This window comes from Propionivibrio pelophilus DSM 12018, assembly GCF_059569095.1.
This window is the reverse complement of sequence record NZ_JCANUT010000012.1, coordinates 1-56,519: the sequence shown is the minus strand read 5'-3', so window position 1 is coordinate 56,519 and position 56,519 is coordinate 1. Positions and strand designations below refer to the sequence as shown.

Below are 56,519 nucleotides of genomic sequence, written 5' to 3'. Positions count from 1 at the left end.
GCAACCTAGCCAACCCAAAGGCGAATGCGGTCCGGGCAATGACACCTCTATCAACCCGCCCCAAACCACACGAAGAGACAATTTGCTCAACGAGGCGAAAAAGCTTCTCTCGGAGCCCTCGCTCGTTAAACACTATCAATCACCGACGGGGGAAACCGCTCAGGGACGCTACACCCGCCAGGCAATCCCGCTTCTCCAAAAATCCTTGCCCTAGCCATCAAATTCGATACACAAGCTCAATACACAAGCTTCCAGCGGCCGGTTCGGCGCTACCAACGTTCAGCCAAAAAAAGAAATCATGTTTGGAACCAATCGCATTCTATGGGGCGAGGGAATGTTTCTTCGCCCACAACATTTTCAGCAACAGACACTGTTTCTAGAAAACTGCCTGACCAACAGCTTGCGCCATACCCGAGCCTATCCCTGGGGAGTCCGGAAATGCGTTCTCGACCAGGAAGCATTGCGGGGCGGACTGCTACGGCTCGACTCGCTGGACGTCGTATTCAGCGATGGGCTCCACGTTGATGCGCCGGCATCAGCCCCCCTTCCCTCGACACGAACCATCGCCGACATACGGAATATCGGAACCGGCACAACGCTTTACGCCTGCCTGCCCTCGCTCAGCACTTTTGGAGGCAATTGTGCCGAAAGCGAAAGCACGCTAGCGCGACGCCCCCGCTACCAGACCTCGCATGTTTCCTGCCCGGACCTTTTTACTGACGCCCTGGAGGCCGACGTATCCACGCTACAACCCAACGTCCGGATGATGGTTGAAGAGGAAAACCGCGACGGTCACCTTAGTATCGCTATCGCACGCATAGAAAAAAATGCTGCCGGCGTGTGGGAACTCAACCCCAGCTTCATCCCTCCCTTGATCGAGCTCGAGGCAAACCACCATCTGACGATGGTGACAAGGCGCCTTATCGACATCCTGATCATCAAAAGCCAGGCGCTGGCGGTGAGACATCGAGAGAGAGTGAAGAGCGTCGTCGAATACGGCACCTCGGATATCGCCTCATTCTGGCTGCTGCACACGGTCAACCGGAGCTTCCCCCTGCTGAACCACTACGCGCTGACACCAACACATCCAGAAACGCTCTACATTGCGCTAGCCCAGTTGTGCGGAGAACTGATGACGTTCTCTTCGACACGAACTCTCGGTGAAATTCCTCATTACGCCCACGAACAGTTGACAGACGTTTTCGCTCGTATCGACGCACTGATCCGGGAACTGCTGGAAACAGTCATATCGGACCGGTACGCACAAATCCCCCTGGACAACACAAAACCCTCGTTCCACGTCGGGCGTCTGGACAGCGAGAGTCTTGTCGAAAACGTCGATTACTACCTCTCCGTATCAAGCGAGCGCCCCACGACCGAATTGCTCGACACGATCCCCCTCAAGCTCAAGGCAGGGTCTCCCGACGATGTAGAAAAGATCCTGAATTCAGCACTGCCCGGCGTTCGTCTTGCCCACGCGGCACAGACCCCATCTGCGCTTCCGGTGCGTGTAGGAAACCACTATTTCGTACTGGAACCACAAGGGCAAATGTTCGAGCGCATGCGCAAGAGCAGAAGCATTTGCATCTACGTTCCGCAAACACTTATCGACATCAAGCTTGAGCTGTTCGCAGTTTTCCGCTGAGAAAAAGAATGACATTGACCATTACCGCCAACAAAGAAGTTGCCACATCTACGACCATCGCTTTCAGCCGCACATTGAGCGAACTGATGGAGGAAGGGATCTACCTTCTTTTCCTTCTACGCGATGGCCAAGCACCCAAATCACATGAGGAATTCCATCGTCGCGTCGGAAGATTCCTCAACCAGTTTGAAACGGACGCCCGCAATCTGAACAAACCAGCAATGGCAATCGAAAATGCCAAGTACGCGTTCTGTGCCGCAATGGATGAAATCATCCTGGCGTCGGACTTTGCAATTCGCCCACAGTGGGAACGAAATCCCCTGCAACTTCGCCTGTTTGGCGAACACCTCGCTGGCGAGAATTTCTTCGAAAAACTTGAAACAATGCGTATCGACCCCGTCGCCAACGTCGAAGTGCTGGAAGTCTGCTACACAGTTCTTCTTCTCGGATTTCAGGGAAAATACCTCATCGAGGGAACCGAAAAGCTCGACTACCTGATCAGCCGCCTTGGGCAGGAGATTGTTCAGGCACGCGGGGGGCGGAATGCTTTCGCGCCCAACTGGCAACTACCGCACCGGTTTCAAAACTACGTCTGCAACGAACTCCCGCTGTGGCTGTTCTTCGCCCTGCTGGGACTCATCGGATGCCTGTTTTTCTTCTCGTTTCGCGGCTGGCTGGGCAATGAAACCGAAACCTTGACTCAAACGCAGAAGCAGCCTGCGCTGGCAGTCCCTCTCCCCGACGATCCGGAAGCCCTCCTGCCCCATCAGAGGCCGGGCAGGTTGCGTACATCGACCTGAGAAGAAGGCACCCAACCCCCCTATGCCTCACGACGTTGCACATGCCGGCTTTGTTCCTTCCGTTCTCGACCGTCTTCTTGACGACAACCCCAGAAACGGTGAAGAAACGTCCTTTTTCCAGGCATTCGACATTCGCGCGCTGAAGCGAGCGGTTGCCCGCGACATCGAAGCGCTACTCAATGCGCGCTGCGTGGACACGGACGAGCACCTGAGCGGTTTTCCCAACACCCGCACATCGATGCTCGATTTCGGCATTACCGACCTGTCGAGCCTGAGTCTTCTCGATCCAGGGGACCGAGCCTATTTGCGCGACAAGATCCGCATCGCCATCGAGAGACATGAACCTCGTCTTGACTCGGTCTGTGTCAGCCTGGACTCGCCGAATGGCACCGAACGCATGCTGCGGTTTCGCGTTGACGCTTATCTGGATGTCGTGCCCACACGTCCGCCGGTCCGCTTCGACGCCACGCTGCAACTATCGACAAGCTCCTACCAGATCCGGGAAAGCTGAATGCTCAAAGAATTGCTGCCGTACTACGAACGAGAGCTCACGTACCTGCGCGAGCTTTCCGGCGAATTTGCCCGCCGTTACCCCAAGATCGCCCGGCGTCTCCTGATCGACGAGAATCAGAGCGAGGATCCGCATGTCGAGCGAATCATGGAGGGGTTCGCCTTCCTGGCCGCGCGCATCCATCGCAAGCTGGATGACGAGTTTCCGGAAATTTCCGAAGCGTTCATGCAGGTTCTCTATCCGCATTACACGCAGCCTTTTCCATCCTGCACCATCCTGCAGATGGAACTCTCGCCGGACAATCCGGAACTCACCGGGAAAGCCGTCGTCCCTCGCCATCACCCCGCCGTATCACCCTCTGTCGGCGGACACCCCTGTCAGTTCCGCACCTGCTACCCGACCGATTTGTGGCCGATGCGGCTAACCTCGGCACGTTTGCAACTGACACAGAACTCCGAGCATCTACGCCGCCTGTGTCCGACAGCCGCCGCAGCCATCTCGTTGCAATTCGAAACGCAAGGCGGCCTGCCCGTCGAAAAACTCGGGTTAGACAAGCTGCGTTTCTATCTCGATGGCGACTCGGGATTGATGGCCTTGCTATATGAGTTGCTCACGGTCGGAACGATACAGATCCGAATCACCGACACGCAGGATACGCCGAGCCACACGCTGGCGCTCCCCGCCACCGCCCTTGCCCCGGTGGGATTCGCCGCCGACGAGACCCTGCTCGATTACGACAACCGCTCATTCGCAGGCTACCGCCTTCTGAGCGAGTACTTTTCGTTTCCGGACAAGTTCCTGTTCGTGGATATCACCGGACTCGATCACCCCGCCTTACGCCATTCTGGTGACAAGTTTACGATCCAGATATTCTTGCACAGCTATGCGGACAGCGAACGCCACAACCGGCTTGCCCAAACGCTGAACGCAGCCAACTTCAGGCTCGGCTGCACACCGGCAATCAACCTCTTCGAGCAACAGGCAGAGCCGCTGCGCATCAGCCACCAAAAAACGTCCTACCCGGTCATCGCCAACGCACGGCGCCAAAGAGCGTACGAAGTCATATCGATCGAGTCCGTTGTCTACGCTGAAAAGAACTCCTCAACCGAGGCTGCGCACATTGTCCCGCCGTTCTATTCGATCCAGCATCACCATCACAACGGCGTTCCGCGATATTACTGGTACGCCACACGCGAAGCGTCTGTACTGGACAACGACAACGGCACAGATGTGGAAATCGCCTTCGTCGACAGCGAATTCTCACCCCACCGGCCCGAACTCGAAGTCCTGTCGCTGAAACTCACCTGCAGCAACCGCGACTTGCCGGAGCAACTCCCGTTCGGCGGCACCACCCAAGACAGGCACGCGGACTTTTCGCTGCCTCAGTTCCCGGTCGTAAAACGTGTTCGTCCGCTACGCAAGCCGACGCGCGCAGCCCGCCCCCCCACAAAGACCGGACTGTACTGGCGGCTGATCTCGCATCTCTCGCTGAATCACCTGTCGATCGTCAGCCAGGGAAAGGACGCTTTGCAGGAGATGCTCACACTCTACAACCTGACGCAATCGCAGCGCATGACCCGCGAAATCCAGGGGATCAAGGCGATTTCCACCCAACCGGCAACGACACTCGTAGCCAGCAAGCATTTCTCGGGGCTGGTGCGTGGGCTCGACATAACGCTCACGCTTGACGAAAGCGCTTTCGTGGGCAGCGGCACGGTTCTTTTCGGCGCTGTCCTTGAGCGCTTCTTCGCGCTCTATTCCGGTCCGAACAGCTTCACACGCCTGACGTTACTCTCTCATCAACCGCAACAGGAGATAGCCAGATGGCCAGCCAGGGCCGGCGAGGCGCTCGTAATCTAGTCGCGGAACTGTTCGCAGAGGGACCGCGCTTCGGCTTCTTCCAAGCCGTTCGCCTGCTTGCGCTCGGACGCGAGGACAGCAACGCTCGAACGATTCCCGCTGGCCTGCGGTTCTCTTCGAAGCTGTCGCTTTCATTTCCCGCCAGCCAGATCGACCGTGTCGCCTTACGCAGACCATCTGCGGAAAAACAGCCTCCATCCGGGCATGCCGACGGCGGCGCCACCGAGGTGAGCGTGAATTTCATGGGGCTGCTCGGCCCCTCTGGAGTTTTGCCGACAGCTTATACCGAACTGCTCATCGACCGGCGCAACCACTTTCGTGACCGTACCGGTCACGCATTCCTTGACATGTTCACCCATCGCGCCGTTTCGCTTTTCTACGCCGCATGGAGAAAGTACCGTTTCTATCTCCCCTTTGAAGCGGGGGAGCAGGACGGCTTCTCGCGCAACCTGCTCGACATCGTCGGTGTCGGACTACGCCACATGCAGCGCCGCCTCAGCCCGGACGACGGTGGAGTCCCGGACCTCTTTCTGATTCACTATGCGGGCCTGCTGTCACAGCGCCCGATTCCGGCAGTCAACATCGAAGCGCTTGTAAAGGGTTTCTTTGGCGTCGAGGCACGACTCGAGCAATTCACCGGGCAGTGGATAAAGCTCCCCGAACAAGAACAGAGCGCCCTGATCAGCGGTCGGAACTGCGTACTCGGACGAACCACCTTCATCGGCGAACGTATCTGGGATCGACAAAACAAAATGCAATTGCGCCTCGGCCCGCTCAACGCCGAGCAATTTTCCCGATTCATGCCTGGACGGCGAGAGATTCTGGCATTGCAGGAATTGATTCGATTCTCTTCGGGACTCACCCTCGATTGTGAAATAAAACTCGTGCTGGAGCGTGACGACATTCCGCGGCCCGCTCTTCAAACGAAGCAGAGTCCTCCTCGCCTCGGCTATTCACTTTGGCTCAATTCACGACCGCCAACAGGGGATGCCGAGGATATCCGCTTCACGTTGCTCAAGTAGGCGGAAACCTGCCAAATACACGCGTTGCCGGCACACAACGGAAAAAATACCCGACTGCGAGCAAGGGCTTCTGTTTCCACGTGCTATAGTTTCGCGCTGTGTCTTATGCATACTCAAGGACTCCGACGTGGTGCTTCAGTTCGATGTTCTCGTGATCGGCAGTGGTTTGGCCGGTCAATCCGCGGCCATCCGGCTTGCAGAAACCTGCAAGGTTGGCCTTATCTGCAAGCGCACGATGGATGACAGCGCATCAGCCCGGGCTCAAGGCGGAATTGCCGCTGTCCTCGACAACAAGGATTCGATCGAGGATCACATCCGTGACACATTCATCGCAGGAGCCCACCTGAACGACCCCGACGCAACGCGATTCGTCGTCGAAAACGGAAAACGCGCCATCGACTGGCTCATCGACCAAGGCGTCAAGTTCACCCGCGACAATGCCGGCTACCACCTGACACGCGAAGGTGGCCACAGTGCCCGCCGGGTTATCCACGTTGCCGACGCAACGGGGTTTGCCGTGCAGGAAGCCCTCACGCAAAATGTCAAGCGACATCCCAACATCACCATTCTCGAAGATCACATCGCGATCGACCTGATCACCGGGGAAAAGCTCGGTCTGTCGGAGAATCGTTGCTACGGCGCCTATGTGCTTGACAACCAGAAAGGCGAAGTGATCACGATCGCGGCGCCCCACACGCTGATTGCGACGGGAGGCGCCGGAAAGGTCTATCTTTACACCACCAGCCCGGACACCTCCTCCGGCGACGGCATCGCCATGGCCTGGCGTGCGGGATGCAACATCGCCAACATGGAGTTCATCCAGTTCCACCCCACGTGCCTGTACCATCCCCAGGCCAAGTCCTTCCTCATTTCGGAAGCCGTTCGTGGCGAAGGCGGACTGCTCAAGCTGCCCGACGGGACGCGCTTCATGCCGGACCACGACCCGCGCGCCGAACTAGCCCCCCGCGATGTCGTAGCCCGGGCAATCGACTTCGAGATGAAGAAACGTGGTCTCGACTGCGTCTACCTCGATATTTCGCACAAACCCGCTGAGTTCCTGAAGGAGCACTTCCCCAACATCATGGCACGCTGCCTCGAGTTGGGCATCGACATTACCCGCGACCCGATCCCGGTCGTTCCGGCAGCGCACTACACCTGCGGTGGCATTGTCACAGACCTGCATGCGCGGACCACCATTCCCGGGCTATATGCGTCCGGCGAAGCCTCCTGTACGGGCCTGCATGGCGCAAATCGCCTCGCCAGCAATTCGCTTCTCGAGTGCCTTGTTTTCTCTGAGGCAGCAGCGAACGACATTCTGGCGCAACCGAAGATCGAGTTTCCCGCTCTTCCCGATTGGGACGAGAGCCGCGTTTCCGACCCCGATGAGGAAGTCGTCATCTCCCACAACTGGGAGGAATTGCGGCGCTTCATGTGGGATTACGTCGGAATCGTCCGCACCACCAAGCGCCTGCAACGCGCCCAGCACCGCATCCGGCTGCTGGAAAAAGAAATTCACGACTATTACGCGAACTTCCGGGTCTGCCACGACCTGATCGAACTGCGAAACCTCGTCGACACTGCCGACCTGATTGTGCGTTGCGCCATGAAACGCAAGGAAAGCCGTGGCCTCCATTTCAGCCGTGACTATCCCGAGCTGCTCAAGAAGGCAAGAAATACGGTGCTCAAGAGACCGGCGCCGCGCCCTTCTCGGCGAACGATATCTTCCAGCGGAGCCAAACGCGAAGCTTCCTGAAATCATCCCCGGATAGGCTATCCGGGAAAATCACCAACGATCGCCCCTTCGCCTCGCCTTCACACCGGAGGCGCAAAATGGCTAGACACGTAAATACGGCACATGCGGGACGCAGAGTGGCAAGCAACTGTGCTCCGGCTGATGTTCGGATATGCAACTCTGCTTCCCCCAACTGAACCGCGACGATGCTCGGGGAGCGTAACGTCAAGCCACCCGAAACAAGCACCGGCACGAGCAGCAAGCCCTGCAAGATCCATCCGACTGGCAGCGCCGATACGCAAAGTGCTGCCGCAGCATGCATCGCTGCCAGCAGCACTTGTTGAATCAGCGACCGGCGCAGTTCGATAAAAACAGGAAACTGCACCGTCTTTCGCTACGACGAGTGGTTACACCCGCCGGAGGACCACGGTGGCGTTGGTACCGCCAAAACCGAACGAGTTGGAAATGGCGACATCAATCTTCATCTGCCGCGCCTCGTTGGCGCAGTAGTCGAGATCGCACTGCTCGTCCTGATTGAAGATATTGATGGTCGGTGGCGACACCTGGTTGTAGATGGCCAGCGCCGAGAAGACAGCCTCGATTCCCCCAGCCGCTCCAAGCAGGTGCCCCGTCATCGACTTGGTCGAGTTGACCACCAGTTTCCTGGCGTGATCACCAAAAGCACGTTTGACCGCAACCGTTTCGGCCACGTCGCCCAGCGGCGTCGAAGTTCCGTGCGCGTTGAGATAATTGACCTCGTCCATGTTTACGCGCGAGTTGCGCAAGGCATTGGTCATGCAGCGCGCGGCGCCTTCCCCGTCTTCGCACGGCGCGGTCATGTGGTTGGCATCGGCACTCATCCCGGAACCAGCAAGTTCGGCATAAATCCGCGCGCCACGGGCCTTGGCATGCTCGTACTCTTCGAGCACCATCACGCCGGCGCCCTCGCTGAGCACAAAACCATCGCGGTCCTTGTCCCACGGCCGGCTGGCTGTCTTCGGATCGTCATTGCGCGTCGACAGGGCGCGAGCTGCACAGAAGCCGCCCACCCCAAGTTGCGATACCGTGCACTCCGCACCTCCGGCAACCATGACATCCGCATCACCGTATTCAATCAGGCGGGCGGCATCGCCGATGCTGTGCGTCCCGGTGGAACAGGCGCTGACCAGCGCGATGTTCGGTCCCTTGTAGCCGTACATGATCGACAGATTGCCCGAAATCATGTTGATGATCGAACCGGGGACGAAGAACGGCGAAATCTTGCGCACGCCCGAGGCGACGAATTCATCGCGGGTCGTCTCGATCATCGGCAAGCCACCAATGCCCGAACCGATGGACACCCCGAAACGCTCTGCGTCAGCGGGATTGGCATCCAATCCGGCATCCTTGATCGCCTGGATACCAGCAGCCAAGCCATAGTGGATAAAGATATCCATGCGGCGCGCATCCCGTGCGGGAAGGTACTGGGTGATGTCGAAGTCCTTCACTTCGCCGGCGATCTGCACGGGGAACGAGGACGCATCGAAACGTGTGATTCGGTCAATTCCCGAACGGCCCGCCAAAATGTTCTGCCAGGCTTGATCGACGGTGTTGCCAACAGGGGAAATGATTCCAAGGCCGGTAATGACGACTCTGCGACGTGTCAATTTATTCTCCGGGAAAACAGGAAAGATGAAGGAGCAAAAGAAAAAACGTCTGTGGACGGCTCCAGCCGGACACAGACGCTTCTCGCTGTCGGAAAATTACTTCTTGTGGCCGACGACGTAGTCGATCGCTTGCTGAACGCTGGTGATCTTTTCAGCTTCGTCATCCGGGATTTCGCATTCGAATTCTTCTTCAAGCGCCATGACCAGTTCGACGGTATCCAGCGAGTCGGCACCCAGATCGTCAACGAAAGACGATTCGTTCTTGATGTCAGCTTCGTTAACGCCAAGTTGTTCAGCAACAATCTTCTTGACGCGTTGTTCGATGTTTTCCATTAAAGGACTCCTTTTAAGAAAGGTTCGTGTATAGAACAAAAACCGTTGGATTCTAACAAACCGACCGGCTCTTACCAATAACAGCGGGCGAACCGGTCAGTCGCCCACTTCCCTTGCGGGCGTTTAACTCATGTACATGCCGCCGTTGACATGGATCGTCGCGCCGGAGATGTAGGCACCTCCCGGCGACGCCAGGAAACCCACGGCAGCGGCGATATCCTCGGGCTGTCCAAGGCGTCCGAGCGGAACGTTGGCGACGAGTGCCGCACGTTGCTTCTCTTCCAGCACCTTGGTCATGTCCGTATCGATGAACCCCGGCGCAACGCAGTTAACCGTAATGTTCCGGCTGCCGAGCTCGCGCGCCAATGCGCGGGACATTCCGGCCACACCCGCCTTGGAAGCACAGTAGTTGGCCTGACCGGCGTTGCCCGCATAGCCGACGACGGACGAAATATTGATGATGCGTCCGTCACGCGCCTTCATCATGCCGCGCATGACGGTACGGCAAAGGCGGAAGACTGCCTTCAGGTTGGTATCGATGACGGCATCCCACTCTTCGTCCTTCATGCGCATCGTCAGGTTGTCGCGGGTGATCCCGGCGTTGTTGACCAGGACGAAAATGCCGCCGAACTCCTTTTCGATCGCTTCGATACCGGCCTCGATCTGCGCTGGATCGCGAACGTCCATGACGATACCGCGGCCAGGAGTCCCTGCTTCGGCCAGCGCCGCGTTGATGCGCTCGGCGTCCTTGTCATTGATGCCGGTGCCAACGATCGTCGCGCCATGACGACCCAACTCGCGGGCAATCGCCGCGCCGATGCCTTGAGCAGCACCGGTGATCAGTGCAACTTTGTCTTTCAAGTACATGAATTACTCCAGGTTGAGGTTCGCTTCGATCGAAGCAACATCGCACAGGGCGATTCCATTGAGTCCTTCTGCGCAACGCTTGACGAGGCCGGCAAGCACCTTGCCCGGCCCACACTCTGCGACATTCGACACATCCATGGTGGCTATCTTCTGGATAGTCTCCACCCAGCGCACGGGAGAGTACGCCTGACGAATGAGCGCATCCTTGATCTTTGCAGGGTCGCTTTCGATCGCGACGTCGACGTTATTGATCACTGGAATGCTTGGCGCCTTGAATTCAAGCTCGGCCAGACGCGCACCGAGTTTATCGGCTGCGGGGCGAATAAGTGACGAATGGAACGGTGCGGAGACCGGCAGAATGACCGCTCGCTTGGCACCACGCGACTTGCATCCATCGCAGGCACGCTCGACGGCCGCCTTGCTGCCGGCGATCACGGTTTGCCCCGGACCATTGAAATTGACCGGTTCGACAACCTGCCCGTCACCGACTTCGGCCATTGCCTCAGCACAAGCCTCGCGAATCTTGTCATCGTCGAGATTCAGAATCGCCGCCATCGCGCCCGCCCCAACCGGTACGGCTTCCTGCATCGCAGATGCGCGCAGGCGCACCAGCGGCACGGCATCCTTGAATTCGATCACGCCTGCCGCGACGAGAGCAGAATACTCGCCCAGACTATGGCCGGCGACGACTGAAGGCAAACGCCCGCCCATCTCCAGCCACAGGCGGTAGGCCGCGATCGCCGCGGTCAGCATCAGTGGCTGCGTATTGACGGTTTGCGCCAGGAGTTCGGCCGGGCCCTCGGCAACGAGTTGCCACAGATCCTGCCCCAACGTCGCCGACGCCTCATCGAACGTCGAGCGCACGATGGCGGCGTCGCCGTAGGCGTTCATCATACCGACCGACTGCGACCCCTGCCCCGGAAAAACGAAAGCGAATGCCATAGGATATTCCCTTCCCAAGTTAGAACTGGAGCAGCACCGCACCCCAGGTAAAGCCGCCACCGACACCTTCAAGCATGATTTTCTGCCCGCGCTGGATGCGTCCATCGCGAACGGCCGCGTCGAGCGCCAGCGGAACGGACGCCGCCGACGTATTGCCATGCTGGTCCACAGTCACGATGACGTTACTCATCGGAACACCAAGCTTCTTGGCCGTCGACTCGATGATGCGGATGTTGGCCTGATGCGGAATCAGCCAATCGACATCGGTGGTCGCCAAGCCAGCGTTGTCGCAGCATTCCTTGGCTACATCGAAAAGCACCCGGACGGCAAACTTGAAGACAGCCTGGCCATCCATGCGCAGGAACGGGTCACCGGTCACCTGGCCGCCACAAACTTGGCCCGGAACAGAAAGAATACCATTCTGCGAACCGTCGGCATGCGCCGCGGTGGCAAGAATACCCGGAGTTTCGGAAGCCTCAAGAACGACAGCGCCGGCCCCATCACCGAACAATACGCAGGTCGTACGATCCTTCCAGTCGAGAATCCGCGAGAAAACCTCCGCACCGACGACAAGAGCCCTTTTGTGACTGCCGGAACGAATGTATTTGTCGGCAATGTTCAGTGCGTAAACAAAGCCGCTGCAAACCGCCTGCACATCGAAGGCCATCGCGCCGACGTTGCCGAGCTTTCCCTGAAGCAGGCAGGCCGTACTCGGGAAAATATAATCCGGCGTCGAGGTCGCGACAATGATCAGGTCGAGTTCGTCCGCCTTCACCCCGGCCGATTCGAGCGCACGGCGACTGGCTTCAAAAGCCATCGCACTGGAGGTAGTTCCTGCTTCCGCAAGGTAACGGGTACGAATTCCGGTCCGGGTGACAATCCACTCGTCGGTGGTATCGACGCCCCGCCGGGCCAGATCATCGTTACTCACGGGTGATCCCGGCAAATAGCTGCCGACACCTGCAATACGGGCAAACATGCTATGCAATCTCCTGAATCGGTTGTTGCTGCGCCTGGAGGGCTACGCGCTGACAGATGCGTTCGAGAACCTGATTGCGGACCGTATCCGCCGCCCGGTCGAGCGCGTTACCGAACGAAAAGGCATCGGCCGAACCATGACTCTTGACCACGATACCTTTGAGCCCGAGCAAACTCGCCCCGTTGTAGCGACGATGATCGACACGCCGCTTGAAATGCTTGAGGACAGGCAATGCCACCAGCGCGGCCATCTTGGTAAACACCGTGCGGCCGAATTCCTGGCGCAGGAAGGTCGCAAGCATCTGCGCCAAACCTTCGGACGCCTTGAGCGCGACATTGCCGACAAAACCGTCGCAGACGACGACTTCGGCCTCGCCCTTATAGAGCCCGTCGCCCTCGACGTTGCCAACGAAATTCAAACCGGAGTCCTTCAACAACTCCGCGGCACGCTTGACGACTTCGTTGCCCTTGATGTCTTCTTCGCCGATATTGAGGATGCCGACGGTAGGACGGTCCTTGTGCTCAATGGCACCGACCAGCGAGGCCCCCATGATGGCGAACTGCAACAGGTGCTCCGGCGAGCAATCGACGTTTGCCCCAAGGTCGAGAACATGCACATGACCCGACATGGTCGGCAGGATGGCGCAAATCGCCGGCCGATCGATCCCTGGCAACATTTTCAGGACGAAGCGAGAGATAGCCATCAGCGCGCCCGTATTGCCTGCAGACACGCAGGCATCGGCCTCGCCGCTCTTGACGAGATCCAGCGCCACGCGCATCGAAGAATCCTTCTTGGTACGAATGGCCAACGCAGGTGACTCATCCATCGCCACAACTTCGCTGGCATGGCGAATAACCAAGCGCGACAGATCCGCGCCAGCAAGCAAGGGGCGAATCCGTTCTTCGATCCCCACCAGAATGGCACGCACATCCTCGTGCTTGCGCACGAAGTCCAGCGCAGCCCGCACGGTGACGTCAGGACCGTGGTCCCCGCCCATGCAGTCGATGGCGACAGTAACAGTCATCCAATAAGGCAAAAGAAAAGGCAGGCTACCCACCCACGGGAATCGACCTGCCTAATTCAAGAGTCTTATTCAGCCGAGCCTTTGGCAACCTTCTTGCCACGATAGTAGCCGGACGGGCTGACGTGGTGACGCAAATGAACCTCACCCGTGGTCGGCTCGATGGCGAGCGGCGGATTGGTCAGAAAATCGTGAGCGCGATGCATGCCACGCTTGGACGGGGATTTTTTGTTCTGTTGAACGGCCATGATTACTCCATTTTCAAATTCACTGCGCTTTGCCCTTCAGCCCCTTCAATACAGAAAAGGGGGAAACCTTCTCCACACTCTGGACGCCTTCAGGCAACGCACAACTTTCGTGACGTGGCGCTGGCGGAAGATCGAGAATGATCTCGTCCTCAATCAACTCCACAACATCGAGTTCCTTTTGCGCAACGAGAAAATCCCTGGAATCATCCTCGATCTCCTCCTGCGTCAATTCCTCTTCGTCCTTGACGAACTCCAGCAGGCTACGAACCTTGACCGGATAGTCAACTCCCTCGAGGCAACGCTGACAGCGAAGCGACAGCACGCCGTCAAGTCGCAACACGAGCTGCGCCTCGTTCCGCGGCCCCAACCGCCCATCAACCCGATAACTGATCGTTCCAGCCGGATCGGCAAGCAAATCAAGCAGCCGCGTCAGCCCTGCGACAAGCAATTCACCTTGCAGCGAACCACCTTCCCGCGCAAAAACCAGACTGTCAATAACGACTCGCTGCGACATAAGGCGCGCATGATATTATTTTCGCCCCCCGAAGTCAAAGCAATCCACGCAACTATCTGGATTTTCTCTTTTTTTCCGCTTTTGCTGCGAAAATGCAGTCATTTTCGCCTAACTTCCGATGACTTGCAGACAACTGGTTCTCGCATCCACATCTCCGTTCCGCCGCGAGTTGCTTTCGCGCCTCGGAATTCCCTTCGAAACGGCCAACCCGCAGACAGACGAATCGCCGCTGCCCGGTGAAGCTCCGGAAGCAACCGCCCTGCGACTTTCCGAGGCCAAGGCCCGCGCCGTGGCGCACATTTTCCCTGATGCGCTGATCATTGGCAGCGACCAGGTTGCCGTCCTGGATGGACAGATCTTCGGAAAGCCCGGGACGCATGAGAAGGCCATCGGCCAGTTGAAGACCATGCGGGGCAAAACCGTCGATTTCTTTACCGGTCTTTGCTTACTTGATAGCAAAACAGGTAAAGCGCACGTGCGCGGCATACCGACGCTGGTGACGTTCCGTGAACTGACTGACGATGAAATCGAGAACTACCTTATCAGGGAGCGCCCATACAACTGCGCAGGTAGCGCCAAATCGGAAGGACTCGGGATTGCCGTCATCGCGCGGATGGAGGGTGACGATCCGAATGCACTGATCGGACTGCCGCTGATCGCCCTTTGCGACCTGCTCGGCGAAGCCGGCCTGCCGGTGCTGGGTTCGCATCCATGAAGCCGGGGAAGTTGTTCCTGGTCCCGGTCCCGCTGGGCTCGACCGCCGTCGATGTCGTTCTGCCGGCGTCGGTAATCGAAACCGCACGCCGCCTCACCCGCTTCGTTGCAGAGAATGCGAAATCGGCACGCGCCTTCCTGAAAGCCTTGCCCACGGAAACCCCGCTGCAGCAAATCGCCATTCAGGAGTTGAACGAGCACACACCGCACAAGCAGTTGCCCGAACTGCTCGCCCCTTTGCTGGACGGGCACGATGTCGGCTTGATCTCCGAAGCCGGCTGCCCGGCCATTGCCGATCCCGGCGCGGCACTTGTCGCGCTGGCGCACGAGGCAGACATCCCGGTAATTCCGTTCGTAGGGCCGTCCTCGATATTATTGGCGCTGATGGGCTCGGGCCTTTCGGGGCAGAACTTTTCCTTCCACGGATATCTTCCGGCCAAGGACGAGCCACGCCGGCGCAAGATCCAGGAACTGGAACGAGAGTCACGCAAGGAGCAGCGAACCCAACTGTTCATCGAGACCCCCTACCGCAACCGGCAAATGCTGCAGACCCTGATCGGGACCTGCGCGCCGGCAACCCGCATCTGTGTCGCTTCGAACCTCACACTGACCACCGAACGCATTATCACGCGGACGGTGCACGACTGGAAAACCGCTGCATTTCCCGATATCGACAAGCAACCGACCGTATTTCTGCTGCAAGCGTAGCGCCATGGCGTGACCCGCGTAAAACACGGGGTTATGATGTCGCCGAAACCGGAGATATCCCGAATGCGTTTTGTCGCCCCTGAACGATTCGCAGAGCTCAAGGCCACCGGCAAGCTGCCGTCGCCAAAGGGGGTGGCATTGTCGATCATCCGCTTGTTGCAGCGTGAGGATTACCGCGTTTCGGATCTCGTGCAACTGGTACAGTCAGATCCGGCGATCGCCGGGCGCATACTGTACTTCGCCAATGCGGCGGCATTCGGCCGCTCGCGTCCGATCATCTCTCTCCAGCGGGCGATCGTCGCTCTCGGCTCGTTCCGGGTGCGTGATCTTGTTATCGGCTTGTCGGTCATGCACAACCACCGTGGCGGCTTGTGCACCGAGTTCGACTACGAAAGATTCTGGGGGCACTCGCTGGCTACCGGGATCGCCTGCCAGGAGTTGGCCCACTTCGCCCAGATTGCCAGCGAGGAAATTTTCACCATCGGCCTGCTCTCCCGCGTCGGAGAACTGGCGCTCGCCACCCTTTTCCCGGACGAATACGCAGGCATCCTGATCAAGGCGCGCGAAAAGGATCTGCCGATCGCCGAACTCGAACAGCGGTGTTTCGCCATGGACCACCATGAACTCGGCGCAAGTCTCCTCTGCGAGTGGGGCCTGCCGGAAGTTCTGATCCAGGCCGCCTTCCACTTCGAGAACCCGGACGCCGCGGAGTTTACCGACGGATCCCGTGCCCACATCCTGACGCAGTCGCTGAGCTTCGCCAGCGCGCTGGCGCAGATTTGCATGGTCGACGAAGAATCGCGCTGGAGTCTGCTCCCCGGCCTGCTGGCAAGAGCGGCGAGGTTGGGCATCGGCGGCGAAACGCTGAACGAACTGGTCGACCGGGTCGTCGCCGGCTGGCGGGAATGGGGCGCAAAATTGCAGGTACGCACCCGCGATGTGCCGCCGTTCGCCGAAATCCTCGCAGCCACGCCGCCGGTCCGCCGCATGGGGACAGTCGCGGCTGGCGAAGACCGCCGCTCCCGCGCACCATGCCTCAACGCACAACTGATCGGCATTCCGCTGAACGAGCTCAAGCCACTGATGCATCTGCTCGAATCGATGGGGCATCAGCCGGTGCTCGTCGAAGAGACGCCCGTCGGACTGGCCAAAGCCTTGCGACGGCCCGCGCCGATCATCATCGCTGACATGTCGATGCCGGGACTCGACCCTGCCCGCTTCTGCCACACCCTCCGCCAGAGTGTCGACGGCGAAGACAGCTATGCGCTGTTCCTGGCCACACCGAATCAGGAACAGCGGGCGCTGGAACTCATTGCCGCGGGGGCCGACGACGTGCTCGTGAAACCGGTCAACGAGCAGGCGCTACGTGTACACCTGACGACAGCGGTGCGGATGCTGATTTTGCGCGAACAGATTCATCGTGAGCGCCAGGGCATCATGCGTTCGACCGACGCCTTCGCCACCGCCCAGAAGCGGCTGCTGCAGGACGCCCTGACGGACCCCTTGACGCAACTGCCCAACCGGCGCAACGGCATGGACTTCCTGGCCTCCGAGCTCGTCTTCGCGCAATCGAGCGGCGCACCGCTGGCCTGCCTGATGCTGGATATCGATCACTTCAAGAAGATCAACGACAACTACGGCCACGCGGCCGGCGACGCAGTGCTGGGGCAACTGGCGGAGATTCTCCGGCGCGCCTCGCGTGCCGAGGACATGATCTTCCGCTATGGCGGCGAGGAGTTTGCCGCGATCCTGACCAACGCCCCGCCGAAAATCGCGCTGCAGATCGCAGAACGGATCCGCGCTCAGGTCGAAGCCTCGTCTTTCCTGTGGGAAGGCAGGCGAATCCCGGTCACACTGAGCATCGGCGTTGCGGTAGCCAGCGGCAAGACTGCCGACGGCGAAGCGCTGATCCGCGCTGCCGATACGGCGCTATATCAGGCCAAGCAGTCCGGGCGGAACCGCGTTGTCGCAGACGCGGCGCAATAACTCATTGATCGAGCCGGTTGCGCTCGTCGTCAACGCGAACGGCTTCACCGTCGATAACATTCGACTCATCCGCCGGCGCGCGGAACGGTGAATCCCGCATCGGTTCACGCATCTGCTCCTGCATCTGGCGCCGCAACGCACGGGTTTTCCACCAGAACCAGCCCCAGAACGCCAGGGCAACGATCGCCACGGCGACAAACACCACGGCCGAAAACATGAACGCGCCAATCAGCACGAGTACGCCGACCACGCCGCCGACAATCCGGGCCAGCAGACTTTGCTGCGGGCCACCGGAAGGGTCAAAGCTGATATTCATCATGGATTCCTGATCCTTCCATCGCCATGTCGACAGCCCTCTTCGACAAGTGCGAGGCAAACAATTCAATGAAATCGTATTCGAACCGGCGCAGGTAGACTCCCCGCCGCAGTCCGATACGGGTGGTGTTCAGGCCGAACAACTGCGACACATCGCGAGCCTGCAGGCCTTGGTCGCGGGCAGTATCGTAAGCCATGCTGGCGATGATCCCGAGCCCCAACCCGAGACTTACATAGGTCTTGATCACGTCGGCATCGATCGCCGCCAGGACGATGTTCGGCGTCAACTGCGCCCGCTCGAACGCCTTGTTGATACGCGAACGCCCGGCGAAAGCGGGATCGTAAGTGATCAGCGGCCAACGTGCCAGCGTAGCCAGCGTGATCGTTTCCTCGGACAGGATCGGATGCCCATCCGGCGCGACAACGCTGTGCCCCCACTGATAGCAGGGCAGCATGACCAGTTGCGGGTACTGGTCGAGCGCCTCCGTGGCGATGGCGATGTCTGCCTCGCCGTTCAGCGTCCACTCCGCGATTTGCGTCGGACTGCCCTGATGCATCGACAGCCGAACGTCCGGATGCCGTTCGACGAAATTCTTGACCACGGTCGGCAAGGCGTAACGCGCCTGGGTATGGGTCGTGGCGATGATCAGACTGCCGTTGTCCCCGCCCGCATACTCTTCGCTGACCCGCTTGATGTTGGACACCTCGCGCAGAATCCGCCCGGCGATGTCGAGCACCCGCTTGCCCGGCTCGGTGATCGCCGTCAGGCGCTTGCCGCTGCGCTCGAAGACGATGACCCCGAGCTCGTCCTCCAGCAGCTTGATCTGCTTGGACACCCCGGGCTGCGACGTGTACAGCACCTCCGCAGCCTCGGAGACATTGAGGCCACAGCGGGCGACTTCGACGAGATAACGCAACTGCTGGAGTTTCATTGCAACCGTTTAATAACGTTTAGGAATAACAATCTAACTTAATATTCTTTTTTGATCAAGTCAGTCGTACTACCATGCGGCATCGATCACCCATTCATGGCCTCGGCCAGAAGGACCACGCCCCATGTACCGTTACGACAGCATCGACCGACAAATCGTCAACGAGCGCGTCGCGCAGTATCGCAGTCAGATTGCCCGCAATCTGTCCGGTACGCTTTCCGATGACGAACTGAAACCCCTGCGCCTGCAGAACGGCCTGTACATCCAGCGGCACGGCCCGATGCTGCGCATCGCGATTCCCTACGGACTGCTGTCGGCAGACCAACTGCGCAAGCTCGCCGACATCTCGCGCCGCTACGACCGGAGCTACGGTCACTTCACGACACGCCAGAACCTGCAGCTCAACTGGCCGAAGTTCGAGGAGACGCCGGAAATTCTCGGCGAACTGGCGACCGTCGAGATGCACGCCATTCAGACGTCCGGCAACTGCATCCGCAACATCACCACCGACAAGTTCGCCGGCGTCGCCCCCGACGAGTTGACCGACCCGCGTCCGTACTGCGAGATTCTGCGCCAGTGGTCGACCTTCCATCCGGAGTTCGCCTTCCTGCCGCGCAAGTTCAAGATCGCCGTGAATGCCGCCGCTGAGGACCGCGCGGTGATCCGCACGCACGACGTCGGGCTGGAGGTTGTCCACGGAGAATCGGGGGAGATCGGCGTTCGCGTCTTCGCCGGCGGCGGCATGGGGCGCACGCCGGTGATCGGCAAGGTCGTGCGCGACTTCCTGCCGCGCCGGCACCTGCTCACCTACCTCGACGCGCTGATCCGCGTTTACAACCGCCACGGCCGCCGCGACAACCTGTACAAGGCACGCATCAAGATTCTGGTCAACGCGCTCGGCGTCGAGGAGTTCGCCCGTCAGGTCGAGGAGGAATGGTCGTTCCTCAGGGACGGCCCGGCGACGCTGACCGACGCGGAGTTCGACCGTGTCGCCGCGCATTTCGCGCCGCCGCCCTACGAATCGCTGCCGGAAAACGCCCCGGCGTTCACTGCTGCCGCGGCGGAAAACAAGGCCTTCGCCGGGTGGGTGAAACGCAGCGCGCACCCGCACCGCGTGCCCGGTTACGCCGCAGTGACGCTGTCGTTGAAAGCGCCCGGCAGCCCGCCCGGCGACATTTCCGATACGCAGATGGAGGCCATCGCCGACCTCGCCGACCGCTTCAGCTTCGGCGAACTGCGTGTCACGCACGAGCAGAACGTGGTCCTATCCGACGTGCGCCGGCGCGACCTGTTCGACATCTGGAGCATCGCCCGTACGCACGGTCTCGCCACCGCCAACATCGGCTTGCTGACCGACATGATCTGCTGCCCCGGCGGCGACCTCTGCGCGCTGGCCAACGCCCGTTCGGTACCGATCGCGCTGGCGGTGCAGGAGAAATTCGACGATCTCGACTACCTGCACGACCTCGGCGAGATCTCGTTGAACATCTCCGGCTGCATGAACTCGTGCGGCCACCACCACGTTGCCAACATCGGCGTGCTCGGCGTCGATAAGAACAATGAGGAGTGGTACCAGATCACAGTCGGCGGCCAGCAGGGCAACGCCGCGACGATCGGCAAGGTCATCGGCCCCTCATTCTCGGCCGAGGAAGTTCCGGACGTAATCGAGGCGCTGGTCTCCGTGTATCTCGAGCAGCGCTCGCCGGAGGAACGCTTCATCGACACGTTCAACCGCCTCGGCATCGAACCGTTCAAGGAACGCGCCTACCGCGGGCGCGACCGCAGGAAAACCGCAGCAAGCGAAGAAGGAGCCGCCCATGACTAAGATCATCAAGAATGAAAGCATCGTCGACGATACCTGGACGATTCTCAAGCTGGTCGAAGGCGAAACGCCGGAGGCAGTAGTGCTACTGGAACAGAACGTGATTGTCCCACTATCCGTCTGGCAGGCGCGCAAGGACGAACTCATCGGCCGCGGCCAACCACTCGGTGTCTGGCTCGACAGCAACGAAGGGCCGGAAGCCATTGCCGCCGATCTGAAGCACTTCACGCTCATCGCCATCAACTTCCCGAAATTCGCCGACGGCCGCGGCTTCTCAAGCGCCCGTCTGCTGCGCGAACGCTACGGCTACGCTGGCGAACTGCGTGCTATCGGTGACGTGCTGCAGGACCAACTCTACTTCTTGAAACGCTGCGGTTTCGACGCCTACGCGGTGCGCGCCGACAAGGATATCGAGGCAGCGCTCGCCGGGCTCAAAGACTTCTCAGAGTTCTACCAAGCCGCCGTCGACCAGCCGCAACCGCTGTTCCGCCGCCGAGCCGCATAAGGAGTTAACGTATGCCCCCGCTCCACATCCTCAATCTCGACGATACTGCGCTGCTCGACGCCGTATCGCGAAAGACGGAACAAGCCGTCACGCTGCTGAAAAGGATCGCTACCGAGTACTCGCCGGCGGCGCTGGCCAACAGTCTGGGCGCAGAGGACATGGTGCTCACCGATCTGATCTGCACGGAAAAGCTCGCCATCGAGAATTTCTCGCTCGATACCGGCCGCCTGCCGTCCGAAACCTGTGATCTGATCGCCGAGGTCAAGGAGCACTACGGCCTGAAACTCACGGTGTATTTCCCGCGCCACGAACTGGTTGAAGCCTACGTGCGCGAACACGGGATCAACGCTTTTTACGAATCGGTCGAACTGCGCAAGGGTTGCTGTCATGTACGCAAGGTCGAACCGCTGCAACGCGCGCTGTCAGGCAAGAAGGCCTGGATCACCGGCATGCGCGCCCAACAGTCAGCGATGCGCCAAGGCCTGCCGGTACAGGCGTTCGACGCAGTCAACGGCCTGGAAAAGTTCAACCCGCTCGCCGACTGGACGGAAAAGGAGGTCTGGGCCTACATCAAGCTCAACGACGTCCCCTACAACGCGTTGCACGACAAGCACTACCCGAGCATCGGCTGCGCCCCATGTACGCGCGCCATCACCGTCGGCGAGGACATCCGCGCCGGGCGGTGGTGGTGGGAACAACCTGAAAGCAAAGAATGCGGACTGCATGTGAAGAAACCCTGAGCGCCGAGAGCCGAATCATGACCACACTGACGAAACAAACACTGACCCACCTCGACTGGCTCGAATCCGAAGCCATCCATATCATGCGCGAGGTCGCCGGCCAGTGCGCCAACCCGGTGCTGCTGTTCTCCGGCGGCAAGGACTCGATCTGCATGCTGCGCATCGCCGAGAAGGCATTCCGCCCCGGCCGTTTCCCCTTTCCGCTGATGCACATCGACACCGGCCACAACTACAAGGAAGTGACCGACTACCGCGACAAGCGCGCCGCCGAACTCGGCGAGCGGCTCATCGTGCGTTCGGTGGAGGACTCGATGAAACGCAGCACCGTCGTTCTCAAATCAGCAGACGAATCGCGCAACAAGCACCAGTCGGTGACGCTGCTCGAAGCGATCGAGGAATTCGGCTTCGACGCCTGTATCGGCGGCGCCCGGCGCGACGAGGAAAAGGCTCGCGCAAAGGAACGCCTCTTCTCGTTCCGCGACGAATTCGGCCAATGGGACCCGAAGAACCAGCGCCCCGAGTTGTGGGACCTGTACAACGCCCGCGCCTTCAAGGGCGAGAACATCCGCGTCTTCCCGATCTCGAACTGGACCGAGTTCGACGTGTGGCAGTACATCGAGCGCGAAAACCTCGAACTGCCGTCGATCTACTACGCGCACACCCGCCCGGTGGTACGCAAGGCCGGCGGCCTGCTGCCGGTAACCGAGATCACGCCAGCCAAGCCGGAAGACAAGGTGGAATACCTGAAGGTGCGCTTCCGCACGGTCGGCGATATTACCTGCACCGCGCCCGTCGAGTCGGACGCCGACACGATCAGCAAGATCATCGCCGAGACCGCCGAAACGACGATCACCGAACGCGGCGCGACGCGCCTCGACGACCAGACATCGGAAGCGTCGATGGAACAGCGCAAGAAGGAAGGCTATTTCTGAGAATGGAGCTGCAACAAATGAACGCACCCGAAAAACTCCCGCCCCTCACCGACCACGGCCTGTTGCGCTTCCTCACCTGCGGCAGCGTCGACGACGGCAAGAGCACGCTGATCGGCCGACTGCTCTACGACACCAAGACCATCCTCGTCGACACCTTGCACGCCATTGAGCGCACGTCTAAGAAGCGTGGCATGGAGGCTATTGACCTTTCTCTGCTCACTGACGGCCTGCAGGCCGAGCGCGAACAGGGCATAACCATCGATGTCGCCTACCGCTACTTCACCACCGGCACGCGCAAATACATCATCGCCGACGCGCCGGGGCACGAGCAGTACACGCGCAACATGGTTACCGCCGCATCGACCGCTGATCTCGCCGTGATCCTGATCGACGCACGCAAGGGCGTGCTGACGCAGACTCGCCGCCACTCGTACCTCACGCACCTGGTCAACATTCCGCATCTTGTCGTCGCGGTGAACAAGATGGATCTCGTCGACTATTCGCAGGAGGTGTTCGACAAGATCATGGCCGACTATCTCGAATTCGCCGCGAAGCTCGGCATCGAAGACGTGCGCTTCATCCCGATGTCGGCGCTGAACGGCGACATGGTCGTCGAACACGGCGACCGGCTCGGCTGGTACCACGGCCCGACGCTGCTCGAGTTGCTGGAAACGGCCAACGCCTCGCACGTCGAGCATTCCGAGGACTTCCGCTTCCCGGTGCAATACGTCTGCCGCCCCCAGGATTCGGCCAACCCCGAACTGCACGACTACCGTGGCTTCATGGGGCGCGTCGAATCCGGCAGCATTGGTGTCGGCGACACCGTCACCGTCCTGCCGTCGGGCCGCGAGTCGCGCGTCAAGGATATCCGCATCCTCGATCAATCATTACAGATCGCCATCGCCGAACAGTCGATCACCCTCCTGCTCGAGGATGAGATCGACATCTCGCGCGGCGACATGATCGTCAAGAGCAACGAGCAACCTCTGGTGAGCAAGCAGATCGACGCGATGCTCTGCTGGCTTTCCGAAACCCCGCTCGACCCGCGCCGAAAATACCTGATCCGCCACACCACGCGCGACGCCAAGGCGATGATCGCCGGCATCGATTATCGTATGGAGGTCAACACGATGGAGCGGCAACCGGCGGAAAAGCTGGCGATGAACGATATCGCCCGGGTCAGCCTGAAGCTCGCGCAGCCGATCTTCCCCGACGCCTACACCCGCAATCGCAGCACCGGCGCCTTCATCGTAATCGACGAATCGACCAACAACACGGTCGGCGCGGGCATGCTCCTCTGATCCAACCTGGAAGAACGTGTCGAACACGCCCGGTGAAAACCGGGCGTTTCTCCCCTTCCCTTCCTGGCGTAGAATGCCGCGGCGCCTCTGCTCGCCACGAAAGCCGGCATGTCCCCTAGCCAGAACGATTCCGGGCCACAGCCCTTCCTTACCGAAACGTCCGCCCACAAGGGCGGCCCGCTGGCCGGCCTGCGCGTGCTGATCGCCGACCAGCACTTCACGGTCCGCACCTGGATGCGCGAACAGATGTCAGTCATCGGTGCCACATCGATCGCGATGGCGGCCAACGCTTCCGAACTGATGCGGATGGTACGCACCATCCCTTACGACATAGTGATCTGCGACCACCATCTCGATGAAAAACGCGATGGCCAGCAACTGCTGGAGGAACTGCGCTACGAGCACATCCTGCCTTTGCGCAGCGTATTCATCATCGCCACCGCGGAACGCAAGTACAACCACGTCGCGGCGGCGGCCGAGTTCGCCCCGGACGACTACCTGATCAAGCCCTACACGCCCGATCAGTTGTACACCCGCCTCGACCGTTCACTACAGAAGAAGAAGGCGCTCCGCCATGTTCTCGACCATCTTGAAGCCGATGAGCATGAGGCCGCCATTGCCGCCTGCGACAAAGCGATGCACAAGTCACCGCGCTACGTCCTCGACGCCCTGCGCCTGAAAGCGGAATCGCTGGTAACCCTCGGCCGGGCCGAGGAAGCGGCTTCGATCTACGAATCGATAATCGCCACCCGGGCGATTCCGTGGGCGCGGATGGGCTACGCGATGACGCTACAAAAGCAGCATCGCCTCGACGAGGCGAAGGACGAGGCGCAACGACTGAACGAGGAACATCCGGAATTCATCTCCGTTTACGACATGTTGGCGAAGATGCACGAGGAGGCCGGAGAATTCTCCAAGGCGATCGACTGTCTTGAACGCGCCTCGGCGATCACCTCGTCGAGCAGTACCGATCGGCTGCGGAAAATAGCCGACATCGCTGAAGTAGCCGGCGACCGGGAGAAGGTCATCAGCACGCTGAAACGCGTCGTCGATCGCACCAAGCGTTCCGCCCTCCTGAAGGTCGACGATTACCTGACGCTGACCCGCTCGCTTCTCGAAGAAGAGCGGGTCGACGAAGCGTCCCGGGTCGCCGAGGAAATGCGCACCGAGGCCAAGGACATCCAGGAGGGCAAGATGGGGACGGAAGTCGCCTCGGCCATGGTCCATCGCGGCAAGGGCCAGATGGACGCCGCGAAGACCTGCATGGAACGGGTCTTCGACATGCTCGACGCCAACCCGGCGGAGGCCTCGGACAACCTTGCCATGGAGATCGCCGAAGAAGCCGTCCAGCAAGGCAACGTCGAGCGGGCGACGGAACTCATCGCCAAGGTATCCGTAAAAGCGTCGTTACCGGGCAAGCTCAAGGCCCGGCTGAACGCCTGGCTGGAACCGGACGCCGCAGCGCAGAACAGTGATGCACAATCCGCGGCCCCGGGCGTCTCGCGCAAAGCCGTGCTTGCCGAGCAGATCGTCCTGTCGATGATTGAGACCATCGAGGAACTCGCGAAAAACTGGTCGGACGACGACGCCGCCAAGGCGCGTGAAAAGCTGATCGACGCATTCACCCTGCTACCACGCGACAAGCGCGTCATCAACGCACACATCCGCTACAACTCGATCGCCGTCAAGCACGGGGGAGAACGGCACTCCCCAACGACACGCAGCGAACCCGCGTAGCGCACCCATCTATGGAAGCTGGAATAGAACAGGCCCCGGAGCCTCGTTCAAGGCTTTCACATCAGCCGTGAAAGACATCTTCCTGATTCGACTGCTCTGGTATTTCCTGCGTCCTCAATGACGCCCCCCGCTCGCATCGCCCTCGGGGACGAATCGCCGTAACACGTGCCGGCTCATCCCTCTTGCCAATTCCTCCTCGCCAAAAAACACCTTCCCGACCCCGTCGCTTTCCAACAGCTCCAGTTCCGATTCACTATGGGTGCGCACGATGATCTCGATATCCGGATTGAGCGTACGGGCAATGGTGGTCATCTTCCGCACATCGACGGTATCCGGCGTGGCGACGACGAGCATCTCCGCGTCGACAATATGCGCCTGGATCAGCGTTCCCGGATCGTCGGCGGCATCACCGCACACGGCCGCGATGCCTTCCTTGCGCAGCGCCTCCACCCGCTCGCGGTTCTGTTCCGCGACGATTAACGGAATGCCGTTCTCGCCGAGCACGCAGGCGATCCGCCGGCCCACGCGGCCGTAGCCGACGAGGACCACCTGCCCCTTGAGGTACTTGCTCTCCGTTTCCATCGGCAGTTCGGCGAAGGGATCGGGGCGTTGTTCGAGTCGCCGTGCGATGGCGGAACGCGCGATGATCCACTCCCGCAGCGGCGTTGCGATGGCGAACAGCAGCGGATTCAGCGCAATCGAGATCAGCGCGCCGGCCAGCACCAGGCTCTGGCCTTCACCACTGAGCAAGCCCAGCGAGACGCCCAGACCCGCCAGGATGAAGGAGAACTCGCCGATCTGCGCAAGGCTCGCCGCCACGGTCAGGGCCGTGTTCAACGGATAGCGCAGGGCCAGCACCAGCGCCATCGCCGCCAGGGTTTTCCCGAGAATGATGATGGCCACCACAGCCAGCACCTTGAGCGGCGCTTCGACAACGACTACCGGATCAAAGAGCATCCCCACCGCAACGAAGAACAGTACCGCGAAGGCGTCGCGCAACGGCAGCGATTCGCTCGCTGCGCGATGGGCGAACTCCGACTCGCGCATGACCATCCCCGCGAAGAAAGCGCCCAAAGCAAACGACACGTTGAACAATGCGGAGGCGCCGTAGGCGATGCCGATGGCTGCCGCGATCACCGCCAGCGTGAACAACTCCTGCGAACCGCTGCGCGCGACAAGCCACAGCAACTTGGGTAACACGCGACGGCCGACCAGCAGCATCAGGGCGATGAACGCCGCAATCTGCAGCAACGTCTTGCCCAGCGCCAGCCAGAGCGACATCCCGCTTCCGGACGCTTCACCGTTCCCGCCGAGCAGGCCGGCGAGCGGCGGCAACAGGACGAGCACCAGCACCGTCGCCAGATCCTCGACCACCAGCCAGCCGACGGCAATCTGGCCGTTGTGCGTTTCGAGCAGGCCGCGCGACTCTAGCGCCTTGAGCAGAACCACGGTACTGGCGCAGGAAAGCGAAACGCCAAACACCAGCGCGGCACCGACACTCCATCCCCAGAAGGTTGCCACGCCCATTCCGAGCAGCGTCGCGAGCCCCATCTGCACCACGGCGCCGGGCACCGCGATACGCCGGACGGCCAGCAGATCATCGAGCGAAAAATGCAGGCCGACACCGAACATCAGCAACATCACGCCGATCTCGGCCAGTTGTGAGGCGGTGCTCATGTCCGCCACGAAACCCGGTGTCGCGGGACCGATCAGGATGCCGGCGACCAGATAGCCGACCATCGCCGGCAGGCGGCAGCGTTCGGCGAGGATGCCAAGGATCAGCGCAAACCCGAACGCGGCAGCAACAGTGGTGATCAGGGTGACTTCATGAGGCATCGGCAAGGCTCCGTGAAACGAAAACGGGTACCCCTCAAGGATACCCGCTTTCTGTTGCTGGCCTGCCGGCCCGGCAGTACGGAAAACCTAACGCGGTTTCGGTCGGTTTTTTACGACCGTGGCCTTCCCGGCAGCCGCGGCGGGCTTCTTCGGTGCTCTGGTGGCGGGGCCCTTTGCCGTCTTCCGCTCGTCAGGTGTCAACCGTTTTCTTGCCTGAGCAGCCGGACGTGCCTCGGCAAAGGGGTTTTCCGAGATGTTGAACTGGATGCGCAGTGGCGTTCCCTGCAGCTTGAACACATCCCGGAACGTATGCTCCAGGTAGCGCTGGTAGGAATCGGGCACCTTGTCGAGCGCATTGCCGTGGATCACGATCAGCGGCGGATTGCGCCCACCCTGGTGCGCGTAGCGCAGCTTCGGCCGGAAGATCCCGTTGCGCGGCGGCGACTGGCGGGAGACGGCATCGATCAGAGCCCGGGTCAGCTTCGGCGTGGACAGATCGATGGTCGCAGCACGATAGGCGGCATCGACCGAGCGGAACACCGCCTCCAACCCCTCGCCCTGGAGCGCGGAGACGTAATGGAACTTGGCGAAATCAAGGAACTTGAGGCGCACCTCGATTGTTTCCTTGATCTGCGTCCGCTTGTACGCGTCGAGGCCGTCCCACTTGTTGACCGCGACGACCAGCGCCCGCCCGGATTCGACGACGAAGCCGGCGATGTGTGCATCCTGGTCGGAAATATCCTGCCGCGCGTCGAGCACGAGAACGACCACGTTGGCATCCTCGATCGATTGCAGCGTCTTGATCACCGAGAATTTCTCGATCGACTCGAACACCTTGCCCTTGCGCCGCAATCCGGCAGTATCGACCAGCGTGTATTTTTTACCATTCCGCTCGAATTCCACCGAAATCGAATCGCGCGTCGTGCCCGGCTGGTCGAAGGCGATGACCCGCTCCTCGCCGATCAGCGCGTTGATCATCGTGCTCTTGCCGACGTTCGGCCGGCCGACGATGGCCACCTTCAGCTTGTCGCTCTTGCCCTCGTCCTCCTCGGGCTCGGGGAAAGGTTCGAGCACCTGCTCGACCAGGCCACGCACGCCTTCGCCGTGCGTCGCCGAAATCGCGTAGGGGTCTCCCAGACCGAGTTCGTGGAAATCGGCGATCACCACGCCGCGGTTCATCCCCTCGGACTTGTTGACCGCGACGCGAACCGGCCGCTGCGCACGGCGCAGCTTGTTGGCGATTTCCTTGTCGAGCGCGGTGATGCCGACGCGCCCGTCGACCACGAAGATGATCGCGTCCGCCTCGGCGATGGCCTGCTCGGCCTGGCGCGCCATCTCGTGCATGATGCCGTCCTTGGCCAGCGGTTCGAAGCCGCCGGTATCGACCACCAGATAGGGCTTGGTCCCCACCTTGCCGTGGCCGTAATGGCGGTCGCGTGTCAGACCGGGGATGTCGGCGACCAGCGCATCACGCGAGCGGGTCAGCCGGTTGAAGAGGGTCGATTTGCCGACATTCGGCCGGCCGACGATGGCGATGGTGGGCTTCATTCTGCCTCGATAGCGAAAAGACCGCCCTTGCTGGTCTGCACCAGAAGATTCCGGCCAAGGGGCTGCGACGGAGCGACAACAGCGCTGCCGTCGGTGGTCAGGCGCGCTGCAAAGGCGCCGTCTTCACGGTTCAGGAAATGGACGACGCCCTGCACATCGGCAACGGCAACGAGGTTGCGGCGCACCACCGGCGCAGAAACCCGGCGCAGCGAAAGTGCATCCTGCTTCCAGAGGCTGGCGCCACTGGCCAGATCGAGCGCGTGCACGGCGCCCTTGTCATCCGAAACGAAAAGGTGGCGCGAATCCATCGCCAAGCCGACGGAGCTCGACACGTCGCGCGCCCAGATCAGGTTGCCGTTGCCCAGATCGAAACAGGCCACGCGGCCCTGATAGGCCACCGCGCAGATGATCCGCCCGGCAATGACCGGCGAACTGGAAATATCGGCGATCCGCTCAAGTTCGGTCGTCCCCTTCGGCAAGGCAACCGTACCCTCCCAGACTGGCGCACCGTTGGAAAGATTCACGGCGATCAGCTTGCCCCCGGGGAACCCGGCGAATACGTACTTGCCGTCGATCACCGGGGCCGCCGTCGCGCGCAAGGAGAGCGCCGGCGCCGGACGCTGGAAAATCCACTTGCGCTTGCCGTCGGCGGCATTGTAGGCGATCAGGCGGTTGTCGCCGCTGCGGACAATAACGAGTCCCTCACCCACCGCCGGAGGCGCCAGGATTTCGCTCGTCGCCTTGGCCTTCCAGGCCAGCTTGCCATCGGCAGCGCTGAAGACCAGCAGGTCGCCTTCCGGCGAGCCGACCGCCACCAGACGGCCATCGGTACCGACACCGGCTGACAGCTTCTGATCCGCTTCGACCTTCCAGGCCGTCTTACCGTCGTCGATCCGCGTCAGCACGCCATTGTTGCCGGCCGCATAGACGGAGGAACCGGAAACAGCCGGCGTAAAGATATAGTCAGCCCCCTTGCCGATGCTCTCCTGCCAGACGACACGCGTCTGGGCAGTGGCGGTAAATGGCTTGAGTTCGGCCATTTTCGGCCCCTTCTTGGCGAACGGATTGATCGCATCAAGCGACGCGCATCCGGCGACCAAGGCAAGCAGGGGAATGAGGACAAGGCTGCGGCGCATTACTTCGCCCCGCCCAGGGCGTCGATCTTCTGGTTCATCAGCTCGCGGGCCACAGCATTCGAGCGGCCCTGCCATTCCTGCCCTGCCGCGCCGCTCTTGCCGGTCTTGACCAGTTCATCCAGCTTGGCCAGCGCTGCCTGATAGGCCGCGACTGCTTCAGGCTTCTTCCCTTGCGCGGCAAGAACGTCACCGCGCATGTCGAGGAAACGCGCCTCGAAGGCCGGTCCAGAGGCGCCTTCCAGCTGCTTGAGCGCCTCATCGTAGGCTTTCTCGTCGAGCAGCAGCGCAGCCAGGCGCAGACGCGCCAGATCGCGCAACTCGTTGGTGGCATGCTCGACGGCCCAGACCAGCTGCGCCTTCGCCGTCTGCACATCACCGCTGTCGACCATCGCCTTGGCGGACACCAGCGCGGCCATTTCGGCATACGCCGTCCTGCCGAATTTCTCCAGCAGTTCGCCGCTCGCCGCCTTCACCTTCTGCGTATCGTTTGCCTGCGCGGCTTGCTGCAGGACGCTATAGACCATAGACGCCTGCGCGGTCTGGTTGCGCTGATACCAGTTCCAGCCCTGCCAGGCCAGCACCAGCAGCGCGATGACCGTGGCCGCATTGACCAGCCGGTTACCGTATTGCTTCCACCAGGCTCTTATCTCGGCAATCTGTTCCTGTTCTTCAAGATCGTAGGCAGCCATCAGGCGTCGTCTCCATCGAAAAATGCGTTCATGATTTCGTCAGCGACGAGGTCGACGCTGACACGTTTCTGTTCGTTGCGCAGGCCCTGGCCTTCTTCGGCACGCAGGGGCTTCAGCGTCACTTCGCCGGCGCTGGCCTCGTCGTCGCCGATGATTATCGCGAACATCGCGCCGGAAGCATCGGCCTTCTTCATCTGCGACTTGAAGCTGCCGCCACCGCAGTTGAAGAGCACGTTGATGCCTTGGTCGCGCAAGCCCTCGGCAAGCCGCGGCGCCATGCGCGAGGCCGCGTCGCCCTGATGCACCAGATAGACATCGACGCCTTCCAGCTCCGGTTCGACGCCCGATTCGCGAATCAGCGTCACCAGCCGCTCGACGCCCATGGCGAAGCCGCACGCCGGCGTCGGCTTGCCGCCCAGTTGCTCGACAAGACCGTCGTAACGCCCGCCGGCGCAGACCGTTCCTTGTGCACCGAGGCGATCGGTGACCCATTCGAAGACGGTCAGGTTGTAGTAATCGAGCCCGCGCACCAGGCGCGGATTGATTTCGTAGGGGATGCCGACATCGCGCAGGATCTGCTGGACACCCTCGAAGTGCGCGAGCGATTCGGCGCCCAGATGGGCCATCAGCTGCGGCGCCCCGGCGATCATCTCCTGCATCGTCGGGTTCTTGCTGTCGAGAATGCGCAAGGGGTTGGTGTAGAGGCGGCGCCTGGCGTCCTCGTCCAGCAGGTCGGCGTACTTTTCGAAGTAGGCGATCAGTTCAGCGCGGTAGTTCGCCCGCTCCTCAAGCTGCCCCAGCGAGTTCAGCTGCAACTTGATGCCGTCGAGGCCAAGGTCGTCCCACAGGCGCGCGCACATGAGAATCTGCTCGGCGTCGATATCCGGGCCGGCAAACCCGAACGACTCGATGCCAACCTGGTTGAACTGGCGGTAGCGCCCCTTCTGCGGCCGTTCGTGGCGGAACATCTGCCCCATGTAGTAGAGGCGCTGCGGACGCTGCGCTGCCAGATTGTGCTGGATCACCGCCCGTACGCAACCGGCGGTGCCTTCGGGCCGCAGCGTCAGTTGCTCGCCGTTCAGGCAGTCCTCGAAGGAATACATTTCCTTCTCGACGATGTCGGTCACTTCGCCGATCGCCCGCTTGAACAGCGGTGTCGGTTCGACGATCGGCAGACGGATCGGCCGGTAGCCATAGCTTTTCAGCCAGGAGCGAATCGTTTCCTCGAAGAGTTCCCAAAGCTCGGATTCACCGGGCAGGATGTCGTTCATCCCGCGCACGGACTGGATTGTCTGACTCATGATTGCGGAGCGTTCTTTCTTGTGTAGGTTCGTGCCACGTAGCGATCCACGATGGCGGTAAATTCCTCGGCTATGTTCTCGCCGCGCAGGGTGACGGTCTTCACACCGTCCTCAAAGACGGGCGCCGCCGGCGCCTCGCCGGTTCCCGGCAGGCTGATGCCGATGTTGGCGTGCTTGCTCTCGCCGGGACCATTGACCACGCAGCCCATGACGGCCAGCGTCATGTTCTCGACGCCGTCGAATTCCTCGCGCCAGCGCGGCATCTTCTCGCGCACGTAATTCTGGATGCGCTGAGCCAGTTCCTGGAAGAAGGTGCTGGTCGTCCGGCCGCAGCCGGGGCAGGCGGTGACCATCGGCGTAAAGGCGCGCAGTCCCATGGTCTGCAGCATTTCCTGGGCAACCACGACTTCCTGGGTACGCTGGCCGCCCGGCTCCGGGGTCAGCGAAACGCGGATGGTGTCGCCGATGCCTTCCTGCAACAGCACGGCCATCGCCGCCGTCGAAGCAACGATGCCCTTGGAGCCCATCCCCGCCTCGGTCAGACCGAGATGCAAGGCGTAATCGGACTGACGGGACAACTCGCGGTAGATGCCGATCAGGTCCTGCACGCCGGAAACCTTGCAGGACAGGATGATGTGATCGCCGGGCAGGCCGAATTCTTCCGCCTTTCGCGCCGATTCCAGCGCCGAGGCAACCATCGCCTCGCGCATCACCCCGACCGCGTCGAGCGGCTGCGGCCGCTTGGCGTTGTCGTCCATGATTCGGGCCAGCAGATCCTGATCGAGGCTGCCCCAGTTGACGCCGATACGCACCGCCTTGTCGTACTTGCAGGCGATCTCGATCATCTGTGCGAACTGCTCGTCGCGCTTCTTGCCGTGCCCGACGTTGCCGGGGTTGATCCGGTACTTGGCAAGCCGCTGCGCGCACTCCGGATGATCCGCCAGCAGGCGGTGGCCGTTGTAGTGAAAATCACCGATCAGCGGCACATCGACGCCCATGCGCTCCAGCTGCTCGCAGATCTTCGGCACGGCCGCCGCGGCTTCCGGTGTATTGACGGTGATGCGCACCAGTTCCGATCCGGCGCGCGCCAGTTCCGCGCACTGAATGGCGGTCTTCACCACATCGGCGGTGTCGGTATTGGTCATCGACTGCACGACGACCGGCGCTTCGCCGCCGACGAGAATCTTGCCGACTTTCACGGCCCGCGTCAGGCGACGCTTGATGGAAGTACTCATGCTCATTCGAGGGTCAGGCGGGCGACATCGCCCTTGCTGCGGATGGCCATCAGGTCGACGGGCTTGCCGCGAAACTGCAGCGTTACCCGCGAGGCGTTGCCGATCACCAGCGCAAACGGCGGCTGGCCAGTAACTTCACGCTGGCTCCCGGCCTGGTTCAATTGGGAAAAAACGATTTCTCCGCTGCGGTCGCGTACCTCGACCCAGGATGGCTGGGAAAAGCTGAAATACAACGCGTCGCCACCTGCCGGCGCCACCGGTGTCACAACGGCCGACGCAACCGGGACAGGCGGAACGGTTGGCATACTCTCTTGTGGAGTAGGCAGTACGGGTGTCGCCGGTATCGAAGCGGGAGCCGGAACCGGAGCAGGTACGGGAGCCGGCTCAGCCGGTACTGCCGGCGCGACGGGAACGGGAGCCACCGGCACGGGCTCCGCAGCGACATCGCCCGCAGGCATGTCCGCCCCGGCAGGAACCGGCGTCGAGTCCGTGACCACCACAGCCTTGATCCGTTCAACGACCGACCGCCACGTTTCCGGCGGCAACAGCAGGTAGGCTGCTAGCGCCAGCAGCAGGATGATCAACCCGGAAATGATCCTGAAATAATCCCTTCGATCGGCACGCCCTTCCCGCGGCATGCTCACCGGCGTCCCGACATCGACACGCAGTTCCGGCCGTTGCGGCAACGGCATGTGCTCAAGGCCGTCCATCAACTGCGCCGGATCAAGGCCGAGATGACGCGCATAGTTGCGCACGAAGCCGCGAATGACCGACTTGGGCAGTCCCGACCATTCGTTCGCTTCGATGTCCGCCACCTGGCGCGGGCTCAGCTTGAGCGCGAAGGCCGCGTCTTCGATCGACAGTCGTTTCGCTTCGCGCGCCGCACGCAGCTTTCCACCGACATCCGCCGACGGATCGGGACGATTCTCGTCGCTCCCGACCGGAGCTGCATCGCTCACGGCCTCATTGGCGAGTCGCTCTCCGCTCATTCGAAATCCCCCTTCAAATACGCCTGATACTCGCTGGAGTCAGGAAATTTGCGCCGCAGCTGGGCGGCCAGGCTCTCTTCATCGACCCTGTTGCCCAAGCGACGCTCGACGCGCAGCGACAACCAGAGAATCTGCGGCCCGGGGCTGGAATGCCGCACCGCGTCCAGGAGTTGCTTTCTCGCCGCGTCGTAGTTGCCGCGCTTGTAGAAAACATTCGCGAGATGAAACAGCGCCTGCGGGTTTTCCGGCGACAGACGCAATGCCCTGCGCAAGTAATCTTCCGCCCGGTCGAGTTCGCCGAGCTGAACTAGGCACTCGCCGACGTTCATGTAGGCCAGCTCCGGCGTCTGGTACAACGGATTGCCGAGCGCCTGCTCGAAGTAGCCGATCGACTCCTTCGCCCGCCCGGTGTGGCACAGGAACCAACCGAAGTTGTTGTTGATGTCGGAGTTGCGCGGCTCCAGGGTCAGCGCCCGGCGGAAATCCTTTTCCGCAGAGTCGTATTCCTTCACGTGATAAAGAATCAGACCACGCGTACTGAACGCCGGCGCATAGTCCGGATCGATCGCGGCGGCCAGCGTCAACTCCTCAAGGGCGACGATCAGCTTGCCGTCCTGGAAATACAGCGAGCCGAGTTCCGTATGCACCTTGGCCCGGGTTCGCGCATCCTTAGGCGCAGGCATGACGCCAACCATCGTCTGCGCCTGTGTTTGTTGCTGTTCCTGGGGCTGTTGCTGCAGGACGTTCATGCCTGAACAGCCGAGCAAGCCGACGGAAACAACGCAGACCATCCTTCCGAGAACCCTCATCATTGTCGTTTTTCCTCGTGGATAGGGATGACCCCGCCCGCGGTACGGCGCGTCTTGTCGCGCACCTGCCCGGCCAGTTGCCCGCACGCTGCATCGATGTCATCGCCACGGGTCTTGCGCGTCGTCGTCACGATGCCAGCGCTCATCAGGATATCGGCGAAGGCGCGGATACGCGGCGCCGGCGAGCGACGGAAGGGCGAAGCCGGAAACGGATTGAACGGAATCAGGTTGAATTTGCAGGGAACGTCACGCGTCAGGGCCAGCAATTGCCGGGCGTGCGCATCGGAGTCGTTCACCCCGTCGAGCATCACGTACTCGAAGGTCACGAAATCGCGCGGCGCCTTTTCCAGGTAACGCTTGCAGGCCGCCATCAGTTCGCGCAGCGGGTACTTTCGGTTGATCGGCACCAGTTCGTCGCGTAGCGCATCATTCGGCGCATGCAGCGACACAGCGAGCGCCACCGGGCACTCGTCGCGCAGCCGGTCCATCACCGGAACCAGGCCGGACGTGGAAACAGTCACACGCCGGCGCGACAAGCCGTAGGCGTTGTCGTCAAGCATCAGGCGCAAGGCCGTGACCGCATTCTCGAAATTGGCCAGCGGCTCGCCCATTCCCATCAACACCACATTGCTGATGATCCGCTCGCCGTTGGGATCGGCGCCGAGCGCGCGATTGGCCTGCCATAGCTGGCCGATGATCTCGGCCACCGTCAGGTTGCGGTTGAATCCCTGCTTGCCGGTAGAACAAAAGGCGCAGTCGAGCGCGCAACCGGCCTGCGTGGACACGCAGAGCGTCCCCCGGTCGTCCTCGGGAATGAAGACGGTCTCGACAGCATTGCCGCCACCGACGTCGAACAGGAACTTGCGTGTACCGTCGTCGGAAAGCCGGTCGGAAACGATCGCCGGTGGGACGATCGCCGCCACCTGCTTGAGCTTCTCGCGCAGGCTCTTGGCAATATCGGTCATCGCATCGAAATCGCTCTGCCCGAAACGATGCATCCAGCGCAGCACCTGCCGCGCACGGAAAGGCTTCTCGCCCAGCCCGGCAAAATAGGCCGTGAGGCCGGCTGCATCGAAATCAAGCAGATTGACGGTCATGCAACGACTCGTTGACGTCGTCGGGTCAGCGCCCGGAATAGACGTTCATTTCAGGGAAGAAGAAGGCGATCTCGACCTTCGCCGTTTCCGGACCGTCTGATCCGTGCACGGCGTTGGCGTCGATCGACTGGGCGAAATCGGCGCGGATGGTGCCGGGAGCCGCTTTCTTGGGATCGGTGGCCCCCATCAGGTCGCGGTTCTTGGCGATCGCCTCCTCGCCTTCCAGCACCTGAATCATCACCGGCCCGGAGGTCATGAACTCGACGAGTTCGCCGAAGAAGGGACGTTCCTTGTGCACCGCGTAGAACTGACCGGCTTCCTGCGGCGAGAGCCAGGCCATTTTCGATGCGACGATCTTCAGCCCGTTGGATTCGAAACGGGAATAGATCTTTCCGATCACATTCTTGGCGACGGCATCAGGTTTGATGATGGAAAGGGTGCGTTCGATAGCCATGAAATCATTCTCCACGAGGATTAAAAAGGATAAACAGCTGACACGACAGAATGGATGCCCGGAAAACCCTATATTGTACCAATATCCCTTTGCCGGGTACCGTGCCGGTCGACAAGGCAGAAATCATCCTCTTCCTGATACATCCAGCCACCGGGCTTGCCGCAGGCGACTGCAGAAGGTACCATGATTTCATTCGACCACACCCCATTTCCAATCAATAAATTAGCGTGATTACTTGGGGTATTTTTTCAAGTTGAGACGATGATCGAACAGCCCTTCCAAACCCTGGAATCCTGGGTAACGTACTTCAACTCAGTCGAAATCCCCATCCTTCGCCAGACCGCCAGACGTCTCGAAGAGGCCCGGCAGAACATCGACCAGATCACCGGGCGCGACATTGCCGCCATCGTCCTGCAGGATCCCCTGCTCGCCATCCGGGTTCTCGCCTATATCCAACCCTTCCGCGGCAAGCACCTGCAGTCGGATATCACCACCATCGCCAACGCCGTCATGATGCTCGGCGTGGAACCCTTCTTCCGGCGCTTCGAGTCGCCGCAAACGGTCGAAGCGCTGCTCAAGGACGAACCACAGGCTCTCCTCGGCGTACTGCATGTCATCCGGCGCGTCCAGCGTGCCTCCCGCTACGCTCACGACTGGGCCTTCGAGCGACACGACTGGAACGTCGAGGAAGTCGCCCTCGCCGCCCTGCTGCATGATCTGGCGGAGATCCTGCTCTGGTGTTTCGCTCCGCGCCTGGCCATCGAGGTCCGTGGTCGCCAGCAGGCCGACCGGACGCTGCGCAGCGCCATCGCCCAAGAGCAGGTGCTCGGCATCCGCCTCTTCGATCTGCAACTGGCCCTGTGCAACGCCTGGCACCTCCCGGACCTGGTCAAAATGCTGATGGACGACGCCAACGCCGAAAAAGCGCGGGTACGCAACGTCATCCTGGCCGTCAATCTGGCACGCCATTCGGCGAACGACTGGAATGATCCGGCGCTGCCCGACGACTTCTCGGCCATCGAAAAGCTGCTGCACATCGACCGCAGCACATTGCTCAGCCGCCTCGCCATACCCGACGATGCCGCGCAGCAATACCGCCTGCCGTCACCGGCGGGGCGTTGCGAATAACACCCGGCCTCGCCACATCTTTTTCACCAACCATTACCGTGCAACAATCTGGGAGCCCCGCATGTCCATAGGCAACATGATTTTTCTCGGCGTACTGGCCATCGCCGCCATCTACGGCGTCATGCTCTACAACGGGCTCGTCGCGCTCAAGCACAACGTCGCCAAGGCTTGGGCAAACATCGATGTCCTGCTCAAGCAGCGGCACGATGAACTGCCCAAACTGGTAGAGGTCTGCAAGCAATACAAGCAGTTCGAGCAGGAAACGCTGCAACGCGTGATCGAGGCGCGCTCGCAGGTCCAGTCGGCCCGCGAGACGCAGAACATCGGCGCGCTCGGCGAGGCGGAAGGCGCGTTGCGCATGGGCCTCGGCCGCCTGTTCGCCGTCGCCGAAGCCTACCCGGAACTCAAGGCCAACGAACACTTCATGCAGCTGCAGCAGCGCATTACCAGCCTCGAGAACGGCATCGCCGACCGCCGGGAGTTGTACAACGACGCGGTCAACATCAACAACGTGCGCGTCGAGCAATTCCCCGACGCGATCATCGCCCGCCTGTTCAATTTCGAGATCAAGCCGTTGCTCGAATTCTCCACTGCGGAAAAGTCCGACGTAGACCTGAAGCAACTCTTCGGCTAACCACCGGCGGTTTCCCGCATGATCCTCACGCTCCGCCGGGGCTACGCGCAGTTCATCACTTCGGGCGGCCAGCTCATCCTGTTGTTCATCGGGCTGAAAGCCGAATCGCGCGAAGGCTGGACGGTGTGCCTCGCACTGATCGCCGCCATCAGCCTGATCGCCTGGATGTCGACCCTGCGCCGGCGTCGCGCCATCACCGACACGCCGACCTCCCGCATCGCCTCGGCCGCGCAAGGCTACGTCGAACTGATGGGGACGGGCCAACCGCTCGACCACCCGCCGCTGCTCTCGCACCTGACCCGTCTGCCCTGCCTGTGGTACCGATATCAGGTGGAGGAAAAGAAAGGTGGCGACAAATGGGAAACGGTCAGCCGCGGCGAAAGCGACGTTCCGTTCATCATCGATGACGGCAGCGGCCGTTGCGTGGTCGATGTCGAAGGCGCGGAGATTCTCACCCGGCACAAGGAAACCTGGACCGAGGGGCATTACCGCAACACCGAATGGAAGCTCCTGATCAACGACGAGGTCTATGCGCTCGGCGACTTCCACACGCTCGGCGGCGGCTCGGTCGATCTCGATGCCACTCAGGACCTGAACGACCTGCTCGCCGAATGGAAGAAGGACAAGGTCACGCTGCTCGAGCGCTTCGACCTCAACGGCGACGGCGAAATCGACATGCAGGAATGGGGCCTGGCGCGGCAGGCCGCGCGGCGCGAGGTCACTCGAATGCACCGCGAAGCCCGCAACGATAGCGACGTAAACACCCTGCGTTGCCCGCGCAACGGGCGCCACTACCTGCTATCCAACCTCGACCCGAACAAGCTGGCCCGCCGCTTCCTGCTGTGGTCCGGCTTTCACGTAGTCATCTTCCTTGCCTCCCTGGGCGCGATTCCCTGGGTGCTGAACCATTACTACTGACCCCCCGGTTGACTACTTCTCCAGTTCTTCCCAGCGTTCGAGCAGGACGAGCAGTTCGTCGTCGATTTCGGCCAGGCGTTCCGACAGCGCATTCGCCTTCAGCGGGTCGGCCTGATACAGCGCCGGGTCTTCGAGCTGGATTCCGATTTCTTTCTGCTCGTCCTCCAGCGCGCTGATCCGCCCCGGCAACTCGGCCAGTTCGCGCGTTTCCTTGTAGCTCAGCTTGCGATTGCCGTCAGCCCGCACCTTCGCCACCGGCTCGGCCCGCTCGGTTTCGACGCGCCTGACCGGCACGGACGTTTCCTCGGCCCTGCGCTTCGCCTGGTAATCCGCCCAGTCCTGATACCCCCCCGCGTATTCCCGCCAGAAGCCGTCGCCCTCGGCGGCAATCGTCTGCGTCACCACGTTGTCGAGAAAGGCCCGGTCGTGACTGACCAGAAACAGCGTCCCCGGATAGTCCTGCAACAGCTGTTCGAGCAGTTCCAGCGTGTCGATGTCGAGGTCGTTGGTCGGCTCGTCGAGCACTAGCACGTTGGCAGGCCGGGCGAACAGCCGGGCCAGCAGCAAGCGATTACGCTCGCCGCCGGACAACGACTTCACCGGCGAACGCGCACGCTCCGGGGCAAAAAGAAAATCACCTAGATAACCGATCACATGCTTGCGCTCGTTGCCGATCTGCACGAAATCCGAGCCCGGCGAGATCACATCGACCAGCGCCGCCTCCTCGTCCAGCTGCGTGCGGAACTGATCGAAGTACGCTACCTGCAGCTTGGTGCCGAGGCGCACCGTGCCGGCATCCGGCGTCAGCTCGCCGAGGATCAGGCGCAGCAGCGTCGTCTTGCCGGCACCGTTTGGACCGATCAGGCCGATCTTGTCGCCACGCTGCAACCGGCAGGAAAAATCGCGCACCACGCGCTTGTCGCCGAAGCTCTTGCTCACATTGACCAGTTCGGCGACCAGTTTGCCGCTTTTGTCGCCCGCGTCGAGCGCCAGATCCACCTTGCCCTGCCGCTCCCGCCGCGCTGTCCGCTCGCGGCGCAACTGTTCCAGCCTCAGCACGCGCCCCTCGTTGCGCGTGCGCCGCGCCTCGACGCCTTTGCGGATCCAAACCTCCTCCTGCGCCAGGAACTTGTCGAACTTCGCGTTCTGCACCGTCTCGTCGTGCAGCATCTGCTCCTTGCGCATCTGGTAATCGGCAAAGCGCCCCGGGAAGGATTGCAGATGCCCCCGGTCGAGTTCGACGATGCGCGTCGCCACCCGGTCCAGAAAACGTCGGTCGTGCGTGATGAACACCAGCGAGACGCCAGACGACAGCAGCAATTCCTCCAGCCATTCGATTGCGCCGATGTCGAGGTGGTTGGTCGGCTCGTCGAGCAGCAGCAGTTCCGGCGTCACCGCCAGCGCCTGCGCCAGCGCCAACCGCTTCTTCTGTCCGCCCGAAAGCGTACCGACAGACGCATCGGGATCAAGCGAAAAACGCTGGATCACCCGCTCTGCCTGCGCCTCGAACGACCACGCATTGCACGCCTCCAGTTCGCCCTGCAGGTGATGCAGCCGTTCGAGCAAGGCGTCATGATCGGCCGACGACTCGGCCATCGCGTGCGATACCGCGTGATATTCGGCGAGTAGCGCCGAGACATCGCCCATCCCGGCGACCACGGCCTCGAACACACTCAACGCCGGGTCGAACGGCGGTTCCTGCGGCACATAACCCAGGCGAATCCCCGGCTCGCGCCACACCGAGCCGTCGTCCAGCGTTCCTTGCCCCGCCAGGGCGCGCAACAGCGAGGATTTTCCGCAGCCGTTGCGCCCGATCAATGCCACCCGCTCGCCAGGATCGATCTGCAATTCGGCGTGATCGAGCAAGGGAACATGGCCGTAGGCCAACGAAGCGTCGGAGAGGATCAGATGCGGCATGGGAAATCAGCTCGGCGGAAAAGAGCCGAATCATACGGCAGGATCGGGAAAAAGCGCTGGCGCTGATGCTAGAATACGCGCCCTGATCTCCTCGTAGCATAATGGATAGTGCACGCGCCTCCTAAGCGTGAGATACAGGTTCGATTCCTGTCGAGGAGGCCAAAAAACAAACAAAGAAAAACCCCATAAAACCCGCTCTGCTCAAGGCTTAGCGGGTTTTTTATTACCATGCTAACAACATTCAATAACCAACTAAACAACTCAGGTAATGGCTATTTTTTAAGGCTGAGTGGCGCAAAATTGGCGCAATAAATAACCAACAATCCCAAACGATACCGGGGGAAGTGGTGCAGTTTTGGCGCAATTGCGGATTCTCAAGTCACTTGACCACCCAATTGCACTGGAACTGACCGGAGATTCTTATCGCGCCTGACCACCGATTATTAACGTCTTGACCAGCGCACAATCAGGCCGCCATCGGCCATCAGCTGCCCGTGGCAGTTACATCTAAATTTCCTGTGCCAGGCGGAATCGAATGGCCGGTTTTCGGCGATCAGTTTGATTGTGAGAATTTCAGGACCCGGCCAAGAGCGGCCTGTTACTGCCCAGCAGAAACTGCCATTCAGATGGCCGTTCCACTCTGAATCCCGCCGCATGGTCCGCAGGCAATCTGTGGGACACCACTGTCCCTGCAAACCAATAGTAGATTAGGGCCGCAAACCACCATTCATAAAAATTTATGTCCATGGACACGCCACCGCGCCAAGGCACGTTTGCGAATTGAGCCTTCGCTCGGGCGCCATTAGACCTTTCGTTACGACACATTGTGTCGCAACAGCCTGGATAATTGATCCCATAGAAAGGAGCATCATCCATGGCCAAGCGAACGAGAGAAAGCAAGGAAATTGAGCCACGCTTGGAGCCGCTCATTCGTCTGTGGCTGCTTCGTATTCTGGTTGCCCTTGGCGGTCATCGCAATTTCGCGAGATTCCATGATTTAACCGACGATTCACTGGCCGAGGCCATTGGTTTAGGACACTGGGCTACTCAGGCAACTGAGGATTACGACCAGAAAGCCGTTCGGTCTGAGCTGCGGGAATTGCACCGTTCGGCGGAAATGAAGTTTGTTAACGCAGCTGCACCTGTTTGCCTGAGCAATAACGTCCGCCGGTTATCCGAACTGCTCAAGCTTCTCCCAACAGACTGCCGAATTCTTGAGTTCGCCGTATTGCTCTGGAACGATCAACTTCTCGATGAAGCAGCTGATTGCCTCGGGCAACTTTCATCAATCCAACTTTTCCGTGCTCTGTCGATAATTTTAAATCTGCCCGAAACGGAAATCCGCACTGCGCTAAGTACTGAGGGGATTCTCGAACGTTCTGGTCTGGTGTCGATCGATCGAAGTTCTGCGAGTACGCTTCGCGGCAAATTGTCGTTATTGTCGGATAGCTTCGCGGATCTGATGGTGTCCTCAGACGCCGATCCGATTAGCCTATTACGGGGCACGGTCTCCAAGGCGGGCCGGGGGCTCCTCAGTCTGCCGGATTTCAGTCATATCAATTTCTCACTCGAGATTTTGATTCCATATCTTAGACATGCCGCTAACGCCCACCAGAATGGGGTAAACATCTTTTTGCATGGGGCACCGGGCACCGGCAAGACTCAGTTAGCGCGAACGCTAGCGGAGGAATTGGACTGCGATCTCTTTGAGGTGGCCAGCGAAAATGCTGACGGAGCACCGATCAGCGCTGAATCTCGCCTGCGTGCTTTTCGAGCTACACAGAGCTTCTTCGCCCGAAAAAAAGCGCTGATTGCTTTCGATGAAGTTGAGGACGTCTTCAACGACGGTGACAATTTCTTTGGACGCAAGAGTACAGCGCAGGTGCACAAATCATGGATCAACCGAATGCTCGAAGGGAATCCCGTGCCAACGCTGTGGCTGTCGAATTCCATTCACGGGCTCGATCCGGCCTTCATCCGTCGCTTTGATATGGTGGTTGAACTGCCCATCCCGCCTAGGGCACAACGTGAGCGTATTTTGCGCGACGCCTGTGGAGATATTCTCGATGTCAAAAGAATCCGTCGAATTGCCGAAGCAGACTCTTTGGCACCGGCGGTGGTTACCAGGGCTGCATCGGTCGTCCGCTCTATTCGCGATGAATTCGATCAGGACGGCCTTGCCAAAGCCTTCGAGCGGCTGATGAGCAACACCCTCACTGCACAGGGGCATAAAGCACTCTCAGAATCCGATGCGAATCACTTGCCCGAAATCTATGATCCGGTGTTCATCCATGCCGATGCCGATCTCGCCCATGTCACCACCGGTCTCATTTCAGCACGAGCGGGCAGACTCTGTTTGTACGGCCCTCCCGGAACCGGGAAGACGGCCTATGGGCGATGGCTTGCCGAACAACTCGGTCTCCCGCTTCTGATGAAGCGAGCCTCCGATCTGATGTCCATGTGGGTCGGGGGGAATGAAAAGAACATCGCGCAGGCCTTTCGTCAGGCGGAGCAGGACGGCGCGTTGCTTCTGATCGATGAGATAGACAGTTTCCTTCAGGATCGACGCACCTCTCAACGCGGATGGGAAGTAAGTCTCGTCAATGAAATGCTGACGCAGATGGAGTCATTTTCAGGGGTCTTTATTGCTTCGACCAATCTGATGGACGGCCTAGATCCGGCGGCGCTGCGGCGTTTTGACCTCAAGGTGAAATTCGATTTCCTGCGCCCCGATCAGTCTTGGGAGCTGCTCTGTCGTCATTGCGGCGGGCTGAGTCTTCCGCAACCGCAGCCATATTTACAGACGAGAATCACCCGCCTGCAACAACTTACCCCCGGTGATTTTGCCGCTGCATTGCGCCAGCACCGTTTTCGTCCCATTGCTTCACCTGATTCACTGGTTGCGGCACTCGAGGCAGAATGTGCGATGAAGACTGGGACAAAGTCATCGATTGGCTTTTTGTGACCCCCTCCCGCGTGGCATAATCGATGGAAAATATGGCTTAAAGAATGCGCCCCCTTTCGAAATCCCGGCTTATGGCTTTTCGGCAGTGCCCACGGCGACTGTGGCTTGAGGTGCATCGTCCGGAGTTACGTGAGGATTCCGCGGCAACACAAGCCAGTTTCACGGTTGGGCATCAGGTCGGTGATATCGCTCGGCAGCTATATGATCCTAAGGGCAAGGGCGTCCTGATCGACGCGCAAGCAGAGGGTTTTGACAGGGCTTTTGCTCGAACCAGCGAATTGCTGCTATCAGCCCAACCGGTGTTTGAAGCAGGTTTTCGTGCAGAGGGGGGGCTGGCCTTTGCCGACGTAATGCTCCCCGTCAGGAAATGCGGCCGGTTGCAATGGCGTATGGTTGAAGTCAAGTCCTCTACCTCGGTCCACGAGTATCACCGCGACGATGCCGCAGTGCAGGCCTTCCTCGCTCGCGCCGCTGGCGTGCCACTTACCGCTATCGCTTTAGCCCATATTGACAGTTCCTGGGTCTATCCGGGGAACGAAAACTACGAGGGCCTCCTCGTCGAACACGATCTTACGGAGAACGCGTTCCAACGTGGTGAGGAGGTACGGGAGTGGATAGCGGAAGCGCAACAAATCGTTTTGAGGCGAAAGGAGCCTTGCATTGCGACCGGGGGACAGTGTCGCAAACCCTATGAATGCGGCTTTCATTCCTATTGCCGGAGCGGTGAACCACAAGCCCGACATCCGATTCAATGGCTGCCCGGACTTCTCGGCGCGAAGCTAACGGCGAATATCCAGACTCGGCAGATCATCGAACTGCGTGATCTGCCCGACGAATTGCTCAGTAGCAAGCAACAGCGTGTAAAAGCAGTCACGCTCAGCGGACAAACCTATTTCGATCAGGCCGCGGCGGCAAAGGCATTGGCCGATCAAAAGCTGCCGGCCTACTTTCTCGATTTCGAGACGATCCAGTTCGCCGTACCCCTCTGGAAAGGCACGCGCCCGTACCAACAGATTCCCTTCCAGTTCAGCGCGCACCGTCTTTCACGTACTGGAAAGCTCGGGCACAAAGCATTTCTTGACCTTTCTGGGAAAGACCCCTCCAGGTCTTTTGCGGAGGAACTGATTGCAGCCTGCGGCGAACGAGGTCCGATCTTTGTCTATAACGCAGGTTTCGAGAGCGCCCGTATCCGTGAACTGGCGGAGCGTTATCCTCGTTTGGCTCGGCCCCTTCTCGCGTTGAATGAACGCATCGTCGACTTGTTGCCAGTAGCTCGCGAACATTACTACCACCCCAGCCAGCAGGGCAGTTGGAGCATTAAAGCGGTATTACCCGCGCTCTGCCCGGAGTTGCAGTACGACGTCCTTGACGGCGTAAAGAACGGTGGGATGGCTATGGAAGCATTTGAGGAAGCGATTGCTCCTCAGACGAGCCAACCCCGAAAGGCCGATCTCGAAAAGCAACTGCTGGCCTACTGTGAGCTTGATACCTACGCGCTAGTGCGTCTGTGGTCAGTTTTTACAGGAACAAACCTGAAGGATTGATATGGCCAAACGTCCAGATACCCTCGAAACCGTCCTGCTTGCCGTCGAACTGTTACGTCGGATTCCCCGAGGTCGTATGGTGACAGCAAGCGAATTACATCGTCAGCTCAAGGACGCCGGTATCGACAGGGATCTCCGCACCATTCAGAGGCAGCTCGAAATGCTCAGTGAGCACTTCGAAATCGAACGCGACGAGCGGAGTAAACCATACGGCTATCGTTGGCTTGAGCAGGCAAAGGCACTCGCGGTGCCCAATCTTACACCACAGGAATCACTTCTTTTGCTATTGGCTGAGGAGCATCTAAAGCATCTTCTGCCGGCGCGGCTGATGAAATCGATGGACAGTTTCTTTGCTCAGGCGCATCGAAACCTGGGGCCAGAAAGTAACGCCCGACTAGAGCGTGAATGGCCAAGAAAGGTGCGCGTCGTGGAGACCACCCAGCCGTTACTGCCCCCCAAGATCGCATCCGGCGTATTCGAAGCGGTCAGTGAAGCCTTGTATAGCAATCGTTGGCTGACGCTCGATTACCGGAATGCAGCGGATAAGCGGAACAAGGTGGAGGTCATGCCGCTAGGGCTAGCGCAGCAAGGGCCGCGCCTCTACCTTGTATGCCGTTATCGCGGCTACGATAACGAACGGAGCCTCGCGCTTCATCGTATTGTTGATGCGGAGATATCGACGTTGCCATTTGACAGGCCAAAGCAGTTCGACCTCGAGCAATACGATGAAGATGGGCGTTTCAGGTTCGGCGAAGGTGAGTTGGTGCGACTGTCATTCCGCATCAAGCGGGATGCTGGAATACATTTGAAGGAGACGCCTCTATCCCTTGACCAAGATGTAGTCGAGCTCGAAGACGGACATTTGCAAATTACGGCGACGGTCGTCGATAGCGCCATGCTGAAATGGTGGCTACGTGGTTTTGGGGACGCTGTGTCACATGTTCAGCGGGAATCCAGTATTCAATCGAATGGAAAGCAACATCATTAATTTCAGTGCATAGTGCCAAACGCATACATTTTTCTGCGAAGCTAACTGAGTGTAAAAGTACCCCCACGAGGACATGATGATCAAAGATAACGTCGAAACGACCGCTGCCGGAGAGCCGCTACGCAAACTACTCAAGACTTGGACAGGTTTAGTGCGTAGAACCTTTGAGACAACACGAGAAACGCACGCTCCCTATTCATACAAGGAGCTAACGAATGTCGGGGTATTAGCCGCAGCGTCTTTCAGTATCGGTTGGGTAGCGCTTGAGGAGTGCGCCGTCGAGAGATCAGTCGATTCTAAAATCATCCCGGGACGACTTGATCTCTCTATCTGGAATTCTGAGAGGCAGCGATTTCTGATTGAGGCAAAACTGACTGTCAGATCTGTCGATACTCTGAAAAAAAGGCTTGACGTCGTCGTCAAAACGGCAAAAAAAGACGTGGATAAGCTATGTCGCAACCCTATGGACAAATCCTATGCGATGGTCTTTGTGATCCCACGATTTGATGAAGATGCTGACAATAATTATATCGAGAAGGGAATTAGCAAAGCGCTAGCTTTGTGTCGCGAACAGGAGCCAGATTTCTTGGCATATACCTTCCCCGGCAAGGTGGAGCGAAGAGCGAGCGACCGGATGGATCACGGTCAGTACGCTTACGGCATCATTGTTCTGGGCTTCGCAAGAGATAGAAATAGCTGCAACAATGCATGAGCCCCTCAAGAAAATAGTTAGCTGGAGCGTTGGCATCGTTCCTTCGCGCTAGCAACAAACAAACGGGTGATCAAACTGGGCGTGGTCACCCGCTTACTCCTCCTCTACCTAGAGGAATCCAGCACCTCGTTAATCATCTTCAGAGCATCAAGAGCCCCAAACGGCAAGCTTACGCCAGCCCCGTCGGGAATCTCAGACTGGCGGGGATTGATTCGAATTAACGGCGCCCCTTGCCCCTCGCTTATCCGGCGTATCGACGGAATATCCACCCCCGCACCCACCTCGATAACTACGAGAGACTCCGTCTGATTCAACCAAAAATCATAGTTTGAACGTTGAATGTCGTAACGCTGTTCTTGCCATTGCCAATCGTCGAACATGAGCACGTTCGGACGAGCGAGGTGGCCGCAAGATGGACAGGTTGGCAAGGGCCCGGTCCAGAGACAATGCTTTTCATCAATCCTCGGCACCAAATAATCGGCTGACCAAACTTGTTCATCGCAGCCGTCGAGACACTGTAGGTAATGGATCGATCCATGTATTTCAAACACCTGGTCTGGATCGAAGCCGGCTTTCTGAAATTGCCCATCGACGTTGCTGGTAGCGACGAAGCAACCATGCTTCATCTGGTCTGCCCATGTTTTAAGGATTCCGAATCCTTGGTGCGGTGCGGTCGCTCGATAGAGCTCGAGTCGGTGGCCATAAAACCCCCAGGCGCGTTCCGGTCTTATCCGAAATGCAATCGGATTGGCAATGGACATAAAGTCCGTGCCAGTGGCTGCGAGAGCGGGATACGCCCTCCAAAAACCATGTTCCCCGCGAAAATCCGGAAGACCAGAATCGACCCCAATGCCCGCTCCAGCGGTAATCAAAAGTGAATCTGCTAATTGAATTAGATCAGCGGCACGCTTGATAAGCTCGTCATACATAGAACGTTATCTCCAGAACTCACTACCCAGCTGTTCACACTAACGGTTGGAGGTACATGCCCTAGCTAGGCATTCAGCGCAAAGAACACCCTGATTGGCGCTGATGTGAGCGACCCTTGATCGCCCGCAGATTTCGCAGGTCGTTTCCGATAGATTTTCCGCTAACCTAACAAGGTGGCGAATTCCATCATCACCACCGCGAAAGCGGAAGCGCAGCCGTCCGAATTTTTCTTTGACTTGAGTGACCACCACCGGAGATGAGTTGCCCGCTTTTACATCGGCAGAAATCGCTGCGCACAAACGATCAATGAGAACGAACCAGCCATCTCCACAGGCGAATCCATAGCACATGCCGCTTTCGAGGGGACTGGCGCGTCTATCGCGAAACAAATCGGGATAGCGTTCGCAGAGCAGATCATCAAGTTCTTTGCGCATAGATAATGCCTTGCGAAACACTAAATGTCTGTCGACACACAGGCGCTTTTGGGTGCGCTCTGGTCCCAGACAATATTTGCCAGTTCTGGCCGAACGACGTTAGCAACTCCCTGCAAAGCATCGTCAGTAAAGTCATGGTATTGCGCAAAATCGCGCTGTCTGCCAAGGGTGACTAATATGCGCAACAGCCATGGTCGAATGAGTGGCACCTCCCGTAGCTCTGATTCCTTGGATACTCTCGCTCGCCTGGCCATGGATGATGCTCTTCTCTATAAATTCAATTTTCCAGGCCGTTGCGACACAATGCGTCTCATCGCGACATCTGCCGAACGTAATTGGTACCGATGGTCAATAATGCCAGTCCTAACGTCTTAGACGCAGCAGTTCCGCGCCGAAAAGAGCGTAAAGGCTACAACAGTCGGAGGAAGTGTAGTGTCATTACAGATGGACAAGGTTAGTTTTTCCGGAGACCGTATATGCTCATGCACCCGGCCAAGGACATCCAGTCTCCGATTGAAACGGAGGGGTAAGCTGGCATTACCTCGTAGTGAAACAAAAGCCGAGGATTGATTGCAAATAGACCAGAACTTGCTCGATCCAAGAAATCTATAGAACTCCTTAAGAGGTTTCGCATAGCGAACATCAATCAACCATTCAGCGACCGAAATTGGTCCACCAACGTTCGCAAAGACATCCCGATAGTCTGCTGCGAGATCGAAGTCAACGACCTCGTCAAGGTGCATTGGAAGAACAAGCACCTTCAGAACTTGGCTGACTTTTTCGATCGGAAACCATTCTTTGCGGTTACGGGAAAAGCGTAGAACAACGTGCGCAGGACCAAGAAGCACTTTGATCTCGTCCAAGGCAACATTTCTCAGGCAGTCACTGCCAATGAGAATCAACGTAACGAATGATTCAGGATCAGATCTGATCGCTAGTCGTGTTTTGCCTAAGTAAGCGATGATCTGATCCAATGCGTCATCGTCTGCCAGCATCAGAATATGTTGTGACCGACGAACAAGCTCATGCTCGCCATTGTCGCGTAGCCACGGTGAGAGTGTGTTTCTGGGACGATCCAATTGCATGAGGAACTGCCCGATAGGCGACGAATATTGCTGTCTAATAATTTCATGAGCAGTGCTTCCAAATCCTACGATCGGGGTGTCATATCTATTTCCTGACCAACTCATAAGTTAGAGCCTTTAGCTAGCCTGGATAGTGAGAAGCCCAGCCTCCCGAACCTGTCAGCCGTGCTCTCTTGTTCCAGCTGATTCGTTTATGTGGTAGCTCCCGAGAAAACCGTATCGGAATGAACGTTACTGCTCGGAAGGCGTCGGAAAACCCTGTTTTGATTTGCCTGGTTTTTTCTTTATTCAATAGAAGGGGATTAATCGCTCAGCTCCTCGTCCTCAAAAGGCAAAAGTCCCAACGCTATCGCCCACGAGTCTACGGCCCATTTCGCCTCGTGTTGCGTCAGATCGCTTTGACGTTCCAGCCAGCGAATGAGCTTCGGAAGGAGGATGGATAGAATGAGGCGGTTCCGTAACCGAAACATTTCGCTCACAATTCCGTTCTGGAGCGCTAACACAATCAACGCAATCTCCCGTGAGCGATCTGGGCACTGCGCACCCAAAGCTCTTTCATAGGTTTCGAAAGAGTCCCAGAGCGGGAAGCATTGCCTGGCAACAAGCGTTCTGAGTACGTCCCGAACGGTTTCTTGCGATGTCATGTCGATGTGTTTCCGTAAGAGCGATGACACGTAGTTTCGCCCGGCTATGCGACATTATGCGTCGCATCCGTTTGAGAACGAATAGACCTACCGTGAAAAAGAACCTGCTGCTCGTTCTGAGGCGGAAAGTGACTTCTCAGTTCAGTAACCGGCCATTGGGTCGTCACGGTGATGAACTTCCGGATTGGGTCGCTATGGAGAGGTTTACATAGCGCCCCTTAGCTGACAGTGAATTAGTCAATCGCGTAATGCCCGCTAACCGATCGCCGGATGCCGACACGATCAACGCTCGCTGCCCGTTGCGAAGCGTCGTTTTGTCGTCCAGGGCGGCAATATCGCCCGTCACCCGCACGCGATCCCCCGCGGCCAGCTCGCGCGCTTCCGCCCGGCCCACGGTAAAGCCCTTGCCAGACAATAGCGCAGGCTCAAAGCGGGCTTGCCGGCCGTCCACATGTTGAATCACGACTTGATTGACATCGATGTCCACGACTTTACAGACATCGCCACGGCAGGCGCCAAGGCTCCGGTAATCCTTTTCAAAGCGTAACGCGTCACCGACTTGATAACTCGCCGCCCGTTGCTGCTGAGCGGAGGTCAAGTCGCCGCGCTCGAAGACTTGAACCTCTACCCCCGTTCCGGCCAGGCCGAGCACAGACCGTACACCTGCATTCAGCGAGCGTCGATCCGCGTTCGAGCCGGTCAAAATCAACGTATCTTTCCGGTCATCGGCGGATAGCTGGGCAAAATGCGCTGCGATCGCTTGATGCCGATCTTCCCGGCTGCCGATTTCCTGCACCTTCTCACCCAGGCGCAACAACGCCTCCGCGCCCTTGCCTTCCGCGGTCAGCTTGGCGACCGCGCGCAGCTCGTCCACTTGCTGCCGCAGCATCTTGTCAACGACCGCTACCTGCATCCCGGCGTTTTGCAGTTGGGCAAACGCCTTACCGGCGTCGACGGCTTGATATTGCCCCGAATCGCCCACCAGGACGACGCGGGCGCCGGAACGCTCCGCTTGTTTCAGAACAAAGTGCATCTGTTTCGCACTCACCAGCGACGACTCATCAACGACCAGGATTGTGCGGTCGTCGAGTTTTCCGCCCGACGCTTCCCAGCTTTGCAGCGTCTTGCCTTCAATTCCCGCCTCGCCTAACGCCTTCACCGCACTATGCGACGGCGCGACGCCTTCCAGCCGGAAACCGGCGTTTTCGGCGTGTTTGCGGAATTCATCAAGCAGCGTCGTTTTACCAACGCCGGCCAGCCCTTGAATACCGGCAATGCGATTTTTAGTGGTCAACATCGCTTCAACCGCGCCGCGCTGCCGATCGTTGAGAATCGTTTTTTCCAGTTCCGCACGCAGGCCAACAGGATCAGACGCGAGCGCCGGAACGGTGCCGCGGCCCCGTTCTTCGATTTGCAGGATTTTCTTCTCGCGGAGCTGCGCGGCCTCAGTGGTCAAGGTGCCGTCAAATTTTCGAATGACCTGGCTTTTCAGCTCAGCGCGTGCCGTTGCCAGCTGAATATCTTTCCACGAGGCAGAGCCCCAACCAACATCCAGCGCCGCGCGCTGCAACTCGGCATCCGTCCACGCCGCTTCCCGCTCCGACAGGTGCGCGACGGCAAAAGCTAACGCCGCCCCAGCCGATTCAGCGCGCGGCGGGGTTACGCCGTCCAGTTGCTTGAAAGGGATCGTGCTATTCAGTGCCAGCGAGGATCGCCTTGGGTGTAATAGTCGTCAGCCCGGTAGTAACTCTCTGCTTGGGCTGCACCTACGTTTTTGCAGTTGATCATGAAAACCTCGCCATTCAATTAAGGACACACTCAGAATGGCGAGGGGGCGAAACGCTATTTCTTGTAGACGGGGATTTTCACTTTTGCAATGGGGAAATCACCTGCAATGGACAGATAGCCAACCAAATCAGGCAGACGCTCAAGTTCCGACGGCAACACGATTTTATTTATAACGTGCCGATCCGCCGAGCTGCGCGACGGATCCCCACCAAGGCCCAGTAGGCCGCGCCGTGAGCGGCTTTGCTCGCTGCGAAGCAATTCCTCATCACCGAGCGACTTTGAGCAGTATTCGGCGGTGTCGGTATCCCCAGCGCGCAGATAGAGCTTTGTCGACAAGCAACTGAGTAATACCTGGGCGATTTCGCGGCCGTAGGTCGCCCATGGCTGCGCTACGGTCTGAATGCCAAAGAGACACCGGCCATTAAAACGACGTAGTTTCGTCAGCGCGTCTTTCGCTGAGGTGACTTGCCCAAGGGTGTCAAACTCATCCGCTATAAACCATGTCGGCACGGTCTTCTCTTCATCGAGGCTGAGCGTTTCGGTGATCGCCAATTGCAGCCAACACGCCAACAGCTGCCGAATTGCGGCAATCTGATCGTCTTTGTACTGGATAAAGAGCCATTGCCCCGGCTTGCTGGCGCGGATCCACTCCCGGATTGAAAACTCGCCGCCGTCCGGCAAGAAGGCCCAGGATTGCAGGCAGGAGACTGCAACCGAGCGGGTGTTTTGTAACACGGTTTCGTTGTTCTTCTGCCCAAAGACCGCGGCGGCGGTGCCTTCAATAAATGGCCCTAGCTCTTCCATCGGCGCATGGTTGACGTAATAAAGCAGCTTTTCAATCGAGTGATCGCCGGTTTCATAGAGCTTCTGAAACACGGTCATGAACAACAGGCGGGCGTTTTCGTGCCAGGATTTGCCACTGCCTTGGCCTTCCGGGATGGCGGCGCGGGCGAGTTCTGGATAATCAAATGCCGATCTCACTTCAAGGAAAGGATTCCATTTCAAGCCATCACCAGCAAAGGCAAGGCGCAGGTCATGCTTTCTCTGAAAGCGTTTGGCACACGCGCCGCCGATGTCCATAACGAGGCCGCGATCGCCCCGCGCACGCGCGGCGGCGATCAGTTGATAAATCGCTTGCGACTTGCCGGCACCGGTTGTGCCTTCAACCAGGATGTGGCGGCCTTCAAGTTCAAGAGGAATCGGCACCCCGCCGATATTCACTTTTTGAGCGGAGCGCAACGTTCCGGCGCTCATGTATTGCGCAAAAAGAAACAATCCGACCGCTGAAAACGCGCCGAGCATCGAAAAAATCGATCCCGTTTTATAGGCAATGAAAGCCGTGAGGCAGACGCCGATGAGCATGTACATGGCAAAAATGCCAATCGTTTTTTTGTGCTCACGCCACCAAATCAGCCGTTTCAACTGGGGAACGGGCACCAGTTGAGAACCGCGGAGGCGTTCGGTTTTTCCCCAGCCAGCCAGCAGCGGAACAAAATTCAGTGCAGCGACGAGCACAACAGTAATGAAAAGGCTGAGCAAAACGCGCAGGAAAATCGATTTTTCAACGTCTTTGTGTTCGCTGAACGCAACGAAATCGGGCGCGGGGTTGTTGGTGTTTAGCGCCTGTTTTACGGTCGCTGTGATGTATTCAGCGCGGATCCGCGTCTCCGGCCAGTGCTTGACTTGCCATTCCGGGGACCACACCAGGTTATAAAAAAGTGTGGTGAATGTCGCAAGAGCGACGACGATCAACAACAGTTTTTTTAGGCTGTTCATGGTTGCTCCTGACACAATTTAATGAGGTCAGCCATTGCGGCTTTTGCTTTTTGACGCGCTGCCGAGATGAGTTGGCCGGGGGGTTTGGGGGGGGATCCGGGTAACGCGTTGACGACGATTTCCGCACTCAGCTTCGCAGAGAAAAACGCTTCTTCAAACAGCAAAGCGGCGGCCGCTTCGGGGAGAAAGACGCCGTCTTGGTTGCGGTTTTCTGTTCCGGTTTTTGCGAGTTTTTCAGCGATTTCTGCACGGAAACCGTTGAGGATTTTTTCGATTTTTGGCAGGATTTCGGCATCGTTTACGCTCTCGGGTTGATGGGTTTGTAGTTGGTTTCTGAGGTTGTTTAGTTGCTGGGAAACGTCCGTTTTTTGCAATCCGGCTTCGATCAAATCGGCCAGATTCGATGCGGTTGAGCGTCCGTTTTCGGCAGACATAACGCGAAGTTCACGCTGGATTTCTGCTGATAACGGAACGGAAGCGCGCTTTGGTTTGGGCATAAACACCACTCCTTTTTTGATGGAAACACTAAGAATGGCGCCCGCGCGAAATGCATCACGGCCACGGCGGGAAAAAAGCCATTGGGATCAAGGGTTTTATGCTGTGGTGCTGCACATATGCAGCAAAATATGCTGCATGGGGTGATGCATCGGGAAGCCTTGCCCCGCAAGGCTTCGCCGCCAGTCAGGCGGCAGGGGTGCAGCCGGGAGGCTGCGTGATGTGTGATGATTGGCCGGCTTTATCGGTCAATCATTGTGCTTTTGATTTGGGGGTCCAGGGGGCTGCGCCCCCTGGGGGTTTGGCTGCGCTTCTGCGCGGCTGCCTCGATGGTGGTTAAGAGATGGTAATTGTTTTGTCTTCGGTGAAGTCACACAAAAACGTGACTGGCCGACGCTGATGCGCTTCGCAATGGCAGACGCCTTTGCATTTCTCTCGCTTGAGCTCGTCTGGCACTTTATAACGCCAAGTAAAAGACCAAGGCTGATTGCATCGCCCTTGCGTTTTGCAGGTGTCGAAGACTTTCTGCCGCAGCGCTTCCGCTTCGCGTTGGCCGGCTTCCAACTCTTCAGCGGTTGGTTCTTGGTGGTCGTCGCCTTCGTCGTCGGGCCTGGCGCTCATGACTGTTCCCCTCCGCCAAAACCTTCCGATGCCGCCAGCGCCCCTGCGGGGGGCTCTGGCGGGTTTTCCTGGCCAAGGGAATAGGTGAGGTTAAGTTCCGCCTCGGCTTGCTTAACGAGGCGCGTTAGCGCCCTTGCAAGGGGCGCGTCGATATCGAGCGTGAGGCCGCGATCGCGCGCGGCTGCTTGGACGGCAACTAGCCGCTTGGCTAGGTCGGCGCCTACTTTAATGGGAAGTGTGGAAAACGACGTGGAGGGTTTGAGTAGCTTCATCTGGGGCTCCTGTTGGTTGGTGACACCTTGAATGTCGCCAACGCGAAACGAAAAACCACAGGGCGCAGATTTTCGGTTTTTACCAGCCGTGATATGATAAATCATGGCTGACGTAAAAATCATCGATGAATCCCACAAGATTTCCGACAAGCGAGGGAATGGAAAACTGCGCCGGGAAATCTGGGTTGATGAGGTCACGGGGAAGATCACTCGGTACAACCTCGCCTACATCAATCACAACATCCATGCTGGTGACAATGGGCGTGTTGTGGGTTACGACAACGCCCATGACGGACACCATCGCCACTATTTCGGCGTCGTGGAACCTATTGAGTTTGTCAGCTTCGAAGACACTGAAGATCGTTTTGAACAAGACTGGATTGCACTGAAGGACAGCAAATGACCAAGCTCACCATCAAGACCGGGACGGAAGAAGATTTCTTCAAGCGTGGCCGTCAGTTGGCCAAGGCGGCGGATCGTGGCGAACAGCTACCTGATGAGCGCATTATCAGCTTTGAAGACCCGGCTGACGTGATGAAGCTCATTACGGCGGCTCGCTTGGCGCTGTTCCGGGCAGTGAAAGAAATGCCGGGATCGATTACGCAGATTTCCGAACGACTGCATCGAGACCGCAGCGCCGTGAAGCGCGACGTTGATGAGCTGGAGCGGGCGGGGCTAGTGACGATTGCCGATAAGGTACTGCCTGGACACGGACGCATGAAAGAAGTCCGGGCAACTGCCAATCGGTTCAGCCTACAGGCC

The 56,519-nt window shown here is 59.3% G+C and carries 56 protein-coding genes and 1 tRNA gene (1 of these 57 running past the window's edge); 26 read left to right on the top strand and 31 right to left on the bottom strand.

Translation table 11 applies throughout. The features are described 5' to 3' along the window. From tssJ to nadB, 7 genes are all read left to right on the top strand, one after another. Positions 1-214 carry the end of a type VI secretion system lipoprotein TssJ gene (gene tssJ, locus BO74_RS07605; protein ID WP_496441253.1) on the top strand. Its footprint begins 524 nt before the window's first position, so 214 of the gene's 738 nt are visible here — the last part of the coding sequence; its start codon lies beyond the left edge, outside the window; its stop codon occupies positions 212-214. A gap of 84 nt (positions 215-298) precedes the next feature. After that, entirely contained in the window at positions 299-1,645 is a 1,347-nt protein-coding gene (tssK, locus tag BO74_RS07600; protein WP_496441251.1) for a type VI secretion system baseplate subunit TssK, read from the top strand. An 8-nt stretch (positions 1,646-1,653) separates the two neighbouring features. Further along, positions 1,654-2,445 (top strand): type IVB secretion system protein IcmH/DotU, encoded by a 792-nt coding sequence (gene icmH / locus BO74_RS07595; protein WP_496441250.1) that lies wholly within the window; start codon positions 1,654-1,656, stop codon positions 2,443-2,445. Between the two features lie 22 nt (positions 2,446-2,467). Beyond that, the gene (tssE, locus tag BO74_RS07590) at positions 2,468-2,956 is read left to right on the top strand and encodes a type VI secretion system baseplate subunit TssE (RefSeq protein ID WP_496441249.1); all 489 of its coding nucleotides are present in this window, start codon (positions 2,468-2,470) and stop codon (positions 2,954-2,956) included. Continuing rightward, positions 2,957-4,816, top strand: coding sequence for a type VI secretion system baseplate subunit TssF (tssF, locus tag BO74_RS07585; RefSeq protein WP_496441248.1), 1,860 nt, complete (start codon positions 2,957-2,959; stop codon positions 4,814-4,816). Then, the gene (gene tssG, locus BO74_RS07580; RefSeq protein WP_496441247.1) at positions 4,780-5,838 is read left to right on the top strand and encodes a type VI secretion system baseplate subunit TssG; all 1,059 of its coding nucleotides are present in this window, start codon (positions 4,780-4,782) and stop codon (positions 5,836-5,838) included. Before tssF ends, tssG begins: the two co-directional genes overlap by 37 nt. Positions 5,839-5,965: 127 nt before the next feature. Next, a complete protein-coding gene (gene nadB, locus BO74_RS07575; protein WP_496441245.1) occupies positions 5,966-7,591 on the top strand; it encodes an L-aspartate oxidase in 1,626 nt (541 codons plus the stop codon). Here the strand turns inward: nadB and BO74_RS07570 are convergent. From BO74_RS07570 to BO74_RS07530, 9 genes are all read right to left on the bottom strand, one after another. Next, the gene (locus tag BO74_RS07570) at positions 7,521-7,892 is read right to left on the bottom strand and encodes a protein YgfX (RefSeq protein WP_496441283.1); all 372 of its coding nucleotides are present in this window, start codon (positions 7,890-7,892) and stop codon (positions 7,521-7,523) included. The two genes, nadB and BO74_RS07570, sit on opposite strands and share 71 nt — an antisense overlap. Positions 7,893-7,977: 85 nt before the next feature. Further along, positions 7,978-9,216 (bottom strand): beta-ketoacyl-ACP synthase II, encoded by a 1,239-nt coding sequence (fabF, locus tag BO74_RS07565; protein ID WP_496441244.1) that lies wholly within the window; start codon positions 9,214-9,216, stop codon positions 7,978-7,980. A gap of 96 nt (positions 9,217-9,312) precedes the next feature. Continuing rightward, entirely contained in the window at positions 9,313-9,549 is a 237-nt protein-coding gene (gene acpP / locus BO74_RS07560) for an acyl carrier protein (RefSeq protein WP_496441243.1), read from the bottom strand. 123 nt (positions 9,550-9,672) lie between these two features. After that, the gene (fabG, locus tag BO74_RS07555) at positions 9,673-10,416 is read right to left on the bottom strand and encodes a 3-oxoacyl-ACP reductase FabG (RefSeq protein ID WP_496441242.1); all 744 of its coding nucleotides are present in this window, start codon (positions 10,414-10,416) and stop codon (positions 9,673-9,675) included. A gap of 3 nt (positions 10,417-10,419) precedes the next feature. Then, complete coding sequence (gene fabD, locus BO74_RS07550; RefSeq protein ID WP_496441241.1) at positions 10,420-11,358, bottom strand: ACP S-malonyltransferase; 939 nt, start codon at positions 11,356-11,358, stop codon at positions 10,420-10,422. Positions 11,359-11,377: 19 nt separating this feature from the next. Further along, positions 11,378-12,337, bottom strand: coding sequence for a beta-ketoacyl-ACP synthase III (locus BO74_RS07545; RefSeq protein WP_496441239.1), 960 nt, complete (start codon positions 12,335-12,337; stop codon positions 11,378-11,380). A gap of 1 nt (position 12,338) precedes the next feature. Beyond that, entirely contained in the window at positions 12,339-13,361 is a 1,023-nt protein-coding gene (gene plsX / locus BO74_RS07540) for a phosphate acyltransferase PlsX (RefSeq protein WP_496441238.1), read from the bottom strand. A gap of 65 nt (positions 13,362-13,426) precedes the next feature. Continuing rightward, a complete protein-coding gene (rpmF, locus tag BO74_RS07535) occupies positions 13,427-13,606 on the bottom strand; it encodes a 50S ribosomal protein L32 (protein WP_496441237.1) in 180 nt (59 codons plus the stop codon). Positions 13,607-13,625: 19 nt separating this feature from the next. After that, the gene (locus BO74_RS07530) at positions 13,626-14,120 is read right to left on the bottom strand and encodes a YceD family protein (protein WP_496441235.1); all 495 of its coding nucleotides are present in this window, start codon (positions 14,118-14,120) and stop codon (positions 13,626-13,628) included. 118 nt (positions 14,121-14,238) lie between these two features. On the opposite strand from BO74_RS07530, the gene BO74_RS07525 reads away from it, so the two are divergent. The 3 genes from BO74_RS07525 to BO74_RS07515 all read left to right on the top strand — a co-directional run bounded on the left by BO74_RS07525 (position 14,239) and on the right by BO74_RS07515 (position 17,528). After that, positions 14,239-14,835 (top strand): Maf family nucleotide pyrophosphatase, encoded by a 597-nt coding sequence (locus BO74_RS07525; protein ID WP_496441234.1) that lies wholly within the window; start codon positions 14,239-14,241, stop codon positions 14,833-14,835. Continuing rightward, entirely contained in the window at positions 14,832-15,542 is a 711-nt protein-coding gene (locus BO74_RS07520; RefSeq protein ID WP_496441232.1) for an SAM-dependent methyltransferase, read from the top strand. The genes BO74_RS07525 and BO74_RS07520 overlap by 4 nt, the downstream gene beginning before the upstream one ends. 63 nt (positions 15,543-15,605) lie before the next feature. Continuing rightward, positions 15,606-17,528, top strand: coding sequence for a sensor domain-containing diguanylate cyclase (locus BO74_RS07515; RefSeq protein WP_496441231.1), 1,923 nt, complete (start codon positions 15,606-15,608; stop codon positions 17,526-17,528). Position 17,529: 1 nt separating this feature from the next. Here BO74_RS07515 and BO74_RS07510 read toward each other — a convergent pair whose 3' ends face one another. Both BO74_RS07510 and cysB read right to left on the bottom strand, forming a co-directional pair. Beyond that, positions 17,530-17,844, bottom strand: a complete 315-nt coding sequence (locus BO74_RS07510; RefSeq protein ID WP_496441230.1) for a hypothetical protein — start codon at positions 17,842-17,844, stop codon at positions 17,530-17,532. Then, positions 17,828-18,775, bottom strand: a complete 948-nt coding sequence (cysB, locus tag BO74_RS07505) for an HTH-type transcriptional regulator CysB (RefSeq protein WP_496441229.1) — start codon at positions 18,773-18,775, stop codon at positions 17,828-17,830. Before cysB ends, BO74_RS07510 begins: the two co-directional genes overlap by 17 nt. 124 nt (positions 18,776-18,899) lie before the next feature. On the opposite strand from cysB, the gene BO74_RS07500 reads away from it, so the two are divergent. From BO74_RS07500 to BO74_RS07475, 6 genes are all read left to right on the top strand, one after another. Then, on the top strand, positions 18,900-20,600 hold the full coding sequence (locus BO74_RS07500) for a nitrite/sulfite reductase (RefSeq protein ID WP_496441228.1): 1,701 nt from the start codon (positions 18,900-18,902) through the stop codon (positions 20,598-20,600). Continuing rightward, positions 20,593-21,102, top strand: a complete 510-nt coding sequence (locus BO74_RS07495) for a DUF934 domain-containing protein (RefSeq protein ID WP_496441227.1) — start codon at positions 20,593-20,595, stop codon at positions 21,100-21,102. Before BO74_RS07500 ends, BO74_RS07495 begins: the two co-directional genes overlap by 8 nt. Before the next feature lie 11 nt (positions 21,103-21,113). Next, a complete protein-coding gene (locus tag BO74_RS07490; protein WP_496441225.1) occupies positions 21,114-21,842 on the top strand; it encodes a phosphoadenylyl-sulfate reductase in 729 nt (242 codons plus the stop codon). Positions 21,843-21,859: 17 nt separating this feature from the next. Beyond that, positions 21,860-22,774 (top strand): sulfate adenylyltransferase subunit CysD, encoded by a 915-nt coding sequence (cysD, locus tag BO74_RS07485; protein ID WP_496441224.1) that lies wholly within the window; start codon positions 21,860-21,862, stop codon positions 22,772-22,774. A gap of 17 nt (positions 22,775-22,791) precedes the next feature. Continuing rightward, positions 22,792-24,075: a sulfate adenylyltransferase subunit CysN gene (cysN, locus tag BO74_RS07480; protein WP_496441223.1), complete on the top strand. Its 1,284-nt coding sequence runs from the start codon at positions 22,792-22,794 to the stop codon at positions 24,073-24,075. A gap of 108 nt (positions 24,076-24,183) precedes the next feature. Continuing rightward, a complete protein-coding gene (locus BO74_RS07475) occupies positions 24,184-25,812 on the top strand; it encodes a response regulator (RefSeq protein WP_496441221.1) in 1,629 nt (542 codons plus the stop codon). Positions 25,813-25,926: 114 nt separating this feature from the next. Here the strand turns inward: BO74_RS07475 and BO74_RS07470 are convergent, their stop codons facing one another. The 10 genes from BO74_RS07470 to ndk form a co-directional block, all read right to left on the bottom strand. Further along, positions 25,927-27,648 (bottom strand): cation:proton antiporter domain-containing protein, encoded by a 1,722-nt coding sequence (locus BO74_RS07470; RefSeq protein WP_496441220.1) that lies wholly within the window; start codon positions 27,646-27,648, stop codon positions 25,927-25,929. A gap of 87 nt (positions 27,649-27,735) precedes the next feature. Continuing rightward, positions 27,736-29,196, bottom strand: coding sequence for a ribosome biogenesis GTPase Der (gene der / locus BO74_RS07465; protein WP_496441218.1), 1,461 nt, complete (start codon positions 29,194-29,196; stop codon positions 27,736-27,738). Next, a complete protein-coding gene (bamB, locus tag BO74_RS07460; RefSeq protein WP_496441217.1) occupies positions 29,193-30,332 on the bottom strand; it encodes an outer membrane protein assembly factor BamB in 1,140 nt (379 codons plus the stop codon). Before bamB ends, der begins: the two co-directional genes overlap by 4 nt. Continuing rightward, the gene (locus BO74_RS07455; RefSeq protein ID WP_496441215.1) at positions 30,332-31,021 is read right to left on the bottom strand and encodes a YfgM family protein; all 690 of its coding nucleotides are present in this window, start codon (positions 31,019-31,021) and stop codon (positions 30,332-30,334) included. Before BO74_RS07455 ends, bamB begins: the two co-directional genes overlap by 1 nt. Further along, complete coding sequence (hisS, locus tag BO74_RS07450; RefSeq protein WP_496441214.1) at positions 31,021-32,322, bottom strand: histidine--tRNA ligase; 1,302 nt, start codon at positions 32,320-32,322, stop codon at positions 31,021-31,023. Before hisS ends, BO74_RS07455 begins: the two co-directional genes overlap by 1 nt. Continuing rightward, positions 32,319-33,557: a flavodoxin-dependent (E)-4-hydroxy-3-methylbut-2-enyl-diphosphate synthase gene (gene ispG / locus BO74_RS07445; RefSeq protein WP_496441213.1), complete on the bottom strand. Its 1,239-nt coding sequence runs from the start codon at positions 33,555-33,557 to the stop codon at positions 32,319-32,321. The genes hisS and ispG overlap by 4 nt, the downstream gene beginning before the upstream one ends. A 2-nt stretch (positions 33,558-33,559) precedes the next feature. Beyond that, on the bottom strand, positions 33,560-34,546 hold the full coding sequence (locus BO74_RS07440) for a helix-turn-helix domain-containing protein (RefSeq protein WP_496441212.1): 987 nt from the start codon (positions 34,544-34,546) through the stop codon (positions 33,560-33,562). Then, complete coding sequence (gene pilW / locus BO74_RS07435) at positions 34,543-35,358, bottom strand: type IV pilus biogenesis/stability protein PilW (protein ID WP_496441210.1); 816 nt, start codon at positions 35,356-35,358, stop codon at positions 34,543-34,545. Before pilW ends, BO74_RS07440 begins: the two co-directional genes overlap by 4 nt. After that, a complete protein-coding gene (gene rlmN, locus BO74_RS07430; protein ID WP_496441209.1) occupies positions 35,355-36,452 on the bottom strand; it encodes a dual-specificity RNA methyltransferase RlmN in 1,098 nt (365 codons plus the stop codon). The genes pilW and rlmN overlap by 4 nt, the downstream gene beginning before the upstream one ends. Positions 36,453-36,477: 25 nt before the next feature. Further along, a complete protein-coding gene (ndk, locus tag BO74_RS07425) occupies positions 36,478-36,906 on the bottom strand; it encodes a nucleoside-diphosphate kinase (RefSeq protein WP_305073639.1) in 429 nt (142 codons plus the stop codon). Between the two features lie 261 nt (positions 36,907-37,167). Here ndk and BO74_RS07420 point away from each other — a divergent pair, with 261 nt between their 5' ends. The 3 genes from BO74_RS07420 to BO74_RS07410 all read left to right on the top strand — a co-directional run bounded on the left by BO74_RS07420 (position 37,168) and on the right by BO74_RS07410 (position 39,586). Then, complete coding sequence (locus BO74_RS07420) at positions 37,168-38,034, top strand: HDOD domain-containing protein (protein ID WP_496441208.1); 867 nt, start codon at positions 37,168-37,170, stop codon at positions 38,032-38,034. A gap of 61 nt (positions 38,035-38,095) precedes the next feature. Continuing rightward, entirely contained in the window at positions 38,096-38,668 is a 573-nt protein-coding gene (locus tag BO74_RS07415; protein ID WP_496441207.1) for a LemA family protein, read from the top strand. 18 nt (positions 38,669-38,686) lie between these two features. Then, complete coding sequence (locus BO74_RS07410; protein WP_496441206.1) at positions 38,687-39,586, top strand: hypothetical protein; 900 nt, start codon at positions 38,687-38,689, stop codon at positions 39,584-39,586. A 12-nt stretch (positions 39,587-39,598) separates the two neighbouring features. On the opposite strand, the gene BO74_RS07405 is transcribed toward BO74_RS07410, so the two are convergent. Then, a complete protein-coding gene (locus BO74_RS07405) occupies positions 39,599-41,503 on the bottom strand; it encodes an ATP-binding cassette domain-containing protein (RefSeq protein WP_496441205.1) in 1,905 nt (634 codons plus the stop codon). 87 nt (positions 41,504-41,590) lie between these two features. On the opposite strand from BO74_RS07405, the gene BO74_RS07400 reads away from it, so the two are divergent. From BO74_RS07400 to BO74_RS07380, 5 genes are all read left to right on the top strand, one after another. Continuing rightward, positions 41,591-41,665 (top strand) — tRNA-Arg (locus BO74_RS07400). A 712-nt stretch (positions 41,666-42,377) separates the two neighbouring features. Beyond that, entirely contained in the window at positions 42,378-44,468 is a 2,091-nt protein-coding gene (locus BO74_RS07395) for an AAA family ATPase (protein ID WP_496441203.1), read from the top strand. Between the two features lie 71 nt (positions 44,469-44,539). Continuing rightward, positions 44,540-46,012: a DUF2779 domain-containing protein gene (locus BO74_RS07390; RefSeq protein WP_496441202.1), complete on the top strand. Its 1,473-nt coding sequence runs from the start codon at positions 44,540-44,542 to the stop codon at positions 46,010-46,012. 1 nt (position 46,013) lies between these two features. After that, positions 46,014-47,000 carry a helix-turn-helix transcriptional regulator gene (locus BO74_RS07385; RefSeq protein ID WP_496441200.1) on the top strand — a complete coding sequence of 329 codons (987 nt, stop codon included), beginning with the start codon at positions 46,014-46,016 and terminating at the stop codon, positions 46,998-47,000. A 73-nt stretch (positions 47,001-47,073) separates the two neighbouring features. Next, entirely contained in the window at positions 47,074-47,712 is a 639-nt protein-coding gene (locus tag BO74_RS07380) for a hypothetical protein (RefSeq protein WP_496441199.1), read from the top strand. A 104-nt stretch (positions 47,713-47,816) separates the two neighbouring features. Here BO74_RS07380 and BO74_RS07375 read toward each other — a convergent pair whose 3' ends face one another. The 9 genes from BO74_RS07375 to BO74_RS07335 form a co-directional block, all read right to left on the bottom strand. Next, positions 47,817-48,641, bottom strand: a complete 825-nt coding sequence (locus BO74_RS07375) for an SIR2 family NAD-dependent protein deacylase (protein ID WP_496441197.1) — start codon at positions 48,639-48,641, stop codon at positions 47,817-47,819. Positions 48,642-48,680: 39 nt separating this feature from the next. Next, positions 48,681-49,076: a hypothetical protein gene (locus BO74_RS07370; RefSeq protein WP_496441196.1), complete on the bottom strand. Its 396-nt coding sequence runs from the start codon at positions 49,074-49,076 to the stop codon at positions 48,681-48,683. Positions 49,077-49,447: 371 nt separating this feature from the next. Beyond that, positions 49,448-50,161: a hypothetical protein gene (locus BO74_RS07365; protein ID WP_496441195.1), complete on the bottom strand. Its 714-nt coding sequence runs from the start codon at positions 50,159-50,161 to the stop codon at positions 49,448-49,450. A gap of 302 nt (positions 50,162-50,463) precedes the next feature. Beyond that, on the bottom strand, positions 50,464-50,805 hold the full coding sequence (locus BO74_RS07360) for a hypothetical protein (RefSeq protein ID WP_496441193.1): 342 nt from the start codon (positions 50,803-50,805) through the stop codon (positions 50,464-50,466). 163 nt (positions 50,806-50,968) lie between these two features. Then, positions 50,969-52,375 (bottom strand): AAA family ATPase, encoded by a 1,407-nt coding sequence (locus BO74_RS07355; protein WP_496441192.1) that lies wholly within the window; start codon positions 52,373-52,375, stop codon positions 50,969-50,971. Between the two features lie 272 nt (positions 52,376-52,647). Continuing rightward, positions 52,648-54,369 carry a type IV secretion system DNA-binding domain-containing protein gene (locus BO74_RS07350; protein ID WP_496441190.1) on the bottom strand — a complete coding sequence of 574 codons (1,722 nt, stop codon included), beginning with the start codon at positions 54,367-54,369 and terminating at the stop codon, positions 52,648-52,650. After that, positions 54,366-54,866, bottom strand: coding sequence for a hypothetical protein (locus BO74_RS07345; RefSeq protein WP_496441189.1), 501 nt, complete (start codon positions 54,864-54,866; stop codon positions 54,366-54,368). The genes BO74_RS07350 and BO74_RS07345 overlap by 4 nt, the downstream gene beginning before the upstream one ends. 334 nt (positions 54,867-55,200) lie before the next feature. Continuing rightward, a complete protein-coding gene (locus tag BO74_RS07340; protein WP_496441188.1) occupies positions 55,201-55,485 on the bottom strand; it encodes a hypothetical protein in 285 nt (94 codons plus the stop codon). Beyond that, on the bottom strand, positions 55,482-55,880 hold the full coding sequence (locus BO74_RS07335) for a hypothetical protein (protein WP_496441187.1): 399 nt from the start codon (positions 55,878-55,880) through the stop codon (positions 55,482-55,484). Before BO74_RS07335 ends, BO74_RS07340 begins: the two co-directional genes overlap by 4 nt. On the opposite strand from BO74_RS07335, the gene BO74_RS07330 reads away from it, so the two are divergent. Both BO74_RS07330 and BO74_RS07325 read left to right on the top strand, forming a co-directional pair. After that, a complete protein-coding gene (locus BO74_RS07330) occupies positions 55,861-56,160 on the top strand; it encodes a toxin-antitoxin system TumE family protein (protein ID WP_496441185.1) in 300 nt (99 codons plus the stop codon). The genes BO74_RS07335 and BO74_RS07330 overlap by 20 nt on opposite strands. Beyond that, the coding region (locus BO74_RS07325) for an HVO_A0114 family putative DNA-binding protein (RefSeq protein WP_496441184.1) at positions 56,157-56,519 on the top strand (363 nt) is incomplete at its 3' end. The genes BO74_RS07330 and BO74_RS07325, both read left to right, overlap by 4 nt.

What these genes read in the sequence shown, in the direction of transcription:
- BO74_RS07405 (WP_496441205.1), bottom strand. Translation starts at nt 41,503, where the DNA reads ATGCCGCATCTGATCCTCTCCGACGCTTCGTTGGCCTACGGCCATGTT.
- fabG (WP_496441242.1), bottom strand. Translation starts at nt 10,416, where the DNA reads ATGTACTTGAAAGACAAAGTTGCACTGATCACCGGTGCTGCTCAAGGC.
- bamB (WP_496441217.1), bottom strand. Translation starts at nt 30,332, where the DNA reads ATGCGCCGCAGCCTTGTCCTCATTCCCCTGCTTGCCTTGGTCGCCGGA.
- BO74_RS07360 (WP_496441193.1), bottom strand. Translation starts at nt 50,805, where the DNA reads ATGACATCGCAAGAAACCGTTCGGGACGTACTCAGAACGCTTGTTGCC.
- BO74_RS07500 (WP_496441228.1), top strand. Translation starts at nt 18,900, where the DNA reads ATGTACCGTTACGACAGCATCGACCGACAAATCGTCAACGAGCGCGTC.
- cysD (WP_496441224.1), top strand. Translation starts at nt 21,860, where the DNA reads ATGACCACACTGACGAAACAAACACTGACCCACCTCGACTGGCTCGAA.
- BO74_RS07570 (WP_496441283.1), bottom strand. Translation starts at nt 7,892, where the DNA reads ATGCATGCTGCGGCAGCACTTTGCGTATCGGCGCTGCCAGTCGGATGG.
- BO74_RS07395 (WP_496441203.1), top strand. Translation starts at nt 42,378, where the DNA reads ATGGCCAAGCGAACGAGAGAAAGCAAGGAAATTGAGCCACGCTTGGAG.
- ndk (WP_305073639.1), bottom strand. Translation starts at nt 36,906, where the DNA reads ATGGCTATCGAACGCACCCTTTCCATCATCAAACCTGATGCCGTCGCC.
- BO74_RS07520 (WP_496441232.1), top strand. Translation starts at nt 14,832, where the DNA reads ATGAAGCCGGGGAAGTTGTTCCTGGTCCCGGTCCCGCTGGGCTCGACC.
- BO74_RS07515 (WP_496441231.1), top strand. Translation starts at nt 15,606, where the DNA reads ATGCGTTTTGTCGCCCCTGAACGATTCGCAGAGCTCAAGGCCACCGGC.
- fabD (WP_496441241.1), bottom strand. Translation starts at nt 11,358, where the DNA reads ATGGCATTCGCTTTCGTTTTTCCGGGGCAGGGGTCGCAGTCGGTCGGT.
- BO74_RS07490 (WP_496441225.1), top strand. Translation starts at nt 21,114, where the DNA reads ATGCCCCCGCTCCACATCCTCAATCTCGACGATACTGCGCTGCTCGAC.
- BO74_RS07370 (WP_496441196.1), bottom strand. Translation starts at nt 49,076, where the DNA reads ATGCGCAAAGAACTTGATGATCTGCTCTGCGAACGCTATCCCGATTTG.
- BO74_RS07455 (WP_496441215.1), bottom strand. Translation starts at nt 31,021, where the DNA reads ATGGCTGCCTACGATCTTGAAGAACAGGAACAGATTGCCGAGATAAGA.
- icmH (WP_496441250.1), top strand. Translation starts at nt 1,654, where the DNA reads ATGACATTGACCATTACCGCCAACAAAGAAGTTGCCACATCTACGACC.
- rlmN (WP_496441209.1), bottom strand. Translation starts at nt 36,452, where the DNA reads ATGACCGTCAATCTGCTTGATTTCGATGCAGCCGGCCTCACGGCCTAT.
- ispG (WP_496441213.1), bottom strand. Translation starts at nt 33,557, where the DNA reads ATGAGTACTTCCATCAAGCGTCGCCTGACGCGGGCCGTGAAAGTCGGC.
- tssE (WP_496441249.1), top strand. Translation starts at nt 2,468, where the DNA reads ATGCCTCACGACGTTGCACATGCCGGCTTTGTTCCTTCCGTTCTCGAC.
- BO74_RS07385 (WP_496441200.1), top strand. Translation starts at nt 46,014, where the DNA reads ATGGCCAAACGTCCAGATACCCTCGAAACCGTCCTGCTTGCCGTCGAA.
- BO74_RS07390 (WP_496441202.1), top strand. Translation starts at nt 44,540, where the DNA reads ATGGCTTTTCGGCAGTGCCCACGGCGACTGTGGCTTGAGGTGCATCGT.
- cysB (WP_496441229.1), bottom strand. Translation starts at nt 18,775, where the DNA reads ATGAAACTCCAGCAGTTGCGTTATCTCGTCGAAGTCGCCCGCTGTGGC.
- der (WP_496441218.1), bottom strand. Translation starts at nt 29,196, where the DNA reads ATGAAGCCCACCATCGCCATCGTCGGCCGGCCGAATGTCGGCAAATCG.
- BO74_RS07345 (WP_496441189.1), bottom strand. Translation starts at nt 54,866, where the DNA reads ATGCCCAAACCAAAGCGCGCTTCCGTTCCGTTATCAGCAGAAATCCAG.
- pilW (WP_496441210.1), bottom strand. Translation starts at nt 35,358, where the DNA reads ATGATGAGGGTTCTCGGAAGGATGGTCTGCGTTGTTTCCGTCGGCTTG.
- BO74_RS07415 (WP_496441207.1), top strand. Translation starts at nt 38,096, where the DNA reads ATGTCCATAGGCAACATGATTTTTCTCGGCGTACTGGCCATCGCCGCC.
- BO74_RS07340 (WP_496441188.1), bottom strand. Translation starts at nt 55,485, where the DNA reads ATGAGCGCCAGGCCCGACGACGAAGGCGACGACCACCAAGAACCAACC.
- tssF (WP_496441248.1), top strand. Translation starts at nt 2,957, where the DNA reads ATGCTCAAAGAATTGCTGCCGTACTACGAACGAGAGCTCACGTACCTG.
- BO74_RS07375 (WP_496441197.1), bottom strand. Translation starts at nt 48,641, where the DNA reads ATGTATGACGAGCTTATCAAGCGTGCCGCTGATCTAATTCAATTAGCA.
- BO74_RS07525 (WP_496441234.1), top strand. Translation starts at nt 14,239, where the DNA reads ATGACTTGCAGACAACTGGTTCTCGCATCCACATCTCCGTTCCGCCGC.
- BO74_RS07475 (WP_496441221.1), top strand. Translation starts at nt 24,184, where the DNA reads ATGTCCCCTAGCCAGAACGATTCCGGGCCACAGCCCTTCCTTACCGAA.
- tssK (WP_496441251.1), top strand. Translation starts at nt 299, where the DNA reads ATGTTTGGAACCAATCGCATTCTATGGGGCGAGGGAATGTTTCTTCGC.
- acpP (WP_496441243.1), bottom strand. Translation starts at nt 9,549, where the DNA reads ATGGAAAACATCGAACAACGCGTCAAGAAGATTGTTGCTGAACAACTT.
- tssG (WP_496441247.1), top strand. Translation starts at nt 4,780, where the DNA reads ATGGCCAGCCAGGGCCGGCGAGGCGCTCGTAATCTAGTCGCGGAACTG.
- rpmF (WP_496441237.1), bottom strand. Translation starts at nt 13,606, where the DNA reads ATGGCCGTTCAACAGAACAAAAAATCCCCGTCCAAGCGTGGCATGCAT.
- BO74_RS07470 (WP_496441220.1), bottom strand. Translation starts at nt 27,648, where the DNA reads ATGCCTCATGAAGTCACCCTGATCACCACTGTTGCTGCCGCGTTCGGG.
- BO74_RS07495 (WP_496441227.1), top strand. Translation starts at nt 20,593, where the DNA reads ATGACTAAGATCATCAAGAATGAAAGCATCGTCGACGATACCTGGACG.
- hisS (WP_496441214.1), bottom strand. Translation starts at nt 32,322, where the DNA reads ATGAGTCAGACAATCCAGTCCGTGCGCGGGATGAACGACATCCTGCCC.
- BO74_RS07365 (WP_496441195.1), bottom strand. Translation starts at nt 50,161, where the DNA reads ATGCAATTGGATCGTCCCAGAAACACACTCTCACCGTGGCTACGCGAC.
- BO74_RS07335 (WP_496441187.1), bottom strand. Translation starts at nt 55,880, where the DNA reads ATGATTTTTACGTCAGCCATGATTTATCATATCACGGCTGGTAAAAAC.
- cysN (WP_496441223.1), top strand. Translation starts at nt 22,792, where the DNA reads ATGAACGCACCCGAAAAACTCCCGCCCCTCACCGACCACGGCCTGTTG.
- BO74_RS07420 (WP_496441208.1), top strand. Translation starts at nt 37,168, where the DNA reads ATGATCGAACAGCCCTTCCAAACCCTGGAATCCTGGGTAACGTACTTC.
- BO74_RS07350 (WP_496441190.1), bottom strand. Translation starts at nt 54,369, where the DNA reads ATGAACAGCCTAAAAAAACTGTTGTTGATCGTCGTCGCTCTTGCGACA.
- BO74_RS07440 (WP_496441212.1), bottom strand. Translation starts at nt 34,546, where the DNA reads ATGAGCGGAGAGCGACTCGCCAATGAGGCCGTGAGCGATGCAGCTCCG.
- plsX (WP_496441238.1), bottom strand. Translation starts at nt 13,361, where the DNA reads ATGACTGTTACTGTCGCCATCGACTGCATGGGCGGGGACCACGGTCCT.
- BO74_RS07510 (WP_496441230.1), bottom strand. Translation starts at nt 17,844, where the DNA reads ATGAATATCAGCTTTGACCCTTCCGGTGGCCCGCAGCAAAGTCTGCTG.
- BO74_RS07530 (WP_496441235.1), bottom strand. Translation starts at nt 14,120, where the DNA reads ATGTCGCAGCGAGTCGTTATTGACAGTCTGGTTTTTGCGCGGGAAGGT.
- BO74_RS07545 (WP_496441239.1), bottom strand. Translation starts at nt 12,337, where the DNA reads ATGTTTGCCCGTATTGCAGGTGTCGGCAGCTATTTGCCGGGATCACCC.
- BO74_RS07330 (WP_496441185.1), top strand. Translation starts at nt 55,861, where the DNA reads ATGGCTGACGTAAAAATCATCGATGAATCCCACAAGATTTCCGACAAG.
- BO74_RS07380 (WP_496441199.1), top strand. Translation starts at nt 47,074, where the DNA reads ATGATGATCAAAGATAACGTCGAAACGACCGCTGCCGGAGAGCCGCTA.
- BO74_RS07410 (WP_496441206.1), top strand. Translation starts at nt 38,687, where the DNA reads ATGATCCTCACGCTCCGCCGGGGCTACGCGCAGTTCATCACTTCGGGC.